Source organism: Kitasatospora sp. NPDC001527, assembly GCF_040298605.1.
Lineage (GTDB): Bacteria > Actinomycetota > Actinomycetes > Streptomycetales > Streptomycetaceae > Kitasatospora.
Genome location: NZ_JBEPAM010000003.1, coordinates 111,006 through 168,506 on the forward strand (window position 1 = coordinate 111,006; position 57,501 = coordinate 168,506).

Annotated in this window: 54 protein-coding genes and 1 tRNA gene (2 of these 55 running past the window's edge); 33 read left to right on the forward strand and 22 right to left on the reverse strand. The window is 72.9% G+C overall.

What is annotated here, in order from left to right; all coding sequences use genetic code 11:
• The 5 genes from ABT238_RS04100 to ABT238_RS04120 all read left to right on the forward strand — a co-directional run.
• Positions 1-492, forward strand: partial view of an SRPBCC family protein gene (locus ABT238_RS04100; protein WP_350560271.1) — the 3' portion only. It extends 63 nt beyond the left edge of the window; 492 of the gene's 555 nt are visible here — the last part of the coding sequence; the start codon falls outside the window, past its left edge; it ends in the stop codon at positions 490-492.
• 104 nt (positions 493-596) lie between these two features.
• A complete protein-coding gene (locus ABT238_RS04105; RefSeq protein ID WP_350755466.1) occupies positions 597-2,177 on the forward strand; it encodes a class I adenylate-forming enzyme family protein in 1,581 nt (526 codons plus the stop codon).
• Positions 2,174-3,409, forward strand: a complete 1,236-nt coding sequence (locus ABT238_RS04110; protein WP_350560275.1) for an FAD-dependent monooxygenase — start codon at positions 2,174-2,176, stop codon at positions 3,407-3,409. The genes ABT238_RS04105 and ABT238_RS04110 overlap by 4 nt, the downstream gene beginning before the upstream one ends.
• The gene (locus ABT238_RS04115) at positions 3,406-5,448 is read left to right on the forward strand and encodes an FAD/NAD(P)-binding protein (protein WP_350560277.1); all 2,043 of its coding nucleotides are present in this window, start codon (positions 3,406-3,408) and stop codon (positions 5,446-5,448) included. Before ABT238_RS04110 ends, ABT238_RS04115 begins: the two co-directional genes overlap by 4 nt.
• Positions 5,445-6,860: a nitrosuccinate lyase gene (locus tag ABT238_RS04120; RefSeq protein ID WP_350560279.1), complete on the forward strand. Its 1,416-nt coding sequence runs from the start codon at positions 5,445-5,447 to the stop codon at positions 6,858-6,860. Before ABT238_RS04115 ends, ABT238_RS04120 begins: the two co-directional genes overlap by 4 nt.
• Positions 6,861-6,911: 51 nt before the next feature.
• Here the strand turns inward: ABT238_RS04120 and ABT238_RS04125 are convergent, their stop codons facing one another.
• The 8 genes from ABT238_RS04125 to ABT238_RS04160 form a co-directional block, all read right to left on the reverse strand.
• Positions 6,912-8,294 (reverse strand): aldehyde dehydrogenase family protein, encoded by a 1,383-nt coding sequence (locus ABT238_RS04125; protein ID WP_350755467.1) that lies wholly within the window; start codon positions 8,292-8,294, stop codon positions 6,912-6,914.
• A complete protein-coding gene (locus tag ABT238_RS04130; protein WP_350755468.1) occupies positions 8,294-9,388 on the reverse strand; it encodes an AMP-binding protein in 1,095 nt (364 codons plus the stop codon). Before ABT238_RS04130 ends, ABT238_RS04125 begins: the two co-directional genes overlap by 1 nt.
• Complete coding sequence (locus tag ABT238_RS04135) at positions 9,385-9,825, reverse strand: YybH family protein (protein WP_502884119.1); 441 nt, start codon at positions 9,823-9,825, stop codon at positions 9,385-9,387. Before ABT238_RS04135 ends, ABT238_RS04130 begins: the two co-directional genes overlap by 4 nt.
• Entirely contained in the window at positions 9,822-10,625 is an 804-nt protein-coding gene (locus ABT238_RS04140) for an arylamine N-acetyltransferase family protein (protein WP_350560287.1), read from the reverse strand. The genes ABT238_RS04135 and ABT238_RS04140 overlap by 4 nt, the downstream gene beginning before the upstream one ends.
• A 116-nt stretch (positions 10,626-10,741) precedes the next feature.
• Positions 10,742-12,697 (reverse strand): anthranilate synthase family protein, encoded by a 1,956-nt coding sequence (locus tag ABT238_RS04145; protein ID WP_350755469.1) that lies wholly within the window; start codon positions 12,695-12,697, stop codon positions 10,742-10,744.
• Positions 12,690-13,463, reverse strand: coding sequence for a 2,3-dihydro-2,3-dihydroxybenzoate dehydrogenase (locus tag ABT238_RS04150; RefSeq protein ID WP_350560291.1), 774 nt, complete (start codon positions 13,461-13,463; stop codon positions 12,690-12,692). The genes ABT238_RS04145 and ABT238_RS04150 overlap by 8 nt, the downstream gene beginning before the upstream one ends.
• Before the next feature lie 154 nt (positions 13,464-13,617).
• On the reverse strand, positions 13,618-14,793 hold the full coding sequence (locus tag ABT238_RS04155) for a 3-deoxy-7-phosphoheptulonate synthase (RefSeq protein ID WP_350560293.1): 1,176 nt from the start codon (positions 14,791-14,793) through the stop codon (positions 13,618-13,620).
• A 97-nt stretch (positions 14,794-14,890) separates the two neighbouring features.
• The gene (locus ABT238_RS04160) at positions 14,891-15,505 is read right to left on the reverse strand and encodes a flavodoxin family protein (RefSeq protein WP_350560295.1); all 615 of its coding nucleotides are present in this window, start codon (positions 15,503-15,505) and stop codon (positions 14,891-14,893) included.
• A 246-nt stretch (positions 15,506-15,751) separates the two neighbouring features.
• On the opposite strand from ABT238_RS04160, the gene ABT238_RS04165 reads away from it, so the two are divergent.
• Complete coding sequence (locus ABT238_RS04165) at positions 15,752-16,909, forward strand: transaldolase family protein (protein WP_350560297.1); 1,158 nt, start codon at positions 15,752-15,754, stop codon at positions 16,907-16,909.
• 157 nt (positions 16,910-17,066) lie between these two features.
• Positions 17,067-19,040, forward strand: coding sequence for a helix-turn-helix domain-containing protein (locus ABT238_RS04170; RefSeq protein WP_350560299.1), 1,974 nt, complete (start codon positions 17,067-17,069; stop codon positions 19,038-19,040).
• 40 nt (positions 19,041-19,080) lie between these two features.
• Here the strand turns inward: ABT238_RS04170 and ABT238_RS04175 are convergent, their stop codons facing one another.
• From ABT238_RS04175 to ABT238_RS04185, 3 genes are all read right to left on the reverse strand, one after another.
• Entirely contained in the window at positions 19,081-20,280 is a 1,200-nt protein-coding gene (locus tag ABT238_RS04175; protein WP_350560301.1) for an IS701 family transposase, read from the reverse strand.
• Positions 20,281-20,487: 207 nt separating this feature from the next.
• On the reverse strand, positions 20,488-21,336 hold the full coding sequence (locus tag ABT238_RS04180) for an NAD(P)H-binding protein (protein ID WP_350755470.1): 849 nt from the start codon (positions 21,334-21,336) through the stop codon (positions 20,488-20,490).
• Between the two features lie 27 nt (positions 21,337-21,363).
• A complete protein-coding gene (locus tag ABT238_RS04185) occupies positions 21,364-22,560 on the reverse strand; it encodes an acyltransferase family protein (RefSeq protein WP_350755471.1) in 1,197 nt (398 codons plus the stop codon).
• Positions 22,561-22,791: 231 nt separating this feature from the next.
• On the opposite strand from ABT238_RS04185, the gene ABT238_RS04190 reads away from it, so the two are divergent.
• The 7 genes from ABT238_RS04190 to ABT238_RS04220 all read left to right on the forward strand — a co-directional run bounded on the left by ABT238_RS04190 (position 22,792) and on the right by ABT238_RS04220 (position 31,758).
• Positions 22,792-23,772, forward strand: coding sequence for an NADPH:quinone reductase (locus ABT238_RS04190; protein WP_350755472.1), 981 nt, complete (start codon positions 22,792-22,794; stop codon positions 23,770-23,772).
• A 65-nt stretch (positions 23,773-23,837) separates the two neighbouring features.
• Positions 23,838-25,301 carry an MFS transporter gene (locus tag ABT238_RS04195; RefSeq protein ID WP_350560307.1) on the forward strand — a complete coding sequence of 488 codons (1,464 nt, stop codon included), beginning with the start codon at positions 23,838-23,840 and terminating at the stop codon, positions 25,299-25,301.
• 46 nt (positions 25,302-25,347) lie between these two features.
• Positions 25,348-26,133 (forward strand): alpha/beta fold hydrolase, encoded by a 786-nt coding sequence (locus ABT238_RS04200; RefSeq protein WP_350560309.1) that lies wholly within the window; start codon positions 25,348-25,350, stop codon positions 26,131-26,133.
• 70 nt (positions 26,134-26,203) lie between these two features.
• On the forward strand, positions 26,204-26,767 hold the full coding sequence (locus ABT238_RS04205) for a hypothetical protein (protein ID WP_350560311.1): 564 nt from the start codon (positions 26,204-26,206) through the stop codon (positions 26,765-26,767).
• 72 nt (positions 26,768-26,839) lie between these two features.
• Positions 26,840-27,409 carry a hypothetical protein gene (locus tag ABT238_RS04210; protein ID WP_350755473.1) on the forward strand — a complete coding sequence of 190 codons (570 nt, stop codon included), beginning with the start codon at positions 26,840-26,842 and terminating at the stop codon, positions 27,407-27,409.
• 155 nt (positions 27,410-27,564) lie between these two features.
• Positions 27,565-31,566, forward strand: coding sequence for an ATP-dependent RNA helicase HrpA (gene hrpA / locus ABT238_RS04215; protein ID WP_502891391.1), 4,002 nt, complete (start codon positions 27,565-27,567; stop codon positions 31,564-31,566).
• Positions 31,567-31,684: 118 nt separating this feature from the next.
• Positions 31,685-31,758, forward strand: a tRNA-Asp gene (locus ABT238_RS04220).
• A 387-nt stretch (positions 31,759-32,145) separates the two neighbouring features.
• Here ABT238_RS04220 and bldC read toward each other — a convergent pair.
• Positions 32,146-32,352, reverse strand: a complete 207-nt coding sequence (bldC, locus tag ABT238_RS04225; RefSeq protein WP_014137253.1) for a developmental transcriptional regulator BldC — start codon at positions 32,350-32,352, stop codon at positions 32,146-32,148.
• A gap of 551 nt (positions 32,353-32,903) precedes the next feature.
• The gene (locus ABT238_RS04230; protein WP_350560315.1) at positions 32,904-33,806 is read right to left on the reverse strand and encodes a DUF8083 family protein; all 903 of its coding nucleotides are present in this window, start codon (positions 33,804-33,806) and stop codon (positions 32,904-32,906) included.
• Positions 33,807-34,063: 257 nt separating this feature from the next.
• On the opposite strand from ABT238_RS04230, the gene ABT238_RS04235 reads away from it, so the two are divergent.
• Together ABT238_RS04235 and ABT238_RS04240 are read left to right on the forward strand one after the other, a co-directional pair.
• On the forward strand, positions 34,064-35,224 hold the full coding sequence (locus ABT238_RS04235) for a Glu/Leu/Phe/Val dehydrogenase dimerization domain-containing protein (RefSeq protein WP_502884121.1): 1,161 nt from the start codon (positions 34,064-34,066) through the stop codon (positions 35,222-35,224).
• A gap of 393 nt (positions 35,225-35,617) precedes the next feature.
• Entirely contained in the window at positions 35,618-35,875 is a 258-nt protein-coding gene (locus ABT238_RS04240) for a DUF3073 domain-containing protein (RefSeq protein ID WP_344340094.1), read from the forward strand.
• Positions 35,876-36,023: 148 nt separating this feature from the next.
• Here the strand turns inward: ABT238_RS04240 and purM are convergent, their stop codons facing one another.
• The 3 genes from purM to ABT238_RS04255 form a co-directional block, all read right to left on the reverse strand.
• The gene (purM, locus tag ABT238_RS04245) at positions 36,024-37,106 is read right to left on the reverse strand and encodes a phosphoribosylformylglycinamidine cyclo-ligase (protein WP_350560318.1); all 1,083 of its coding nucleotides are present in this window, start codon (positions 37,104-37,106) and stop codon (positions 36,024-36,026) included.
• Positions 37,107-37,184: 78 nt separating this feature from the next.
• On the reverse strand, positions 37,185-38,768 hold the full coding sequence (purF, locus tag ABT238_RS04250) for an amidophosphoribosyltransferase (RefSeq protein ID WP_350560320.1): 1,584 nt from the start codon (positions 38,766-38,768) through the stop codon (positions 37,185-37,187).
• 231 nt (positions 38,769-38,999) lie between these two features.
• The gene (locus ABT238_RS04255; RefSeq protein ID WP_350755474.1) at positions 39,000-39,944 is read right to left on the reverse strand and encodes a diacylglycerol kinase; all 945 of its coding nucleotides are present in this window, start codon (positions 39,942-39,944) and stop codon (positions 39,000-39,002) included.
• Between the two features lie 126 nt (positions 39,945-40,070).
• Between ABT238_RS04255 and ABT238_RS04260 the strand changes: the two genes are divergently transcribed.
• The 3 genes from ABT238_RS04260 to ABT238_RS04270 all read left to right on the forward strand — a co-directional run bounded on the left by ABT238_RS04260 (position 40,071) and on the right by ABT238_RS04270 (position 43,610).
• Positions 40,071-41,354, forward strand: coding sequence for an adenylosuccinate synthase (locus ABT238_RS04260; protein WP_350560324.1), 1,284 nt, complete (start codon positions 40,071-40,073; stop codon positions 41,352-41,354).
• 121 nt (positions 41,355-41,475) lie between these two features.
• Positions 41,476-41,850, forward strand: coding sequence for a GNAT family N-acetyltransferase (locus ABT238_RS04265; RefSeq protein WP_350755475.1), 375 nt, complete (start codon positions 41,476-41,478; stop codon positions 41,848-41,850).
• A 38-nt stretch (positions 41,851-41,888) separates the two neighbouring features.
• Positions 41,889-43,610: a recombinase family protein gene (locus ABT238_RS04270; protein WP_350755476.1), complete on the forward strand. Its 1,722-nt coding sequence runs from the start codon at positions 41,889-41,891 to the stop codon at positions 43,608-43,610.
• Between the two features lie 65 nt (positions 43,611-43,675).
• On the opposite strand, the gene ABT238_RS04275 is transcribed toward ABT238_RS04270, so the two are convergent.
• Positions 43,676-43,858 carry a hypothetical protein gene (locus tag ABT238_RS04275; RefSeq protein ID WP_350755477.1) on the reverse strand — a complete coding sequence of 61 codons (183 nt, stop codon included), beginning with the start codon at positions 43,856-43,858 and terminating at the stop codon, positions 43,676-43,678.
• 115 nt (positions 43,859-43,973) lie between these two features.
• Complete coding sequence (locus ABT238_RS04280) at positions 43,974-44,372, reverse strand: hypothetical protein (protein ID WP_350755478.1); 399 nt, start codon at positions 44,370-44,372, stop codon at positions 43,974-43,976.
• Between the two features lie 87 nt (positions 44,373-44,459).
• On the opposite strand from ABT238_RS04280, the gene ABT238_RS04285 reads away from it, so the two are divergent.
• The 10 genes from ABT238_RS04285 to ABT238_RS04330 all read left to right on the forward strand — a co-directional run bounded on the left by ABT238_RS04285 (position 44,460) and on the right by ABT238_RS04330 (position 49,615).
• Complete coding sequence (locus ABT238_RS04285; protein WP_350755479.1) at positions 44,460-44,759, forward strand: hypothetical protein; 300 nt, start codon at positions 44,460-44,462, stop codon at positions 44,757-44,759.
• Complete coding sequence (locus ABT238_RS04290; RefSeq protein WP_350755480.1) at positions 44,756-45,067, forward strand: hypothetical protein; 312 nt, start codon at positions 44,756-44,758, stop codon at positions 45,065-45,067. The genes ABT238_RS04285 and ABT238_RS04290 overlap by 4 nt, the downstream gene beginning before the upstream one ends.
• A complete protein-coding gene (locus ABT238_RS04295; protein WP_350755481.1) occupies positions 45,064-45,534 on the forward strand; it encodes a hypothetical protein in 471 nt (156 codons plus the stop codon). The genes ABT238_RS04290 and ABT238_RS04295 overlap by 4 nt, the downstream gene beginning before the upstream one ends.
• On the forward strand, positions 45,531-45,701 hold the full coding sequence (locus ABT238_RS04300; protein WP_350755482.1) for a hypothetical protein: 171 nt from the start codon (positions 45,531-45,533) through the stop codon (positions 45,699-45,701). Before ABT238_RS04295 ends, ABT238_RS04300 begins: the two co-directional genes overlap by 4 nt.
• Complete coding sequence (locus ABT238_RS04305) at positions 45,698-45,883, forward strand: hypothetical protein (protein ID WP_350755483.1); 186 nt, start codon at positions 45,698-45,700, stop codon at positions 45,881-45,883. Before ABT238_RS04300 ends, ABT238_RS04305 begins: the two co-directional genes overlap by 4 nt.
• A 148-nt stretch (positions 45,884-46,031) precedes the next feature.
• Positions 46,032-46,856 carry a helix-turn-helix domain-containing protein gene (locus ABT238_RS04310; protein ID WP_350755484.1) on the forward strand — a complete coding sequence of 275 codons (825 nt, stop codon included), beginning with the start codon at positions 46,032-46,034 and terminating at the stop codon, positions 46,854-46,856.
• Positions 46,853-47,530: a zinc finger domain-containing protein gene (locus tag ABT238_RS04315; RefSeq protein ID WP_350755485.1), complete on the forward strand. Its 678-nt coding sequence runs from the start codon at positions 46,853-46,855 to the stop codon at positions 47,528-47,530. The genes ABT238_RS04310 and ABT238_RS04315 overlap by 4 nt, the downstream gene beginning before the upstream one ends.
• Entirely contained in the window at positions 47,527-47,952 is a 426-nt protein-coding gene (locus tag ABT238_RS04320) for a hypothetical protein (protein ID WP_350755486.1), read from the forward strand. The genes ABT238_RS04315 and ABT238_RS04320 overlap by 4 nt, the downstream gene beginning before the upstream one ends.
• A 104-nt stretch (positions 47,953-48,056) precedes the next feature.
• Positions 48,057-48,224 (forward strand): hypothetical protein, encoded by a 168-nt coding sequence (locus ABT238_RS04325; RefSeq protein WP_350755487.1) that lies wholly within the window; start codon positions 48,057-48,059, stop codon positions 48,222-48,224.
• A complete protein-coding gene (locus ABT238_RS04330) occupies positions 48,221-49,615 on the forward strand; it encodes a hypothetical protein (protein WP_350755488.1) in 1,395 nt (464 codons plus the stop codon). Before ABT238_RS04325 ends, ABT238_RS04330 begins: the two co-directional genes overlap by 4 nt.
• A gap of 393 nt (positions 49,616-50,008) precedes the next feature.
• Here ABT238_RS04330 and ABT238_RS04335 read toward each other — a convergent pair whose 3' ends face one another.
• Together ABT238_RS04335 and ABT238_RS04340 are read right to left on the reverse strand one after the other, a co-directional pair.
• A complete protein-coding gene (locus tag ABT238_RS04335) occupies positions 50,009-50,407 on the reverse strand; it encodes a hypothetical protein (RefSeq protein WP_350755489.1) in 399 nt (132 codons plus the stop codon).
• A 414-nt stretch (positions 50,408-50,821) separates the two neighbouring features.
• Entirely contained in the window at positions 50,822-50,971 is a 150-nt protein-coding gene (locus tag ABT238_RS04340; protein ID WP_350755490.1) for a hypothetical protein, read from the reverse strand.
• A 363-nt stretch (positions 50,972-51,334) separates the two neighbouring features.
• Here ABT238_RS04340 and ABT238_RS04345 point away from each other — a divergent pair, with 363 nt between their 5' ends.
• From ABT238_RS04345 to ABT238_RS04355, 3 genes are read left to right on the forward strand one after another with little or no spacing between them, the layout of a single operon-like run.
• A complete protein-coding gene (locus ABT238_RS04345) occupies positions 51,335-51,850 on the forward strand; it encodes a helix-turn-helix domain-containing protein (RefSeq protein ID WP_350755491.1) in 516 nt (171 codons plus the stop codon).
• Positions 51,851-51,853: 3 nt separating this feature from the next.
• A complete protein-coding gene (locus ABT238_RS04350; protein WP_350755492.1) occupies positions 51,854-53,128 on the forward strand; it encodes a PBSX family phage terminase large subunit in 1,275 nt (424 codons plus the stop codon).
• Complete coding sequence (locus ABT238_RS04355) at positions 53,115-54,581, forward strand: phage capsid protein (RefSeq protein WP_350755493.1); 1,467 nt, start codon at positions 53,115-53,117, stop codon at positions 54,579-54,581. Before ABT238_RS04350 ends, ABT238_RS04355 begins: the two co-directional genes overlap by 14 nt.
• On the opposite strand, the gene ABT238_RS04360 is transcribed toward ABT238_RS04355, so the two are convergent.
• Together ABT238_RS04360 and ABT238_RS04365 are read right to left on the reverse strand one after the other, a co-directional pair.
• Positions 54,574-55,578 (reverse strand): SRA domain-containing endonuclease, encoded by a 1,005-nt coding sequence (locus ABT238_RS04360; protein ID WP_350755494.1) that lies wholly within the window; start codon positions 55,576-55,578, stop codon positions 54,574-54,576. The two genes, ABT238_RS04355 and ABT238_RS04360, sit on opposite strands and share 8 nt — an antisense overlap.
• A gap of 133 nt (positions 55,579-55,711) precedes the next feature.
• Positions 55,712-56,533 carry a hypothetical protein gene (locus ABT238_RS04365; RefSeq protein WP_350755495.1) on the reverse strand — a complete coding sequence of 274 codons (822 nt, stop codon included), beginning with the start codon at positions 56,531-56,533 and terminating at the stop codon, positions 55,712-55,714.
• A gap of 88 nt (positions 56,534-56,621) precedes the next feature.
• Here ABT238_RS04365 and ABT238_RS04370 point away from each other — a divergent pair, with 88 nt between their 5' ends.
• Positions 56,622-57,501: the 5' end (the start) of a phage minor capsid protein gene (locus ABT238_RS04370; RefSeq protein WP_350755496.1), read on the forward strand. It continues 1,352 nt past the right edge of the window; 880 of the gene's 2,232 nt are visible here — the first part of the coding sequence; its start codon is at positions 56,622-56,624; its stop codon lies off the right edge, out of view.

Below are 57,501 nucleotides of genomic sequence, written 5' to 3' on the forward strand. Positions count from 1 at the left end.
CGGATTTCCGCCGCCCCGGCCGAGGTCTATTCCGTGGTCAGCGACCTCACCCGCAGCGGCGAGTGGAGCCCGGAGTGCCAGGGCGGCACCTGGGTGTCCGGCGAACCGTCCGCGGTCGGCTCGGTGTTCCGCGGCGAGAACCTGCGCAGCCCGGACGTGGTCGCCTGGGCGCCGGTGGTCCGCGGCACCTGGTTCACCCACGCCGAGGTGGTCGCGGCCGAGCCGGGACGCACCTTCCGCTGGGCCATGCGGGACAGCGGGGGGCGGGCCCAGGAGAGCGTCTGGGCCTTCGACGTCACGGCCGCGGACGACGGCGGCAGCGTGCTGGTGCACCACTTCCGGATGGACGCCGCCACCGAGGGCATCCGCGGCATCACCGCCGGGATGGACCCGGACGCGAAGCGCCGGTTCTTCGCCGAGTGGGGCGAGAAGGTCGCGGCCGACCTCGCCGTCACCCTGGAGCGGATCAAGCGGGTCGTCGAGAAGGGCTGAGGAACCACGAGCCCCCCCTGCGAAGAAATCCCGGAAAACCCCTGAGAACCCTTGCACCCCCCTGAAAGCACAGCGACCCCCAACCCCACCGAGAGGGCGGAACGGTGCTCCTTCAGCGCATAGCCAACCGGGGAATCCGACTGGGCACGCTCTTCGAGCGGGCCGCCGTCCGGAACGGCGCGAACGTGGTGATCCTCGACCACGACCTCGACATCGCCCCCGAGCTGGGCCGGCGGGCCACCGTCGCCGAGCTCGCCGACCTGGTCGACGACCACGCCTCCCGGCTCTGGGCGGCCGGGGTCCGCCCGGGCCGCCGGCTGGTGGTCCACAAGTCGAACAGCTTCGACATCACCCTGCTCGCCTGCGCCGCCGCCCGGATCGGCGCCGTCCCGGTGCTGCTCTCGCCCCAGCTGGACGGCGCGACCGTCGCCGAGCTGGTGCGCCGCACCGGCGAGCCGTTCCTGGTCACCGACGCCGCCAAGCTCGCCAAGGAGCTGCCGCCGGAGGTCTTCGACCTCGCGGGCGGCGTCCTGCTGGCCTCCGGCGAACACCCCGGCGCCGTCGCCCTGGCCTCGCTGGCCGGCACGCCGCGGGTCACCCCGGTCACCGCGGCCCCCGACCACCCGACCCTGATCACCCACACCTCCGGCACCACCGGCACGCCCAAGCTCGCGGTGCACACCGGCCGCACCCTGGAGGCCCGTTACCGCCCGCAGGCGACCGTGCTGCGCCCGCTCGTCCCCGGGCGGGAGACCATCGCGATCCACGTCTCCTTCGTGCACTCCCGGCTGGTGACCGCCCTGGCCATCTCGCTGTTCCGCGGCTTCCCGATCCTGGTGCTGGCGCACTCCGGGCCCGCGCACGTCGCCGCGCTGTTCGCCCGGCTGCGCCCCGGGATCCTGGAGGCGCACCCCAACTCCTTCATGGAGTGGGAGGAGTTGGCGAAGGACCCGCGCCGCCCGCTGGCCAACGTCAAGCTGTTCTCCTCCACCTTCGACGCGATCCACCCGCGCACCGTGCGGACCATGCTGGGCGCCTCCGCGCGGCGCGCCCCGGTCTTCGGCCAGCTGTACGGGCAGAGCGAGGTCGGCCCGGCGGTGGTGCGGTCGTTCTCCCGGCGGCGCGGAGAGGACGCCGACGGCCGCTGCGTCGGCATGCCGTTCCCCGGCTTCACCGACGTCCGGGTGGTGAGCCGCAACGGCGAGCCCCCGTCGGCGGCCAACCCGGGGTACATCGAGGTCCGCAGCGACGGCCGGATCGTCACCTACCTCGGCGAACAGCACCGCTACGACCGGCAGGTCCAGGACGGCTGGTGGCGGATGGGCGACGTCGGCTACCGCACCCGGTGGGGCTGTGTGCACCTGCTGGACCGGGAGGTCGACCTCATCGAGGGCTTCGGCTCCACGCTGGCCGCCGAGGACACCCTGTTCGCCCGCCTCGCCGAACTCGCCGAGGTGGTGATCGTGCCCGGCCCGGACGGGCGGCCGGTCCCGGTCGTCTGCACCAAGGACGACCGCCCGCTCGACCCGGCCGCCTGGCGGGCCGCCGCGGCGGGCCTGCCGCCGATGGCCGACCCGGTGCAGTGGCGGCTGGGCGAACTCCCGGCCACCGCCACCACCAAGATCAAACGGCTGGAGCTGGCCCGCCGGCTGGCGTCCGCCGGGGACGACGGGCCGCTGCGGTGAGCGGACGCCGCGACGCACCCGCGACCGTGCTGGTGGCCGGCGGCGGGATCGGCGGACTGGCCGCCGCGCTGGCCCTGGCCCGGGCCGGCCACCGGGCGGTGGTCCTGGAGCGGGCCCCGGAGTTCGCCGAGATCGGCGCGGGCATCCAGATCGCGCCGAACGGCATCCTCGCCCTGGAGCGGCTCGGCCTCGGCGACGCGGTCCGGGCCGCCGGGGTGCACATGGCCGAACTGCGCTTCATGGACGGCGTCACCGGCGAGCACGTCACCAGCCTGACGCTCACCGAGCGCTACCGGCAGCGGTTCGGCAACCCCTACGTGGTGGTGCACCGGGCCGAGCTGCACGGGCTGCTGCTGCGCGCCTGCCGGGCCGAGCGGCGGATCGAGCTGCGCGCCGCCACCGCCGTCACCGGCTACCGGCAGGACGCCGCGGGCGTCACCGCGCTGCTCGCGGACGGCGGGGCGGTGACCGGTGACGCGCTGGTCGGCGCGGACGGCATCCACTCGGCGGTCCGCGCGCAGTTGCTCGGCGACGGCGCGCCGCGGATCTCCGGCATCACCGTCTACCGGGCGGTGATCCCGATGGACCTCGTCCCCGAGGAGCTGCGGCCGACCACCTCGGTGACCTGGTGGACCGGCCCGCACTGCCACTTCGTCCACTACCCGATCGCCGGCGGGGCCCACCTCAACCTGGCCGCCTCCCGGGACAACGGTGCCACCGAGGCGCTCGCCAACGTCCCGGTCACCGGGGAGACCGTCGCGGAGCAGCTGGCGGGCCTGACCGCGCCGGCCGCCCGGCGGCTGCTGGCGCTCGGCGAGGGGTGGCGCTCCTGGGTGCTGGTGGACCGCGACCCGGTCCGGCGGTGGACCGACGACCGGGTGGTGCTGCTCGGCGACGCCGCGCACCCGATGCTGCACTACGCGGCGCAGGGAGCCTGCCAGGCGCTGGAGGACGCCGTGCTGCTCGGCGAGCTGACCGACGGCACCGGCGCGCTCGCCGGGGCGTTCGCCTCGTTCGCCGCCGAACGGCGCGCCCGCACCGCGGCCGTGCAGCGCGCGGCCCGGGAATCGATCAGGCTCTGGCACCCGGCGGGCGAGGCCGCCGAGGCCCGCAACCGGATGCTGCGCGGGCTCTCCGAGGGCGAGCTGCACGAGCGAGTGGCCTGGATGCACGGGGTCAAGACCTTTTCATCATCAGATCACCACAACTACGATAACGAGCCGTGGGCATGATCGATCGTCATCTCCAGATCTGCGTCATCGGCGCGGGTCCGCGCGGCCTCTCGGTACTGGAACGACTCTGCGCCAACGAACGAACCAGGCCCGCCGGGGCCACCGTCACCGTGCACGTGGTGGACCCGGCGGCCCCCGGCGCGGGCCGGGTCTGGCGCACCGACCAGTCCCGGCACCTCCTGATGAACACGGTGGCCTCCCAGATCACCGTGTACACCGACGACAGCGTACGGATCGAGGGCCCGGTGGAACCCGGCCCGAGCCTGTACGAATGGGCCACGTCCCTTGCCCGTGAGGGCAGTTCTCCGGACCGTCCGGACCGCCACGACGACCAGACCCTGGCCGAGGCCGCCGACCTGGGCCCGAACACCTATCCGACCCGCGCCTTCTACGGGCAGTACCTGCACGACGCCTTCCGGGCCGTGGTCGCCGCCGCCCCGCCCACCGTGACCGTCCGGGTGCACCGCTCCCGGGCGGTCGCGATGGCCGACGCGCACGGCTTCCCCGGCGGCCCGCAGGGCGTCCGGCTGGAGAACGGCACCCGGCTGAACCGGCTGGACGCCATCGTGCTCGCCCAGGGCCACGTCCCCGCCCGGCTCACCCCGCGCGAGGCGCGCACCGCCAGCCTGGCCCGGATCCACCACCTCGACTACGTCACCCCCGCCAACCCCGCCGACGTGCACGTCACCACCAGACCGGGCCAGGCCGTCCTGCTGCGCGGCCTGGGCCTCAACTTCTTCGACCACATGGCGCTGTTCACGCTCGGCCGGGGCGGCCACTTCGCGAGGGTGGACGGCGCCCTGGTCTACCACCCCTCCGGCACCGAGCCGAAGCTCTACGCCACCTCCCGGCGCGGCATCCCGTACCACGCGCGCGGCGAGAACGAGAAGGGCGCGTACGGGCGCCACCTGCCGCGGCTGCTCACCGCCGAGGTGGTCGCCGCGCTGCGCGAACGCGCCCGCCGGGGCGAGCCGGTGCGCTTCGCCACCGACCTCTGGCCGCTGGTCTCCCGCGAGGTGGAGGCCGTCTACTACGGCGCGCTGCTGGCCGCCAAGGCCCGCGGCGCCGAGCGGGCGGACTTCACCGACCGGTTCCTGACCGCCGAGGACCCGCAGGCGGTGCTCGACGCGTACGGCCTCCCGCAGGACGAGCGGTGGAGCTGGGAGCGGCTCTCCCGCCCGTACGCCGGGCGGGAGTTCACCGACCGCGCGGACTTCCGCGGCTGGCTGCTCGACCACCTGCGCCGGGACGTCGCCGAGGCCCGGGCCGGCAACCTCAGCGGCCCGCTGAAGGCCGCCCTGGACGTGCTGCGCGACCTGCGCAACGAGATCCGGCTGGCGGTCGACCACGGCGGCATCGACGGCGCCTCCTACCGGGACGACCTGGACGGCTGGTACACCCCGCTGAACGCCTTCCTGTCCATCGGCCCGCCGGTCGAGCGGATCGAGCAGCTGATCGCGCTGATCGAGGCCGGCGTGCTCGAACTCCTCGGTCCCGGCACCGAGATCCGGATCGACCCGGTCGACCCGGCGTTCACCGCGCACTCCACCGCCGTGCCCGGCCCGCCGGTCCGGGCCTCGGTCCTGGTCGAGGCCCGGTTGCCCGAGCCCGACCTGCGCCGCACCGAGGACCCGCTGCTGCGCCACCTGCTGGACACCGAGCAGTGCGCCCCCTACCGGATCCCCGGCGGGCACGGCGGCGGCTACCAGACCGGCGGCCTGGCCGTCACCGAGCGGCCCTACCGGCTGCTGGACGCGCGCGGCCGGGCCCACCCGCGCCGCTTCGCGTACGGCGTGCCGACCGAGTCCGTGCACTGGGTGACCGCCGCCGGCATCCGCCCCGGCGTCGACTCGGTCACCCTGGGCGACTCCGACGCCATCGCCCGCGCGGTGCTGGCGCTCTCCCCGGCCCCCGAGTGGCCGGCGGCCCCCCTGGCGCCGCGCGCCGGCACCGCCGGGACGGCCGGGACGTTCCCGGTGGGAGGGACGGACGGAACCGACCGGACCGACGAGACCGAACCGAGAGGCGTCGTCGTATGACCGACCAGCACCCCGCAGCGGCCGGGGCGGACACCGACTCCGGGCTGCTCTCGCCCGTACGGGCCGGCACCCCGGTCGAGGCGGCCGTGGCCGACCGCGCCTGGCTGCAGGCCATGCTGGACGCCGAGGCCGCGCTGGCCCGCGCCCAGGCCGGGCTCGGCACGGTGCCCCCCGCCGCGGCCGCCGCGATCACCCGGGCCGCCCGCGCCGAGCACTTCGACGCCCGCGCCCTCGCACTGGCCTCCCGGGAGACCGCCAACCCGGTGGTCGGTCTGGTCCAGGCGCTGGCCGCGGTGGTGGCCGCCGAGGACCCGGCCGCCGCCGAGTACGTGCACCGCGGCTCGACCAGCCAGGACATCCTCGACACCGGCGCGATGCTGGTCGCCGCCCGGGCGCTGCGGCTGGTCCGCGCCGACCTGGAACGCACCGCCCGCGCGCTCGCCGCCCTGGCCGCCGATCACCGGGACACCGTGCTGCCCGGCCGCACCCTGGCCCTCCAGGCGGTGCCCACCACCTTCGGCCTCAAGGCGGCCGGCTGGCGGCAGCTGGTGCTGGACGCCGACCGCCGGCTCGCCGCCGTGCTCGCGGACGGGCTGCCGGTCTCGCTCGGCGGCGCCGCCGGCACCCTGGCCGGCTACCTGGAGTACGCCCGGCTGGACGGGCCCGACCCGCGGGCCGACGCCGGCGCCTACCTGGACCGGCTGGTGGACGCCTTCGCGGCGGAGACCGGACTGGCCCGCCCGGCGCTGCCCTGGCACGCGCTGCGCACCCCGATGGCCGACCTGGCCGCCGCGCTGGCCTTCACCGCCGGCGCGCTCGGCAAGATCGCGGTGGACGTGCAGGCGCTGACCCGCACCGAGGTCGGCGAGGTGGTCGAGCCGGCCGCCGCCGGGCGCGGCGCCTCCTCCGCGATGCCGCACAAGCGCAACCCGGTGCTGTCCACCCTGCTGCGCAGCGCCGCGCTCCAGGTGCCGGTGCTCGCGGCCGGGCTGACCCAGTGCCTGGTCACCGAGGACGAGCGCTCCGGCGGCGCCTGGCACGCCGAGTGGCTGCTGCTGCGCGAGTGCCTGCGGCTGGCCGGCGGCGCCGCGCACACCTCGGTGGAGCTGGCCGAGGGCCTGCTGGTCCGCCCGGAGCGGATGCGGGCCAACCTGGAGCTGACCGGCGGGCAGCTGGTCTCCGAGCGGATCGCCGCCCGGCTGGCGCCCGAGCTCGGCAAGGCGGTGGCCAAGCAGCTGCTGACCGAGGTCTCGCTGACCGCCGACCGGGAGGGCCGGCCGCTGGCCGAGGTGCTCGGCGAACAGCCGGAGCTGGCCGGGCACTTCACCCCGCAGGAGGTCGCCGGCCTGTGCGACCCGGCCGGGTACACCGGCGCGGCCGGCGCCCTGGTGGACCGGGCGCTGCGGGCCTGATCCGGGGCTTCCGGGTCCCGGGGGCTCGCCGCCTCCGGGACCCGGATCCGCTCAGCGGATGACGGTCTTGGTCCGCATCAGGAACTCCCCGAGGTAGCCGTCGTGCGGCACCCCCGGCCGGATCCAGTACGTCGGGTGGTCGCCCCGGTAGACGTTGGCGATGCTCGGCTCCCGCAGCAGCCGGTCGAACAGCTCGTCGTCCCCGGTGAGCGCGGTCAGCACCAGCGAGCCGCGCAGCGGGGCGGTCCCGGCCTCCGGGCTCCACGGCGCCACCCAGACGCAGGGGAAGGCGAGTTCGATCCCGGCCTGCTCGGCGTCCGGCCGGTCCAGCTGGTGCACGGCCGGGCGCAGCACCGCGCTGCCGTCGCCGAGTTCGGCCACCACGCCGTCCCCGCCGAGCCAGGCCCGGGTGCCGGCCGCGCGGCGCAGCAGGTACGCCTCGATCGCCCGGGCCTCGGCGACCGGCTGGACGGCGAGCACCGCCTTCTCGTCCTCCGGCGGGAGGGTGGGCAGCGCGGCGAGCCGTTCGGCGATCGCCCGGGCGAGCGGCGCCGGGTCGCCCTCGACCAGGACGGCGGTGGCGTTGATGCAGGCCACGCCGCCCTGGTGGGCGATCGAGTCGACGATGGTGTCCAGGTGCGCGCGCCAGTCGGTGTCCCGGGTGATCAGGATCTTGGAGCGGCCGGGGCCCTGCGGCAGCACGGTGCTGCCGGCGTACTTGCGCACCACCTCGTCGCCGCCGTAGACCATGCCGAGGTCGGCGCCGGCCAGCAGTTCGTCGGCGGCGTCGTGGTCGGTGGGCAGCAGTACCACCTGGTCGTGGCCGAAGCCGGCCAGCCGCAGCGCGGTGACCAGCCGGTGCGGGGTGAGCGGCTCCCGGCGGGAGGGCCGGACGGCGACCCGGTAGCCGAGCGCCAGCGCCTCCAGCCAGAGCCCGTGCGGGCCGGGGTGGTTGCCGGCCGCGTGGACGGCGAACACCTCGCCGCGCCGGGTCCACACCGCGCTGCCGCCGCGCGTCGCGTCGTCCCGCCAGTCGGCCACCGCCCCGGCCGGGCGGGCCTGCCGGGCGGCCCAGCCGGCCTTCTCGGCGGAGTCGGCGATGGACCGCACGGCCTCCCGGACCACCCCGATCGGCACCCCGGAGACCCGGGCGACGGCCCGCTGGTAGCCGGGCAGGTCCAGGCCGTCGATGCGCTCGGTGAGGAAGATCCGCCCGGCCCGGGCCAGCGCGGCGGCCCGCCGATCGGCCGGCAGCGGCTCGGCGGCGTGCAGGGCGCGCATCGCCCGGCTGACGAACAGCCTTGGCACCAGGCTGAGTTCGGCGAACGGAGCGCCGGTGACGTCCCCCACCACGGTGCGCCGGCGGGCCCGGTAGGGCTCCCCGGGGCCGAGCGCGTCCAGCTGCAGCAGGGCGGACCGCGGCTGCTCCGTCATCAGTACACCCCCTCGATCACCGTCTCGTCCTCGAACTCCCGGACCGGCGCGATGTCCGCGACCGAGTCGCCGGGCTGCCCGGGCGGCGCGGCGATCCGGGTGGCGAGGTCGCGCTCCAGGTTGTTGGGCACCAGCAGGCCCTTGGAGACGTGGTGCATCACCACCTGGCCGCGCTCGCCGTACTCGACCGTCCGCCCGGTCTCCGGGTCGACCACGCCGAAGCTCATGTACGGCGCGTAGGGGTCGTAGACGCAGGGGTCGTCGTCGGTCAGCCCGGGGCGCTCGCTGGCGTTGCCGAGGATCATGGTCGAGCCGTAGCCGCTGTAGAGGACGGCCCGGGGGAAGACCTCGGTGCGGTAGAGGTGGCGGGTGTCCGGGTCCAGCTGGGTGCCGACCCAGTTGATCGCCCGGACCTTCTCGTCCACCAGCTTCGCCAGGGCGTCCCGGCGGGCGATCCGCTCCAGCACCGGCGGGGTGCAGAGCAGCACGCCCACGTCCTGGGTCTCCAGCACGAAGGCGACCTGGTCGACGATGTGCTCGGCGTAGGCGGCGGCCTCCTCGCCCCGGCCCGCGGAGATCAGCTTCTTGACCCAGCGGGGGTCGAGGTCGACGGTGAAGGCGAGGCCGCCGCGGTGGGCGGTCTGCGCCTTGATGACGTCGCCGACCATGTGCGGGCCGGTCGGGCCGACGACCAGCCAGTTGACGCCCTGCGGCACGCCGTGCAGGTCGAGCTGGGCGCTGGACCAGCCGAGCAGCCGGTCCAGCCAGTCGCGCAGCAGCAGGACGCGCTTGGGCGCGCCGGTGGTGCCGCCGCTCTCGTAGACGCCGACCACCTCGGCGCTCCCGCCGTAGCCGCGCGGCAGCAGGTCCTCGACCCGGGCGGTGCGCAGCTCGTTGGCGAGGTTGGGGAACTTCGCGAGGTCGGCGTGGGTGGCGACCTCGGTGAGCGGGTCGAAGCCGAGCGAGCCGGCCCGGGAGAGCCAGAACGGGGAGCCGGTCTCCGGGGAGAAGTGCCAGCGCATCGCGGCGCGCAGGTAGGCGTCCGGGTCGGGGTCGGCGTCGAACGGCAGGTCGAGCAGCGGATCGGGGGTCACTGCGGTCCCTCCTCGGGGAGGCGGTCGGTGCCGGGCGGGTTGTCGATGACGTAGCGCCAGCGGCCGTCGGCGCCGCGCCGGGCGACGTCGGTGGCGGTGCCCTCGTCGTGGACCGGCCCGTCCGGGCCCTCGCCCGCGATCAGGTAGTCGCCGATCAGCAGGGCGAGGTCGCCGGCCACGTAGCAGTGCCGGACCTCGATCCGGATGGGCAGGCCGAAGGCGAGGAACCGGGCGACGGCGGCGCGCCGCTCGTCGCCGGTCACCACGTCGCCGGGGGTGTTGACGAAGACCGCGCCGGGTTCGAAGAGCCGCTCCACGGCCCGGGCGTCGCCGGCGTTGAAGGCCTCCGCGAAGACCAGGGGCAGCCGGGCCGGGTCGGTGGGGGGCGCCGAGGGATCGGCGCCCGGGCGGGGGTCGGTGGCGGTCACGGCGGTCATCCGGTCTGGACGCCGGCGGTGACGCCGCCCTCGGGCCGGGCGGGCAGCCGGTCGAGGCTGAAGCCGAAGTGGGTCTTGTAGGCCTCCAGCACGGCCGCGTCGCCGGCGAACTCCTCGGTGCTGCGCTCGCCGCCGGCCAGCGTGGCGAGCTGGTTGCCCTTGAGGGTGATCCGGCCGTCCTCGGTGCGCAGCGTGCAGAACACGTCCTGGAGGAAGGGCGACTCGGGCGCGGTGCGGTACCACCACAGGGTCGGGCGGAAGTCCTCGATCCGCACCGGGCGGTCGTCCAGCCGGTACAGCGGCTTGCCGTCCAGGATCACGTCGAAGCCGCCGCCCTCGACGTCGGCCAGCCGGTACTCGCCGTCCGGATCGTGCTGGACCTCGCGGGAGGCCAGCCGCAGCGGGTGCCGGCTGTTGCGGCCGAAGCCGGTGTCGACCAGCCACTGCTCGCCGTCCGCGGTGACCCGCAGGGCGAGGTGGCACAGGGCGGCGCCGAGCGTGCCGCCGGGGCGGTGGACCCGGCCGGGGAGGATCTCCACCGGGTAGCCGAGGGCGGTGAGCAGGAACGAGAAGGCCGGGTTCACCTCGTAGCAGCCGCCGCCCCGGTGCTGCCGGACGATCTTGTCGAGGACCTGCTCGTCCATGTGGACGGGCTCGTCGAGGTGGTAGCCGAGGTTCTCGAACGGCACGGACAGCACGTGCCGCTCCTGGAGGCGGGTGAGCGCGGCGAGGTCGGCCCGCTCGGGCCGTTCGGCGCCGATCCGGGCGAGATAAGCGTCCACCATGGCGTCGTCCAGCACGGTGATCTCCTTGTCGGTCGTTCCGGTGGTTCCGGTGGTTCCAGGGGTTCCGCCGGGGTTTTCCGGCTCCGGTAATGCTTTTCCAAGTGGAACGGGCGGGGGACGTGTACGACCCGTCAGGGGAATTCCGGCCGCTCCGGCGCTTTCCGCCCGCCCCGCGGTAATGCCAGCGCATGGGCGATCAGATCACCGGTGATCCGCACCCCGTCGCGGGTGAGCACCGACTCGGCGTGGAACTGCACCGAGGCGAAGCCCGGGCCGCGCAGCGCGTGCACCTCGCCGGTCGCGGCGTCCCGGGCGATCCGCACCGGGCCGACCCCGGGCGCCTCGAACCGCGCCGGGCCGTCGGCGCCGGCCGGCCAGGCGGCGGCGAAGGTGTTGTAGAAGCCGACCCGCTCGGCGGTGCCGAACAGGTCGATCGCGCGCTGCACGCCCTGGTTGGGCACCGCCCGGCGGACCAGCGGCAGGCCCAGCTCGGCGCTCAGCACCTGGTGGCTCAGGCAGACCGCCAGGAACGGGCGCCGCTCGGCCAGCAACTCCCGTACGGCTGAACGGAGATGGGCGATCTTCGGGTGCGCGGTGTCGCGCGGGTCGCCGGGCCCCGGCCCGAGCACCACCAGGTCCGCCCCGCCGAGGGTGTACGGCTCGTCGAACCGGCGGACGGCGACCTCCAGACCGAGCGCCCGCAGCTGGTGGCCGATCATCGCGGTGAAGGTGTCCTCGGCGTCCACCACCAGCACCCGGCGCCCGGCCAGCCCGGCGCGCGGCCGGGCCCGTTCGGCCTCCCCGGCGAGCCAGAAGTCCGCCAGGCCCCGGTTGCGCCCGGCCAGCGCCGCCCGCACGTCCGGGTGCGCGGCGAACCGGCCCCGGCCGCCGTCGGCCAGGGCGGCGAGCAGCCCGGCCGCCTTGGCCCGGGTCTCGGCCACCTCGGACCACGGGTCGGAGTGCCGCACCAGGGTCGCCCCGACGCCGATCCGCAGCCGGCCGCCGGCCGCGATGTCGGCGGTGCGGATGAGGATGCCGGAGTCCAGGGTCCGCCCGCCGGCCGCGTCCCGGCCGATCAGCGCGGCCACCCCGCTGTAGTAACCCCGGCCGCCGGGCTCGTACTTGGCGATCACCCTGGCGGCGGACTCCAGCGGGCTGCCGGTCACCGTCGGGGCGAACAGCGTCTCCCGCAGCACCTCGCGCGGATCCCGGCCGGTGCGGCCCTCGATGAAGTACTCGGTGTGCGCGAGCCGGGCCATCTCCCTGAGGTAGGGGCCGACCACCCGGCCGCCGCCCGGGCAGATCCGGGCCATCATCTTGAGCTCCTCGTCGAGCACCATGGAGAGCTCCTCGGCCTCCTTGCGGTCGGCCAGGAACTCCATCAGCCCCGCCAGGTCCGGGCCGCGCTCCGGGTAGCGGTAGGTGCCGCTGATCGGGTTCATCACCGCCCGCCCGCCGTGCACGCTGATGTGCCGCTCGGGGGTGGCGCCGACCAGCGTCCGCTCCCCGGTGTGCACCAGGAAGGTCCAGTAGGCGCCGCTCTCGCGCTGGAGCAGCCGGCCGAACAGGGTGAGCGCGGCGGCGGCGGTGTCCCCCTCGACCGTGGCGACGTAGGAGCGCTTGAGCACGAAGTTGGCGCCGGTGCCCTCGCCGATCTCCTCGGCGACCACCCGGCGGACGGTCTGCGCGTACTCCTCGTCGCCGAGGTCGAAGCCGCCGCCGGTCAGCTCGATCGGACCGTCCGGGAGGCGGGCCAGCAGCTCGGCGAGCGGCAGCACCGCCTGCTCGGTGACGCTCAGCGCGAGCAGCGGGGCGCCGTCGTCCGGCGCCTCGAAGCCGCGCTCGGCGATCTGCCGGTACGGGACGAGGGCGAGCAGCTCGTGCCGCTCGCCGGCCGGCTCCCCGGACGGTGACTCCTCGGACAGCGGCAGCCCGGCCAGCGCCGCCGGGGCGGACACCTCGCCGAGCAGCAGCTCGACCAGGCCGGGGCCGGTGGCCTCCGGCCGGTGCAGCAGCGCGAACGCGGGCGGACGCTCGGCCAGCACCCGGTCCAGGAGGGACGCCGGGGTGGGGGGTCTGCTACGCACCGAGCCCCGCACCCCCGTCCACCGTGAGCGCGTGCAGGGTGATGTGGCCGGCCTCGTCGGACAGCAGGAAGGCCACCGCGTGCGCGACGTCCTCCGGGCGGGCCAGCTTGCCGAGCGGGATGCCGATCTTGTAGGCGTCCGGCAGCCCGGCGACGGTGGCGGCCCGCCCGGCCTCGGCGTCCGACCACATCGCGCTGAGCATCGGGGTGTCGGTGGAACCGGGGGCGACCACGTTGCAGCGGATGCCGTGCCGGGCGACCTCCAGGCCGAGGCTGCGGGTGAAGTGGGTGGCCGCCGCCTTGGAGGCCGCGTAGGCGGCCATCTCGGTGCGCGGGACGAGGCCGGCGTTGGAGGCGACGGTGACGATCGCACCGCGCCCGCGCGGGATCATCCGCCGGACCACCGCCCGGGAGACCCGGAAGACACCCTCGGCGTTGATCGCGAAGGTGGTCCGCCAGTCCTCGTCGCTGAGGTCGCGGATCTCGCCGAGCCGCAGCACCCCGGCGTTGTTGACCAGGTGGTCGAGCGGGCCGAGCCGCTGCTCGGCGGCGTCGACGGCGGCCTCGACGGAGGCGCTGTCGGTGACGTCGGCGGGAACCGCGGCGACCGTGAGGCCCTCGGCGGTCAGCTTGCCGGCGAGTTCGGCGAGGCGGTCGGCGTCCCGGTCCACGGCGGCGACCAGCGCGCCGCGCTCGGCCAGCAGCCGGACCACGGCGGCGCCGATGCCGCCGGCCGCGCCGGTGACGAATGCCACCTTGTTTCGCATGTGCGGACCTCCCTGTGGGGCGCGGCCCGGGGGCGTGGGCCGCGGGTGGGTTGGGGTGGTGCACGGGACGGGTCGGGGTCGTACGGGGCGGTACGAGGAGGTGCCGGGCGGGACGAGGAGGTGCGGGGACGTGCGGGGAGGCGCGCGGCCCGGCTCAGGCGCGCCAGGCGGAGACCACGGCGAGGGCCTGGCCCGGGTTGAGCCGTGGGTCGCACAGGCTGGTGTACTTGTCGCCGACCCTGGCCAGCCCGGCCCCGTCGTCGGCGCACTCGGTGACGTCGTCCGGGGTGGTCTCCAGGTGCAGGCCCCCGTCGACGCCGCCCTCGGCGCGGACGGCCCGCTGGAACGCCTCCACCTCCCGCACCAGCGCCGGCACCAGGCGGGTCTTCAGCCCGTCCGGCCCGGGCACGGTGTTGCCGTGCATCGGGTCGCTGAGCCAGACCACCGGGTGCCCGGCCGTGCGGACGGCGCGGACCAGCCCGGGGAGGACCCCGGCGACCCGGTCGGCGCCGAGCCGGGCGATCAGGGTGAGCCGGCCGGGCTCGCGGCCCGGGTCGAGCAGGGCGCACAGCCGGACCAGCTCCTCGGCGGTGGTGGCCGGGCCGACCTTGCAGCCGACCGGGTTCACCACCCGGGCGAGCAGGGCGACATGGGCGCCGTCCGGGTGCCGGGTGCGCTCGCCGATCCACGGGAAGTGCGTGGAGGCGAGCAGCGGCCGGCCCGACCGGTCCCGGCGCAGCAGCGGCAGCTCGTAGTCCAGCAGCAGCGCCTCGTGGCTGGTCCACAGCGGCGGCCCGACGCCGGCCGGTTCGCCGGGGGCGAGCCGGCCGAGGTGGTCCATGACCCGCCGGGCCGCCTCGTAGCCGGCCGTCAGCCGGCGCGGGTCCGGGGTGCGCCGGACCGGGTCCGGCTCCGGGCCGTTGACCAGGTGGCCCCGGTAGACCGGGAGTTCGACGCCGTCGCAGCGCTCGGTGGGGTTCGAACGGGGCTTGGCGAACTGGCCGGCGATCCGGCCGATCCGCACCACCGGGCGGTGCGTGGTGAGCTTCAGCCGGCCGGCCAGCAGGCCGAGCAGCCCGGCCTTGCGGGCGACGTCCCCGGCGGTGCACTCCTGCGGGTCCTCGGCGCAGTCGCCGGCCTGCAGGACGTGCGCACGGCCCTCGGCGACCCGGGCGAGCAGGGCCCGCAGCCGGTGCACCTCGGCGGCCGCCACCAGGGCCGGACGTTCGGCCAACTCCTCGCGGACGGCGGCGAGTTCCACCTGATCCGGCCAGTCGGGCTGCTGCCCGGCGGGGCGGCCGGCGAGGGCGGCCGTGAGCGGGTCGTGCACTGTCCTCTCCCTCCCTGGTCGGCGGACGACGCGGACCACGCGAACCACTCAGGCCACGCGGGCCGCCGGGCCCGCGGGCCGCCGGGCCCGCGGGCCGCTACTCGGCGAGGCCGCCGACCAGGGCGGCCACCCGGACCACCCGGCGGGCCTGGAACTCGACGGCGGCGATGTTCTCCTCGTGCACCTGGCCCGGCACGTTGCGGGACACCGCGCTGGCCCCGTACGGGTTGCCGTTGTTCGGACGGAACAGCACCGGGTCGGTGGAGCCGGTGGCCAGGATCAGCGAGCCCCAGTGGCAGAACGCGTTGTGCAGCGCCAGGATCGCCGTCTCGTGGCCGCCGTGCGGCGCCGAGCCCGAGGTGAACGCGGAGACCGCCTTGTCGGCCAGCCCGCCGGGGATCGACAGCGGCGCCGTCGAGTCGACGAACCGCAGCACCGGCGCGGCCGGCAGGCCGAACCGCACCGGGGTGCCGATCAGGATGCCGTCCGCCCAGGCCAGGTCGGACAGGGTGGCCTCGGGGACGTCCGCGGTGCGCGCCCGCAGCGCGCGGGCGGCCTCCTCGGTGCCCGGGACGTAGGTGTCGTCCGGCAGGTCGGCGATCCGGCGCAGCCGCACCTCGGCGCCCGCCTTCCCGGCGGCGTCGGCCGCCGCCTCGGCCAGCCTGGCGACATTTCCGGTCGACGAGTAATAGATGACGGCAATCGTGGTCACGGCGGCGAACTCCTCGGGGACGGCGGCGCGTTCCCCTGATCGTTGACCGTGGACGGCCGAGCGGCCAACGGAGTTCCCGGCACTTCGTCAGGTGGCGGCGGACTCCATCAAATACTCGCCGATCCCCGTGCCGGCCCGACCTGACATTGACCGGAGGGCTCGCTTTTCCGGGCACGAATTGCTCTCTATCCTCGGTGCACGGCCCGTTTGCGGACCGTCGCAGAGCCGAGGAGCAGTGATCCCGCAGTGAAGAAGCCGCCGGCCGCCGCGCCCCGCACCGGGGACCTGCGGCCGCTGATCGCCGAAGGCGTCTCCCCCTGGCTGGACGGGATCAACCGCGGTCTGGCCACCTCGGGCCTGCTCGGCCGGCTGATCGAGCGCACCGGCCTGCGCGGCGCCACCACCAACCCCGCCCTGCTGGCCGGACCGCTGCGGCACGACCCGGTCTACGACGACCAGTTGGCCCGGCTGGCCGGCCACCACGTCTCCCCCGAGGGCTCGGTCTGGGCCACCACCGTGCACGACCTGCGGCTGGTCTGCGAGGAGTTCCTCGGGGTCTTCCGCACCACCCACGGCCACGACGGCCTGGTCTCGGCCGACCTGGACCCGCGGCTGGCCCACGATCCGGCCGCGACCGTCACGGAGGCCGTCGAACTGGCCCGCGCGGTGGACCGGCCCAACCTGCTGGTGAAGATTCCGGCCACCCCCGCCGGACTGACCGCGATCCGCGACTGCGTGGGCCTCGGGCTCGGCGTGCACGCCACCGGCCTCTACTCGGTGCGGCGCTACGGACAGGTGGTGGACGCCTACTTCGACGGCCTGGAGCAGGCGCTGGCGGCCGGCCGGCCGCTGGCCGCGATCGCCTCGGTGGCCTCGCTCCCGGTCGGCCGGGTCGACCGGGAGATCGACCGGCTGCTCACCGCGATCCCCGGACCGGACGCCGCGGCGCTGCGCGGCCTCACCGCCCAGGCGGCGGCCCGGCTGATGTACCGGTCGTACGAGGACCGGCTCGGCGACGGCCGCTGGCGCACCCTGCGCGCCTCGGGGGCCCGCCCGCAGCGGCTGCTGTGGACCGACTCGGCGCTGGGCGGGGCCGCCGCGCAGGCCCGGTACGTGGCCGGGCTGGTGTCCTGGGGCACCGCGCACGCGATGACCCGCCCGGTGCTGGAGGAGGCGGTGCGCAAGCTCCGGCTGGAGGGCGACACCCTGCTGGGCCGGTACGAGGCGGCCCGGGCGGTGCTCGACCGGCTGGGCCGCCTCGGCATCGACTACGACGCGGTGGCGCGGCGGCTGGAGGAGGAGAGCGTTCCCGGACTGGTCGAGCACTGGCGGCGCCTGCACGCCGCCGTCGGGAGCCGCCCGGCCGGCCGCTCCGGGGACCAGCAACCCGTCCGGTTGAGCTGACCGCATCGCCCCGCTGACACCCCGTCACCGCCTTGGCATGAGCGGCTGGTAAGGGCCCGGACCCGTTCTTGACGGGACCAACCGCCCCCGCATACCTTCCGATCAGCAGGCCGTCACGCACTCCTTCGTCCAGGAGGGCCTGGGGGGAGGGAAGGTCATGACGCGACGGTCGGCCGACTCAATCGCGTTCAACGTCCTGGAACTGCTGGCCAGCGAGGCGCCGGCCGCCGAGGTGGCGGAGCTGGTCGAGCAGGCCCGGCGGGGCTGCGAGTCCGCCCGGGAGCGGGAGGCGCTCTGCCGGATCGAGCAGCTCGGCCTGTCCATCCGCTCCCAGTCCCAGCGCCGCCGCCGGCGCGAGGCGGGGCTCACCGCGCTCGCCGACACCGCCCGCGATCTGGCCCTGCCGTACGAACTGGACAGCCTGCTGCGGGTGATCACCCGGCGGGCCCGGCTGCTGCTCGGCGCCGACGTGTCCTGCCTGACCACCGCCGAGCAGACCGGCGCCGGGCCGGAGCGGGTGCGGATCCGCACCACCGACGGCCCGAGCGGCTCGCTGCGGGCCGGCCTGGCCGTGCCCGAGGGCTTCGGCCTGGGCGGCGGCGTCCCCGCCGACCCGGGGCCGTTCTGGACCCCGGACTACCTCGCCGACGAGCGGATCCGGCGCAGCCCGGTGGTCGACGCGACGATCCGCGCCGAGGGGCTGCGCGCCGTGATGGCCGTCCCGCTCGGCCACCGCGCCCGCCCGTTCGGCACCCTGTACGTCGCCGAGCGCGCGGTGCGCTACTTCACCACCGAAGAGATCTCGCTGATGACCGCGCTCGGCGACCTCGCCGGAGTGGCGATCGAGAAGGCCCGGCTGCTGGAGCGGGCCGCCCGGCCGCCCGCCGGTCCACCGGCCCGCGCCGGTGACGGGGCGGGTGCCCCGGCGGACCCGGCCGGCGACCTCGCCGAGGTGCAGCGCGCCCTGGTCGACCTCGCGCTCTCCGGCAGCGACCCGCACGCCCTGGTCCGGGACGCCGGCCGCCGGCTCGGCCTGGGCCTGCGGGTGTACGCCAGCGACGGCACCGTGGTCGCCTCCGCCGGTGAGCTGCCCGAGCTGGACGAGCCGACCGTGGTGGCCACCGCCGTCGACACCCACGCGGCCGGCCGCCCGGTCCGGCTGGCCGGACCGCTCTGGGCCGCGCCGGTGCGCGCCGGCTCCACCGACCTGGGCACCCTGCTCGCCCGCCCGTCCGGCCGGCGCGCCGACCTGGCCGCGGAGTTCTGCCAGAGCGTCGCGCAGGCGCTCGCGGTCGCCCTGCTGCTGGAGGGCGGGCGGTCCGCCGCCCCGGCGCGCCCGGTCCGCGACGAACTGCTCGACGAACTGCTCAGCAACCCCCAGCGCCCGCCCCAGCAACTGGCCGACCGGGCCCGCCGGGTGGGCATCGACCTGTCCGCCGAGCACGTCCTGGTGGTCGCCCGGCCCGAGGGCGAGGCGCAGGGGCGCACCGCGACCTGGGCCGGTCTGTACGCGCACCGGATGGGCGGCCTCAAGCGGGTGCACAACGGCCGGGCGGTGCTGCTGCTGCCCGGCACCGACCCGGGCCGGGCCGCCCGGGCGGTCGCCGAGGAGCTGACCCCGCTGCTCGGCCTGCCGGTGACGGTCGGCGCCGCCGGGCCGGTCTGCGACCCGACCTCGGTGCTGCACGGCTACCGGGAGGCGCTGCGCTGCCTGGACGCGATGACCTCGCTGGGCGCCGTCGGGCGCGCCGCCTCGGCCCGCGAACTCGGCTTCGTGGGCGTTCTGCTGGCCGACAACCACGACATCGACGGCTTCATCGAGTCGGCCGTCGGGCCGGTCCTGGACTACGACCGGCAGCGGCTCACCGAGCTGACCCGCACCCTGCAGGCCTGGTTCGAGACCGGCAACAGCCCGACCCACGCGGCGCAGCGCCTGCACGTCCACCCCAACACGGTGGCGCGGCGGCTGGAGCGGATCGGCGAACTGCTCGGCGCGGACTGGCTGAAGCCCGAGCGCTCCTTCGAGATCCAGCTGGCGCTGCGGCTCTGCCGGGTGCGCCGCGTCCTGCTCGACCGGGACGCCCGGGACCAGGGCGACACCGGCCACGGCCGCACCGGCCCGGCGCTCTGACGTCACGTCACCTTCCGGGTCGGGGCGCCGCGGCCAGCCGTCACAGCCGGTCGTCGCCGCGGGCCAGCACCGCCACCGCGTGCGCCGCCGAGGCCAGCGTGATGTGCCGGTGCCAGCCGCCGAACGAGCGCCCGGCGAAGTCCCGCACCCCGACCCGGTCGGCGGTCCGGGTGAAGTCCCGGTCCACCCGGTCGGCCAGCCGGGCCAGCCGGACCAGCCCGGCCGTCGGCAGGTCGACCAGGTCGGTGAGCCACAGCTCGGCCGGCCAGCGCCCGCCGGCCGCGCCCACCCCGAGCAGCAGCAGGTCCCCGCCGCCGCGCCGCCCCCGGTTCTCCCGGGCCGGCCCCGGCCAGGCCGGACGCACCCGCACCGCGGCGACCAGCCCGGCCCGCAGCGCGCCCGCCGCATCCGACCAGACCACCGGCCGGCGCAGCTCCCGGGCGGCGGTGAGCAGGTGGCAGGCCGGCCCCGGCCCGGCCGGGTGGCCGGGCAGCGGCGCCACCGGCCGCAGCGGGAACGAACCGCTCACCCGGACCAGCATCGGCAGCCGCTCGGCCCGCATCCGGCGCACCAGCCGCAGCCCGTCGGCGTCCCGGGCGTCCGCGACCACCGGGCGGGCCGGCAGCCCCCAGCGGGCGGGCAGGCCGAGCACCGCCTCCAGCGCGCAGTCCCCCAGGGTCTCGGCGTCCACCTCGTCGGGGATCAGCGCCTGGCTGCGCCGCGGCGCGTCCTCCAGCCAGGTCCGCGGCAGGTGCAGCCGCCAGTTGACCGGCGCGCTGAAGCTCTCCGAGGCGGCCCAGACGCCCACCGCCTGCTGGGCGTTGAGCACCTGGCCGAGGGCCGGGATGAAGCGGCGGTCCACGCCGACCGAGTGGTCGCCGGCCTTCGGGACGACCATCGGCCGCAGCACGTACGCCTGCGGCGGGGCGATCCGGGCCAGGTGCTGGGCCAGTGCCTGGCGCACCGGCCGCCAGTCCCAGGTGGAGCTGGTGATGAAGTGGTGCAGGCTCTGCTCGGCGGCCGGTCCGCCGACCACGGTGGCGATGTTGCGGATCGACTTGCGCCCGCGCGCGCCGAGCAGCCCGTGCAGGTACTGGCCGCCCTTGCGCCGCTGGTCACTGCGCGGGAGCGAGGCGAACAGCACCGCGCACAGCTCCTTGAGCAGCACCTCGTGCGAGGCGTCGAGCACCCGGCCGTCCTCCGGCGGGGCCTGCGGCTCCACCGGCAGGAATCGGGTCATGACGGGACCGCTCATCGTTCCCCCTCGAATGGCGGTTGGCTGCGCCGTGCTCACGCTAGGGTCCGCGCCGCGCCCCGCTAAGGTGCGCGGCCCACCGCTCCGGCACGGTCGGTGGTGGCCCGGCCACCGGGCTCCCGCCGACCGGTGCGGCGCATCCGCATTCCGGTACGGCGGGAGCGGCGGCGCCGACGGCGCCCGGGCGGGTGCTCAGGCGGTGAAGTCCGCGGCGTGGTCGCGGGCCCACTCGGCGAAGGTGCGGGCCGGACGGCCGGTGAGCCGCTCGACCGTGTCGGACACCTCGGCCGGGACGCCGTCGGAGCCGGCCCAGTAGCCGACCACCGCGTCCATCACCCAGACCGGCACGATCGGGGCGAGCGCCTCGCGCGCCTCGGCCTCGGTCAGCTCCTCGAACTCCAGCGGCCGCCCGAGCGCCCCGGACAGCGCCGCCAGCTGCTCGCGCTGGGTGATCGAGACCGGGCCGCTGATGAAGTACGCCTGCCCCTCGTGGCCGCCGCCGGTGAGCGCGACCACCGCGACGGCGGCGATGTCCTTCTCGTGGATCGCGTCGCTGTGCGACTCCGGGTACGGGAAGCGGATCCGCCCCTCGGCCCGGATCGACTCCGGCCAGCCCCACATCAGGATGTTGGTGGCGAAGTTGTGCGGCCGCAGGAGGGTGTACGGGATCCCGGAGGCGAGCACCGCCTCCTCGACCGCGCGGTGCATCTCGACGATCGGCTTCTGCACCGGGAGGGCGTCCACCACGGTCTGCGAGGAGAGCACCACCACGTGCCGCACGCCCGCCTCCTTCGCCGCGGCGAGGAAGCCGGCCGTGCCCTGCGGGACGGCGTAGAGGAACACCTTCTCGACGCCGGCCAGCGCCGGACCCCAGGTGCCGGGGTCGGTGAGGTCGAGCACGGCGGTCTCGACGGGGGCCGGCGGCGCCAGCCTCTCCGGGGTCCGGGCGCCGGCCCGGACGTCGGCGCCGGCCGCCAGCAGTTGTGCCAGCACCTCGGCGCCGACCTGGCCGGTCGCCCCGGTGACGAGGATCTTGCCCATGGGTACGGCTCGCTTTCTCGACGTCGGTCAGGAAGGCCGGGACGCGGTCGTCCCGGCCGGTTTGCGGCGCGGGGAGGAGAACCGCCGGGTGATCGGCGCCTCGACCAGCCGGTACAGCACCCAGGAGAGCAGCACGGTCACCGCGACGGCGAGCAGCAGCAGGCCGACACCCTCGACCGTGGAGTACATCCGGGTGCCGAGCAGGTCGCGCAGCTCGGTCAGCACGATGAAGTGCAGCAGGTAGAAGGCGAAGGAGATCTCGCCGAGCCAGGTCATCACCCGGTTGCGGAACGGGGTGAACCGGCCGTCCCGGTCGGCGATCGCGGCGGAGGCGACGAGCAGCGCGATCGGCACCACGGTGGCGGCCCGCTGGGCGTAGAGGTAGGGCACCCAGCGGGTGACGGCGTAGCCGGCCACCAGCAGCACGCCGGACCAGACCATGCCGATGTCGCGCCAGCGGCCGGAGCGCACCGCGAGGGCGACCAGGATGCCGAGCGCGAAGTCGACCATCCGCACCGGCGGGAGCACGTAGGCGAACCAGTACTGGGAGACCGAGGCCTGGTAGCCGCCGGGGACGCCCGGGGTGTCGGGCAGCACCAGGTAGGCGAGGGCGGGGGTCGCGACGACGGCGGCCACCGCCCCGGCTATCCAGTACTTCAGCCGCTCCGGGCGGATGGTGCGCAGCGCCCGGTGCAGCAGCGGGAAGGAGAGGTAGAAGACCAGCTCGGCGCCGAGCGACCAGCTCGGCGGGTCGACGCTGAAGTAGGTGTTGAAGTCGGGGATCCAGACCTGCAGCATCAGCAGGTTGAGGACCGCGGTGCGGGCCGGGGTGTAGGTGCTCGCGAACAGCACCATGGCCAGTGCCCAGGCGACCACGTAGTTGGGGACGATCTTCACCAGGCGCCGCCGCCAGAACCCGGTGGCGGTGTCGCCGGGGCGGGCCGACCAGGTCAGCACGAAGCCGCTGAGCACGAAGAAGAACGCCACGCCGAGACCGCCGGCCTGGTCGGCGAGGTCGGTGAAGCGGTACTCGGTGCTGTCGTCGGCGAAGAACCGCAGGGTGGGGATCGGCAGCGCCGCGTGGTAGGCGAAGACCGCGAGGGCGGCCGGGAAGCGCAGGCCGGTGAGGGACGGCAGGCGGACGGCGGCCGGGCGCGCCGTGCCGGGTCCGCTCCCGCCGGCGGGTCTCGGTCCCGGCTGGGCGAGGAGTCGGTCGGTGGCCATGGTTCCCGTCCTTGGTGTCGAGCCGGTGGGCGGGGACGAAGGCAGGCCGGCCCCACCCGCAGGCCAAGTAAACTACTCCGTGCAGATGAGAGATTGCACCGATCGGTGTAGCATCTATGTCAGGTCGGGGGACACCCCGTCCCCATCCGGCTTCCCGTTCGAGGCAAGGGAGTTGACGTACGATGCCGCGATCCGCCGCTACCCGTCCGCCGCTCCCGCAGGATCGGCCCCATGCGTGCAGCGTTCATCCCGCGGCTCGGACCGGCCACGACCATCCGTCACGGCGAGGTGCCCGAGCCGGTCCCCGGCCCCACCGATGTCCTGGTCCGGGTGGCCGCGGTGTCGGTCAACCCGGTCGACACCTTCGTCCGCTCGGGGCTCTACCGGACCCCACTGCCCTTCCCGTTCGTGATCGGGCGGGACCTCGTGGGCACGGTGGTCCGGGCCGGCCCCGGCGCCCCCGGCTTCGGCCCCGGTGACCGGGTCTGGTGCAACAGCCTCGGCCACGGCGGCCGGCAGGGCGCGGCGGCCGAACGGGCGGCCGTCCCCGCCGACCGGCTCTACCACCTGCCGCCGGGCGTCGACCCGGCCGAGGCCGTCGCCGTGGTCCACCCCGCGGCCACCGCGCACCTCGCCCTGTTCACCCACGGCGGGCTGCGCACCGGCGAGACCGTGCTGGTCGGCGGCGGAGGCGGCAACGTCGGCGGCGCCCTGATCGTCCTGGCCGCCGAGGCCGGCGCCCGGGTGGTCGCCACCGCGAGCCCCGCCGACGCCGAACACTGCCGGGCCCTCGGCGCCACCGAGGTGCTCGACTACCGCGCCCCCGACCTGCCCGAACGGCTCCGCGCCGCCTGCCCCGGCGGCATCGACGTCCACCTCGACACCTCGGGCGCCAACGACCTCGCCACCGCCGTCGACCTGCTCGCCCCGCGCGGCCGGATCGTGCTGCTCGCCGGCGCCCGCTCCCGCCCCGAACTGCCCGCCGGCGCCCTGTACATGAAGGACGGCTCGATCCGCGGGTTCGTCATCTCGCACGCCACCACCGCCGAACTGGCCGGCGCCGCGGTCGCCGTCAACCGGCTGCTCGCGGCCGGGCGGCTGCGCCCGCGGGCCCTGGAGATACGCCCGCTGAGCGACGCCGCCGAGACCCACCAGCGCCTGGAGAAAGGCGAGTTGAACGGCCGCCGGGTGGTCCTGACCCCCGGGCCGTGACGGCTCGCGACCCGTCCCCCGCACGCCCCGTCCCGCGCTCCCCGACCGCCTCCGAAAGGCTCCCCATGTCCCCGTCCGCCGGCGCCGAGCAGGCCGCCGGGCCGCGCCGCTCGGGCCTCCTGCTGGCCCTGCTGGCGTTCGCCCAGTTGATCGTCTCGATCGACTACAACATCGTCTACGTGGCGCTCCCGGAGATCGGCAGCGGCCTCGGCTTCTCCGCGCAGACCCTGCAGTGGGTGGTCAGCGCCTACGCGGTGGCCTTCGGCGGCTTCCTGCTCTTCGGCGGCCGGGCCTCCGACCTGTTCGGCCGCCGCCGGATGTTCGTCCTCGGCCTGCTGCTGTACGCCGGTTCCTCGCTGCTCGGCGGCCTGGCCACCGCCCCCGGCCTGCTGGTCGCGGCCCGCGCCCTGCAGGGCCTCGGCGGCGCCTTCCTGTTCCCCGCCACCCTCGCCCTGGTGGTCACCGGCTTCGCCGAGGGCCGCGAGCGCAACCGGGCCCTGTCGGTCTGGGCGGCGGCCGGTGCCAGCGGCATGATCATCGGCTCGCTGGCCGGCGGGGTGCTCACCGAGGCCTTCGGCTGGCAGGCGGTCTTCTACGTCAACGTGCCGCTGGCCGGCGGCGCCGCCCTGCTCGCGCCCCGGCTGATCCGCGCCGACGGGCCGCGCGAGGGCGGGCGCTCCTTCGACCTGCCCGGCGCGCTGACCTCCACCGCCGGCGCCACCCTGGTGGTCTTCACCCTGGTCCAGGCACCCGCCTCCGGCTGGACCTCGCCGCTGGTGCTGATCACCGCCGTGCTCGGCCTCGGCCTGCTCGCCGCCTTCGTGGCGATCGAGTCCCGGGCCGGCGACCCGCTGATGCCGCTGCGGCTCTTCCGCAACCGCAACCTCTCCACCGGCGCGGTCACCACCTTCCTGTTCATGGCGAGCTTCGGCACCCTGCTGTACTTCCTGACCGTCTACTTCCAGACCGTGCACGGGTACAGCGCGCTGCGCACCGGCATGGCCTTCCTGATCCCGATGGCCTGCGGCTTCCTCGGCTCGATGCTGGGCGGCCGGCTCGCCACCCGCTTCGGCGCCCGCAACACCCTGATCGCCTCCTACCTGATCGGCGCGCTCGGCACCGCCGCGACGGCGCTGACCATGGAGCCGGACGGCGGCTACGTCGCCCTGCTGCCCGGCCTGGTGGTGCTCAGCGTCTGCCAGGGCGTCATCTTCACCACGATGTTCGCCGCCTCCGCGACCGGGGTGCACCCCTACGAGCAGGGCATCGCCTCCGGCATCGTCTCCACCGGCCAGCAGGTCGGCAGCGCGGTCGGCCTCGGCGCCCTGGTCGCGATCGCCAACGCCGGCACCGAGGGCCTGACCGGCGAGGCGCTGCGCTCGGCCACCACCGACGGCCTGCGCACCGCCGTGCTGGTCGCCACCGGCGGCATCGTCGCGCTGGTCCTGGTCGCGCTCGGCTTCGAACGCGCCCCGCGCCCGGACGCGGCCGCCGTCGACGACGACAGCGCCGCCAAGAGCCTCGCCTGACCCGTCCGTCCCGTTTCCGTCCGCATCTTCGAGGAGAACCTCCGCCATGCCCTTCGTCACCAGCCCCAGCGCCCGCGTCTCCTACGCCGTCGAGGGCTCCGGCCACCCGCCCCTGGTCTTCGTGCACGGCACCGGCTTCGGCGCCGCGGGCACCTTCGGCCACCTCACCGGCAACTTCACCGACGTCCGCACCGTCCTGCTGCCGGACTTCGCCGGCTGCGGCGACACCGAGGACGACGGCCGCGAGCTGACCCCGGAGCTGCTCGCCGAGCAGATCGCCGCCGTGATCGAGGCGGCCGGCGGCGGCCCGGCCGACCTGGTCGGCTTCTCGCTCGGCTCGCTGGTCGCCGCCACCCTCGCCGCCCTGCGCCCCGAGCTGGTGCGCAGCCTGGTGCTCACCTCCGGCTGGACCCGCCCGGACGACACCTACCTGCGCAACCACATGACCACCTGGCGCGCCATCAGCGGCGACGCCGATGCCTTCGGCCGGTTCGGCACCCTGACCGCGTTCAGCCGCGACCACCTGAACTCCCTCCCGGCCGAGGTGGTCGACGCCATCGTCAAGGGCAACCAGCCCACCGAGGGCGCGCTGCGCCACATCGAGCTCAACCTGACCGCCGACATCCGCCCGCTGCTGCCCCGGATCACCGCGCGCACCCTGGTGATCGGCTGCACCCAGGACGGCACCGCCCCGGTCGGGCTCTCCCGCGAGCTCGCCGAGGCCATCACCGGCAGCACCTACGCGGAGTTCGACAGCGGCCACGTGGTCGTCTACGAGCAGGGCGACGCGTGGTCCCGCCTGGTGCGTGACTTCGTCCTCCAGGAGGACTGATCCCGCGGGTCGAACGGCTGTCGCTCCCCGGGTGATGACGTCACATCACCCGGGGAGTAGCGTGTCCACCGTGGACGAACTGACCTTCCGCGCGAAGGACCGCCACCGCCGGTCCTGGCTCCACCTCGCCCAGGTCGGGGCCCTGCTGGCGCTCGCGGGCACCCGGATCGCGATCGACCTCGGCATCCAGGTCCTGCTCTGGACGACCGGCGGCCTCGCCGCGCTCATCGGCCTGCACCACCTGGCCGCGAGCGAGCCATGGAGCACGGTCGGGCCCGCCGGGGTGACCATCCGCGGGACCTACCGCCGCCGCGCCCGCGCCCACCCCTGGCGCGACATCCGGTGGATCGACGTGTACGAGGCGAAGAGCCCGTTCGGAACGTACCGCGCACCGCGGATCCACCTCGCCGACGGACGGCGCCAGGTCCTGGCGGGACTCTCCCAGGACCCCACCCACCCCTCTCCCGACTTCGACGAGCAGGTGCGGCGCGTCCGCGGCCTGTGGGAGCTGAACACCGACCCCGCCGCCCGGGTACGGCCGGCGGAGCGGCGCCGCGACCGGCTGACCCCCGGGCGGGTCGGCTTCCTCACCGCCGTCCCCGTCCTCATCGTGGCCTTCCTCCTGTGGAGATGACGGCGGACGGGCCAACGTTCGGTCCTGCCACAGGTGATGACATCGCGTCACCCCGCGCGTAGGGTTTCGAACGTGAACGAACTGGTGTTCCGGGGGCGGGACCGCTACCGCCCGTCCTGGTCGCTGCTCGCCGTGTCGCTCGTCGTGCTGGCCGTCGAGGGCGCCGCCGCCGCCCGCGGTCTCGGCCTCACCGGATTCCTGTGGCTCGCCGGCGGAAGCCTCGCCCTCCTCGGCCTCTGCCTGGCGCTCGCCCTCCGGGGCTTCAGCGCGGTCGGACCCGAGGGCATCACCATCTGCTGGGGCTTCGGGCGCGGCCGTACCCACCCCTGGCACGAGATCCGCTGGATCGATGTGCGGACCGGCAGGACCGAGGGCGGGACCGGCTCCCAGGTCCGGATATTCCTCGCCGACGGCCGGCGCCGCGCGCTCCCCGGGCTGGTGGACAGCCCCCTGTACCCCTCGCCGGACTTCGAGGAGCAGTACCGCCGCATCGTCGCCCGGTGGGAGCTGAACACCGAGGAGTCCGTCCGCGTCCGGCCCCGGAAGCGGCTCCGGGACCGGATCACCCCCACGGTGGCCGGCCTCCTCGCCGGGCTCGCCCTCATCCCCGCCGGCCTGCTGGTCCTCGTTCTGATGAGGTGATCCCGGCCGCCCCTCACGCACGGCGACCGCGCCGCCGCGGACGGTGCCGGAGACGCCCCGGGCCGCCATTGGCAGCGCACCGCCGTCCCCTGTGACACTGGAGTCGCTCGAAAACCGAGGTGCGCTCCGCCGCATCTCCTTGCGAACCTAGAGGGATGCCCGCCGTGAGTTCTCCCGCAGTCCAGTCCGCCGCCGAGTCCGCCCGGAGCGAGGAACCCGGCATCGGCGAGCTGGCCGCGCGCCTGCCCGAGCTGACCCTGCGCGACCAGGTGCGGATCGGCCGCCGGCTGGACGGCGCGCGCCGGGTCCGCAAACCCGAGGCGCGCGCGAAGATCGCCGCCGAGATCGCCGCCGACATCGGGAAGGCCGAGCTGCTGGTCGAGCGGCGCCGCGCCGCCGTGCCGGCCATCGAGTACCCCGCCGAGCTGCCGGTCAGCCAGAAGAAGGACGCGATCCTCGAAGCCGTCCGCGACCACCAGGTGGTGATCGTGGCGGGCGAGACCGGCTCCGGCAAGACCACCCAGATCCCCAAGATCTGCCTGGAGCTGGGCCGCGGCGTGCGCGGCCTGGTCGGCCACACCCAGCCCCGCCGGATCGCCGCCCGCACGGTGGCCGAGCGGGTCGCCGAGGAACTGCACAGCCCGCTCGGCGAGGCGGTCGGCTGGAAGGTCCGGTTCACCGACCAGGTCGGCCCCGACACCCTGGTCAAGCTGATGACCGACGGCATCCTGCTCGCCGAGATCCAGACCGACCGCGAGCTGCGCCAGTACGACACCCTGATCATCGACGAGGCGCACGAGCGCAGCCTCAACATCGACTTCCTGCTCGGCTACCTCAAGCAGCTGCTGCCCCGCCGCCCCGACCTCAAGGTGATCATCACCTCGGCGACCATCGACCCGGAGCGGTTCGCCCGGCACTTCGAGGACGCCCCGATCGTCGAGGTCTCCGGCCGCACCTACCCGGTCGAGGTCCGCTACCGCCCGATCGCGCAGGACGCCGACGAGGACGGCGACACCGACGAGGCGGACCGCGACCGCGACCAGATCCAGGCGATCTGCGACGCCGCCGAGGAGCTCCAGGCCGAGGGCCCGGGCGACATCCTGGTCTTCCTCTCCGGCGAGCGCGAGATCCGCGACACCGCCGACGCGCTCGGCAAGCTGAAGCTCAAGAGCACCGAGATCCTCCCGCTCTACGCCCGGCTCAGCTCCGCCGAGCAGCACAAGGTCTTCCAGCGCTCCTCCTCCCGCCGGATCGTGCTGGCCACCAACGTCGCCGAGACCAGCCTGACCGTCCCCGGCATCAAGTACGTGATCGACCCGGGCACCGCCCGGATCTCCCGCTACAGCCACCGCACCAAGGTCCAGCGGCTGCCGATCGAGGCGATCAGCCAGGCCAGCGCCAACCAGCGCAAGGGCCGCTGCGGCCGTACCTCGGACGGCATCTGCATCCGGCTCTACTCGGAGGAGGACTTCCTCTCCCGCCCCGAGTTCACCGACGCCGAGATCCTGCGCACCAACCTCGCCTCGGTCATCCTCCAGATGACCGCCGCCGGCCTCGGCGACATCGCCGCCTTCCCGTTCCTGGACCCGCCGGACTCCCGCAACATCAAGGACGGCATCAGCCTCCTGCACGAGCTGGGCGCGCTCGACCCGGAGGAGAAGGACGTCCGCAAGCGGCTCACCCCGCTCGGCCGCAAGCTGGCCCAGCTCCCGGTGGACCCCCGGATGGCCCGGATGGTCCTGGAGGCGGACCGCAACGGCTGCGTGCGCGACGTCATGGTGATCGCCGCCGCGCTCTCCATCCAGGACCCGCGCGAGCGCCCCGCCGAGAAGCGCCAGGCCGCCGACGACCGGCACCGCCGGTTCACCTCGGAGACCTCCGACTTCCTCTCCTTCCTGTCGATGTGGCGCTACGTGCGCGAGCAGCAGCGCGAGCTGTCCTCCTCCGCGTTCCGCCGGATGTGCAAGGCCGAGTTCCTCAACTACCTGCGGATACGGGAGTGGCAGGACATCTACTCCCAGCTGCGCACGGTCGCCAAGCAGCTCGGCGTCACCATCGAGGAGGCGCACGACGACGCCGAACCGGACGCCGACCGGATCCACCAGTCGCTGCTGGCCGGCCTGCTCTCCCACATCGGCCTGTACGACGTGGAGAAGCGCGAGTACGGCGGCGCGCGCGGCGCCCGGTTCGCGGTCTTCCCCGGCTCCGGCCTGTTCAAGAAGCCGCCGCGCTGGGTGATGTCCGCCGAGCTGGTGGAGACCTCCCGGCTCTGGGCCCGGATCAACGCGAAGATCGAGCCGGAGTGGGTCGAGCCGCTGGCCGGCCACCTGGTGAAGCGCACCTACAGCGAGCCGCACTGGGAGAAGAAGGCCGGGGCCGTCCTGGCGTACGAGAAGGTCACCCTCTACGGGGTGCCGGTGGTCGCCCAGCGGAAGGTCAACTACGGCCGGATCGACCCGGAGCTCTGCCGCGAGCTGTTCATCCGCAACGCCCTGGTCGAGGGCGACTGGGAGACCCACCACCGCTTCTTCGCCGAGAACCGCAAGCTGCTCAGCGAGGTCGAGGAGCTGGAGAACCGGGCCCGCCGCCGGGACATCCTGGTCGACGACCAGACGCTGTTCGAGTTCTACGACGGCCGGCTGCCCGACGACGTCGTCTCCACCCGGCACTTCGACTCCTGGTGGAAGCAGGCCCACCGGGACCAGCCCGACCTGCTCAACTTCGAGAAGTCGATGCTGATCAACGACGCCGCCGACGGCGTCACCGAGGCCGACTACCCGGACCACTGGCAGCAGGGCCGGCTCCGCTTCAGGCTCACCTACCAGTTCGAGCCGGGCAGTGACGCGGACGGCGTGACCGCGCACATCCCGCTGCCGGTGCTCAACCAGGTCACCGCGGAGGGCTTCGACTGGCAGATCCCGGGCCTGCGCGAGGAACTGGTCACCGCCTGGATCAAGTCGCTGCCGAAGGCGGTGCGGCGCAACTTCGTGCCCGCTCCGGACTTCGCCCGCGCCGCGCTGCGCGAGCTGAGGAACCACCAGGAGCGCCAGGAGCCGCTGCTGCCGGCCCTGGAGCACGCCCTGAAGCGCCTGACGGCCGTCACCGTGCCCCCGGAGGCCTGGGACGAGGAACGGGTCCCGGAGCACCTCAAGGTGACCTTCCGGGTGGTGGACGGCCGCAAGAAGCTCGCCGAGTCCAAGGACTTGGAGGAGCTGCGGCTGCGCCTCAACCCGAAGCTGAAGGAGACGCTCTCCTCGGCCGCCTCCGGCCGGGGCATCGAGCGCTCCGGGCTGACCGCCTGGCCCGAGGACCTGCCGGTGCTGCAGCGCACCTTCGAGCAGCGCTCCCGCGGCCACTCGCTGCGCGCCTACCCGGCGCTGGTCGACGAGGGGGAGACGGTCGGCATCCGGCTGTTCGACACCCCGCAGGCCCAGGAGAAGGCGATGTGGGCGGGCACCCGGCGGCTGCTGATGCTCTCCACCACCTCGCCCGCCAAGTCGATCCAGGGCCGGCTGGGCAACCAGGCCAAGCTCGCCCTGTCGTACAACCCGCACGGCTCGATCCCGGCGCTGTTCGAGGACGTGGTGGCCTGCGCGGCGGACCGGCTGATGACCCTGGCCGGCGGTCCGGCCTGGGACGAGGCGGCGTTCGGCGTGCTGCGCGACAAGGTCCGGGCCGATCTGTACGACCTCTCGGCGGACACCACGCTGAAGACGGCCACCGCGCTGATCGCCTTCCACAAGGCGTCGACCCGGCTGAAGTCGGTGAGCAGCCCGGTGCTGCTGACCGCGGTGAACGACATCCGGCTGCACCTGGCCTCGCTGGTGCACCCGGGCTTCGTCACCGAGACCGGCTGGCAGCGGCTGCCGGACCTCAAGCGCTACCTGCTGGCGGTGGACCGCCGGCTGGAGGCGCTGCCCAACCACCCCCAGCGGGACGCCCAGCAGCTGACGAAGGTCCAGCAGGTCCAGCAGGCCTACGGGGAGCTCCTGGCGGCCGTACCGGCCGGCCGGGAGCCCTCCCCCGAGGTGCGCGCGGTCCGCTGGATGATCGAGGAGCTGCGGGTCAGCTTCTTCGCCCAGTCCCTGGGCACGCCGACGCCGGTCTCGGAGAAGCGGATCGCCAAGGCGATGGAGGCGGCCAGGGCCACGCTCTGAGCTGCGCCGGGGGCCCTCGGGAGCCGGTTCGACCTGGGGGCCCCACATGGGCTACGATCTGTCTTGTTCGCAGCGAGGGCCGGAAGGCAAGCGAGGCGGACGGATCAGGTAACACTCTGGTCCCGTGGAGCAGTTGGTTAGCTCGCCACCCTGTCAAGGTGGAGGTCGCGGGTTCAAGTCCCGTCGGGATCGCCGTAGTCGAGAGGCCCGGAACCGTTTGGTTCCGGGCCTCTCGCGTTTGTCCGGCCGACTCTTTTACCCGGACTAGGTCTAGACCACAAGTGACTTTGCGTGTGATAGTCGTCACCCGCATTTTCGGGGAACCGACCGTTCGGACACCCTTCCCACACGCCACTAATTTAATATGTAAAATTGTACTGCTATTCACAGTAAATCCCCCCCACCTCTTCCCCCTCAAATCGTTATCCGGAGTTCAACATTCCGGATGGATCGCACGAGTACGACAGCTCTGTAGAAGAACTCCGCGAGAGCCGGCCGGAACAAACAAAGGGGCTGCTTACCGGACCCGGCGGAGTCCGGTAAGCAGCCCCTTCGAAAGAGCCTTGAGCGATCGGCCCGTCAGGCCTCGGTGCGCTGGGCCGGAATACCGGCCAGCAGGGCGCGCACCTCCGCCTCACGGTAACGGCGGTGGCCACCCAGTGTGCGGATCGACGTGAGCTTGCCGGCCTTGGCCCAGCGCGTCACGGTCTTCGGGTCCACACGGAACATGGTGGCGACCTCTGCCGGAGTCAGCAGGGGCTCGGCATCGGGGGTACGAGCGGTCATGAGCGGCCTCCTCGGGAGAACCGAACCAGGGCGGTTCTATCCTTCAAATTCTGCACCTTGGCCCGCGATGCCCGAAATGGCATAGACGGGCCGAGTCGGTTATAGGACGAACGGCTTGTCCTGGTGTCTACAACTACACCATCCGTCCAGCCCTATCGACCAAACCGCCAAAATTGACCCCTCACGGGTTCAAGGCCGACGGATGGCGATGGACCACCCCATAACGGGCGGTCACCTTATAGTGACATTAGGTTACGAGGGGACCAGACCGCCCGTTTCCCCGCAAAGCACGCATCGACTGCAGAACCACCCAAAAGTGGGCACGCTCACGTGAAGTTGGGCCGGTTGTCCCATTTTTGCACATAGGGGTGAGTTCGCGTCAACAGTGAGTAGTGTCACGTTCGACAGGTATTGACCCGAACCAGGACCTTGGTCATATGGATCGGGCCGTAGGACTCTTACCCCCTCGACACGCACCATCGACACCCGCCCCGGGCGGCGGTGACGCCTCCTCAGCCCGGCCCGGAGGCGCCCGCGGGCGCCGGCCCGGCTCAGTTCGCGTGGCGCAGCGCCAGCACCTGCCGCCAGCGCCCGGTCAGCGCCTCGTACGCGCGCAGCGCCTCCGCCGCGTCCCCCGCCCGCAGCGCCCGCAGCCCGTCCTCCAGCTCCCCCGCCGAACGGTCCGCCAACAGCCGCTCCGCCCCCAGCAGATGCACCAGCCCCCCGTAGTCCAGTTCCACCAGCGACCGCGGATGGAACTCCTCCAGCCACCGCCCGACCTGCTCCGCCCCCCGCACCAGCTCCCCTTCCGGCACCGCCTCGCGCAGCGCCCGGTACGCCCGGGCCACCCGGCGGCGCGCCTGCGCCATCGGCGTCAGATAGAACAGCGACGCCTGGTCCCCCCGGACCCCTTCCCCTCCTTTCTCCCCCGCCCCTGCGGGAACGAAGCATCGATCCTCGTCCCCGAACGGAAGGAACCACCGCACCGGCACCTCCCAGCGGCTGGTGAGGATCCACGGCCGGGCGTCCGGGTGCTCCGCCCGCCAGCGCTCCCGGTCCGCCTCCGCCTCGGCCCGGGTGGCCGGCGGCAGCGCGGTGTCCAGCAGCGCCACCGGCGCCCCGGCCCGCAGCTCCTCCAGCGCCTGCCAGTTGCGCAGCCTGGTCGCCCACGGACAGATGTACAGCACCCCGTCCACCAGCCGGACGAAGGCCCGCTCGCTCTCCCGCTCGGGCAGCGCCCGCGGGGTGCGGCCGACCAGTTCGGCCAGCGCCGTGCGCTGCTCCGCGAGCGCCGACGCGGCCACCGAGCGGCCCGCCTCCGGCGCGTCCGGGCCGTGCTGCGCCGCGTAGGCCTGCCAGTGCGCCCGGTCGGGTTCCGGGTAGGCGGCCAGCGGCTCGTAGACCCGCAGGTGCGCGGCGTAGGGCGGCAGCACGGAGGTACGGACGACGGTCACGTCCTGCATCGTCGCACGCACCCCCCGTCGCCCGGGAGGGTCCGGGCGCCCGCCACCGGGCGGGCGGCCGGGCGGCGGCCCGTTCGCGGACGCACCCGCGGGACACGAACGGGCTGCTGGCACCCGTTCCCGTCTCACCCCTCGGACAACCGGCCCGAGCTTCGCCAAGGGGGCGGACCCGCGGCGCCCTCGGGGCTACGCTTCGCCCTAGGCGCCCGCATCACAGCAGCGGGCCTCGAGTTACTGGAGTCACCACAGTGACCGACGTACAGACCGCCGCCCCCACGCACTCCGCACCCGGCGTGCTCGGCAGGATTTTCGGCAACTCCCAGGACGGCGCCACCGGCGACGGCCACGAGCAGGTCGTGCTCTGCCACGACCGCTCCTCCGGGCTGAAGGCGATCATCGCCATCCACTCCACCGCGCTGGGCCCCGCCCTCGGCGGCACCCGGTTCTTCCCGTACGCCTCCGAGGAGGCGGCGCTGGAGGACGCGCTCAACCTCTCCCGCGGCATGTCCTACAAGAACGCGCTGGCCGGTCTCGACCTCGGCGGCGGCAAGGCCGTCATCATCGGCGACCCGACCAAGGACAAGAACGAGGCGATGCTCCGTGCCTACGGCCGCTTCGTCGAGTCGCTGCGCGGCCGCTACATCACCGCCTGCGACGTGGGCACCTACGTCCAGGACATGGACGTGATCGCGCGCGAGACCGAGTTCGTCACCGGCCGCTCGCCCGAGCACGGCGGCGCCGGCGACTCGTCCATCCTGACCGCCTTCGGCGTCTTCCAGGGCATGCGCGCCTCCGCCCAGGCCCGCTGGGGCCAGCCCACCCTGCGCGGCAAGCGGGTCGGTGTGGCCGGCGTCGGCAAGGTCGGCCACTACCTGGTCGGCCACCTGGTCGCGGACGGCGCCACCGTCGTGATCACCGACGTCTCCGAGGCCGCCGTCAACCGCGTGCGGGCCGCCCACCCGGAGGTGGAGGTCGTCGCCGACACCGCCGCGCTGCTCCAGGCCAAGCTGGACGTCTACGCCCCCTGCGCGCTCGGCGGCGCCCTCACCGACGACTCGGTGGCCGCGCTGGGCGAGTTCGGCACCGTGATCGTCTGCGGCGCCGCCAACAACCAGCTGGCCCACCCGGGCGTCGAGAAGGACCTGGCCGACCGCGGCATCCTCTACGCCCCGGACTACCTGGTGAACTCCGGCGGCGTCATCCAGGTCGCCGACGAGATCGACGGCTTCAACTTCGAGCGCGCCAAGAACAAGGCGACGAAGATCTTCGACACCACGCTGGAGATCTTCACCCGGGCCGCCTCCGACGGCGTGCCGCCGGCCGTCGCCGCCGACCGCCTCGCCGAGAAGCGGATGCGCGAGATCAGCGCGCTGCGCTCGGTGCTGCTGCCGGGCGCCCGCCGGGGCTGATCCCGGTCCGGCCGGGCCGGGCCCGACCGGTGACGCGCGGGGGGCATCCACATCCGCCCCCCGCGCATCACAATGTGGAACCGGATTCTCGATTCTGCGCCCGATCGGGTGATCCGACGTCCCCCTTCGGGGGATAATCGGTGAGGAAACAACGGACCTGAGACACCTCCGGACAGCGCGCAGAAAGCCGCAAAACCTCCCCTGACCTGGGACGACCTGGTCGCGGGTGCGGCTGGTGCGCGCCACGTCACACTGACGACGTACCGTCCAGCGGCAGAAACAGGTACCGTTGATGCTCCAAGGGACGGTTCTCCCCATTCGGGCAGGCCGCTCCTGATCATGAACACGTGTCAGACTCGGGGCCGTGAGCCCCATCGTTGAGGGGGTCGACCCATGGGGCGCGGCCGGGCCAAGGCCAAGCAGACGAAGGTCGCCCGCGAGCTGAAGTACAACAGCGGCGGGTTCGACGCCAATCGTCTCTCCAGCGAGCTGGGCGTATCGCCCTCCACCTCCCCGATCGAGCCGGAGCCGATCGAAGAGGACGAGGACGACGACCCTTACGCGGAGTACGCGGCTCGTTACGCCGATGACGGCGAGGACGACGACACCGAGTCGGGTACCGGGTCTTCCCAGACCCGCCGTCGCGCGTAGTCTCACAGTCTGACCAGACCGGCCTCGGCGCCCAGTGCGCCGGGCCGGTTTTCGGCGTTCCCGCACGCCCGGCGGCGCGCACCCGGGCAGGACGGCCAAGGCCCCTCCGGCGGCGCCGGAGGGGCCTTGGCGACCCAGCGGGCCGGGCTCAGGCCGTGAAGCCCTCGTAGGCGTTGTAGAGGGCCGCGCCGCCCTCGTGCTCACCCGTGCGCTCGACGATGTCGCCCAGCACCCAGGACTCCACGCCGCGGTCCTCCAGGACCGCCAGCACGGCGTCCACCGAGTGCGGCGGGACGACCGCGACCATGCCGACGCCCATGTTGAGCGTCTTCTCGATCTCCAGGGTGGCCACCTTGCCGACCTCGGCGACGGTCCGGAAGACCGGCAGCGGGGTCCAGGTGCCGCGGTCCAGGCGGGCGTGCAGGCCGTCCGGGATCACCCGGGCCAGGTTGGCCGCCAGGCCGCCGCCGGTGACGTGCGAGAAGGCGTGCACCTCGGTGGCACGGATCAGCGCCAGGCAGTCCAGCGAGTAGATCCGGGTCGGCTCCAGCAGCTCCTCGCCGAGGGTGCGGCCGAACTCCTCGACCTTGCGGTCCAGCTTCCAGCCGGCCTGGTTCAGCAGCACGTGGCGGACCAGCGAGTAGCCGTTGGAGTGCAGGCCGGAGGCGGCCATCGCGATCACCACGTCGCCGGCCCGGACGCGCTCGGCGCCCAGCAGCGCGTCCGCCTCGACCACGCCGGTGCCGGCGCCCGCGACGTCGTACTCGTCCGGACCGAGCAGGCCCGGGTGCTCGGCGGTCTCGCCGCCGACCAGGGCGCAGCCGGCCAGCGCGCAGCCCTCGGCGATGCCCTTGACGATCGCGGCGACCCGCTCCGGGACGACCTTGCCGACGCAGATGTAGTCGGTCATGAACAGCGGCTCGGCGCCGCAGACCACGATGTCGTCGACGACCATGCCGACCAGGTCGTGGCCGATGGTGTCGTGCTTGTCCATGGCGGCCGCGATGGCCACCTTGGTCCCCACGCCGTCGGTGGCCGAGGCCAGCAGCGGCCGCTCGTAGTCCTTGAAGGCGGAGACGTCGAAGAGGCCGGCGAAACCGCCGAGACCGCCGACCACCTCGGGGCGGTTGGCCTTCTTCACCCACTGCTTCATGAGCTCGACGGCGCGGTCGCCCGCCTCGATGTCGACGCCGGCGGCGGCGTAGGTGGCGCCGTTCTGGTTCGTGGTCACTGCGGTGCGGCCCTTTCGGGTCAGGTGGGGGTTGGAACAGCGGTGGGGCCCCGGTTCGCGGGACCCCACCGTGGGTTCTTACGGGCGGCGCAGCGCGTCGGCCGCGCCCGCCCCGCCGAGCAGCGACTGGACGCCGTCCAGGTCGCTGCCGCTGGTCGGCTTGCCTCGGACGGCGGGGGCCTGCTGACCGCCCTTGATCTCGGCCTCCAGCAGGAGCTTGCCGAGCAGCGCCGGGTCCGGCAGCTCCATCGGGTACTCGCCGTCGAAGCAGGCCCGGCAGAGGCGGTCCTTGGGCTGCTTGGTGGCCTCGATCATGCCGTCGATCGAGATGTAGGAGAGCGAGTCCGCGCCGAGCGTGCGGCCGATCTCCTCGATGGTCATGCCGTTGGCGATCAGCTCCGCGCGGGTGGCGAAGTCGATGCCGAAGAAGCACGGCCACTTCACCGGCGGCGAGGAGATCCGGATGTGGACCTCGGCGGCGCCGGCCTCGCGCAGCATCTTCACCAGCGCCCGCTGGGTGTTGCCGCGCACGATCGAGTCGTCGACCACGACCAGGCGCTTGCCCGCGATGACCTCGCGCAGCGGGTTGAGCTTGAGCCGGATGCCGAGCTGGCGGATGGTCTGGCTGGGCTGGATGAAGGTGCGGCCCACGTAGGCGTTCTTCACCAGGCCGGAGCCGTACGGGATGCCGCTGGCCTCGGCGTAGCCGATGGCGGCCGGGGTGCCGGACTCGGGCGTCGCTATGACCAGGTCGGCCTCGACCGGGGCCTCCTTCGCCAGCCGGCGGCCCATCTCCACGCGGGAGAGGTGCACGTTGCGGCCGGCGATGCTGGTGTCCGGACGGGCCAGGTAGACGTACTCGAAGACGCAGCCCTTGGGCTTCGCCTCGGCGAACCGGGAGGTGCGGAGGCCGTTCTCGTCGATGGCGATGAGTTCGCCCGGCTCGACCTCGCGGATGAAGGAGGCGCCGCAGATGTCCAGCGCCGCCGTCTCGGAGGCGACCACCCAGCCGCGCTCCAGCCGGCCCAGCACCAGCGGGCGGATGCCCTGCGGGTCACGGGCGGCGTAGAGCGTGTTCTCGTCCATGAAGACGAGCGAGAAGGCGCCCTTGACCTTGGGCAGGACGACCTTGGCCGTCTCCTCGATGGAGAGGTCCGGGTGGCCGGCGAGCAGCGCCGTCACCAGGTCGGTGTCGTTGGTCGCGGCCGTCCGCCCGGAGCGGGAGACGTGCTCCTCACCGGGCAGTTCGGCGACCATGGCCGCCAGTTCGGCGGTGTTCACCAGGTTTCCGTTGTGACCGAGGGCCAGCGAGCCGTGCACGGTCGCCCGGAAGGTCGGCTGGGCGTTCTCCCAGACCGAGGAACCGGTGGTCGAGTAGCGGGCGTGTCCGACGGCGATATGCCCGTGCAACGACCCCAGCGAGGCCTCGTCGAAGACCTGGGAGACGAGTCCCATGTCCTTGAAGACGAGAATCTGGGAGCCGTTGCTCACTGCGATGCCCGCGGATTCCTGACCGCGGTGCTGCAGGGCGTAAAGGCCGAAGAACGTGAGCTTGGCGACCTCCTCGCCGGGAGCCCAGACACCGAAGACGCCGCAAGCGTCCTGGGGGCCTTTCTCACCGGGAAGAAGATCGTGGTTGAGTCTTCCGTCACCACGTGGCACGCCTTCGAGTCTAGGACAGCCGACCCGCCTCCCCGGCACCCGGGCGGCCGGAGCCGACCGGGTGCGGATCGGTAACGCGCGTAGACAAAACCCCTTACCAGAGGCGGTTTTCGGCTTCCGGGAGCGGCCGGCGAACGCGCCCGGCCTTGCGGTTCGCGCCCGTTGGCGCGTTCCGGGCGCCCACGGCGCTTCGCCGCGGGTTCGCCCGCCGTTCGCCCAACGTGAGCCTGCTCACCCGGCGGCGCCGCCGGCGCGGGGCGGGCGGCCGGCGGGCAGCAGCAGGCCCCAGCAGCCCGGGTGGACCGTCCAGGTGCGGGCCCGGACCGGGCCGACCGGGTGGCCGTCCGCCTCGTAGCCGAAGCCGCGGCCGGCCACCGAGACACTGGCCGCCCGGGCCCTGAGCAGGGCGCCGGGGGCGCGGACCACGATCTCCATCACGCCCTCGCCGGCCGCGTCGCCGGCCGGGAGGGTCACCTGGACCACCCGGACCGGGCGGTGCACGTCGGCGAGCAGCCGGCCGTCCGCCTCGACCCGCAGCCGCGAGTTCCCTCCGGCCGGGCCGGGCTCGCCGCGGCCGGCGCGGCCGTGCGCTCCGGCGGGTGCGGTCCGGTCGGCCGGAGCGGCCCGCGCCGGGGTGAGTACGGTCCCCTGCTCGGCCGCAGCCAGTTTCGCCCATAGCGAACGCCAGCCGCTGGGGCGGCCGGCCGCCCGCCGCGCCCCGCTCGCCGAGATCCGCACCCCGCCGAGCGCCACCCCTCCGCCGTCGTCCACCAGCAGGTCGAGCTTGCGCGCCGTCCCGGTCAGCACCGCCCGCGCGGCCGCCACCGGGGCCACCGGCACGCCCAGGGCGCGGGCCGCCGCCACCTCCTCCGGCCGGCCGACCGGCACCAGGCCCACCGGGTCCGTCCCCAGCTCACGTTGGCGGTAGAGCGCCTGGAGCACCCGCTGGAGCGCGAGGTCGGAACCGATCACCACCGGTCGCCTCCGGCCACGATGCGAAAGCACCCGGTCGAGCTCGGAGGGTGTCTCCGGATAGGCCACCTTGACGTCCGTCCCACCGGAGAGAACGTCCTTCGCGATCCGCACCGACTCGCCGTCCGACTGCCGGGCCGCCGGGTCGAGGAGCAGGAGAAGCGGCTCCGGGCCGCCGGTTGCAGGCGTGGACAGGGACGACACAACCGGTCCTTCCTCAGGTAATCTCTCGGTGCAAGAGCCCCTTGCGCTATTGCGCCAGGGGCTTCGTCTATCTCGGGGCAGACTGCGGCCTACGCAGGATGCCCCAACCGGAAGGGGTGTACGCCTGTGCCGGCACTCGTGCTCGTTGGCGCTCAGTGGGGAGACGAGGGCAAGGGGAAGGCGACCGACCTCCTCGGCGGCTCCGTCGACTACGTCGTCCGCTACCAGGGCGGCAACAACGCCGGTCACACGGTGGTCATCGGCGACCAGAAGTACGCGCTGCACCTGCTTCCTTCCGGCATCCTCAGCCCGAACGTGACGCCGGTGATCGGCAACGGCGTCGTCATCGACCCGGGCGTGCTGCTCTCCGAGCTCAACGGCCTGAACGAGCGCGGCATCGACACCTCCAAGCTGCTGATCTCGGGCAACGCCCACCTGATCACGCCGTACCACCGCACCCTGGACAAGGTCACCGAGCGCTTCCTCGGCAAGCGCCGGATCGGCACCACCGGCCGCGGCATCGGCCCGACCTACGCGGACAAGATCAACCGCGTCGGCATCCGGGTCCAGGACCTCTTCGACGAGTCGATCCTGCGCCAGAAGATCGAGGCGGCGCTGCACGACAAGAACCAGCTGCTGGTCAAGCTGTACAACCGCCGCGCCATCCCCGCCGACCTGGTGCTGGAGGAGTACCTGGGCTACGCGGACAAGATCAAGCCGTTCCTGGCCGACACCACCCTGGTGCTCGACGAGGCGCTGAAGGCCGGCAAGGTCGTCCTGCTGGAGGGCGGCCAGGGCACCCTGCTCGACGTCGACCACGGCACGTACCCGTTCGTCACCTCCAGCAACCCGACCTCGGGCGGCGCCTGCACCGGCTCCGGCATCGGTCCCACCAAGATCGACCGCGTGATCGGCATCCTGAAGGCCTACACCACCCGCGTCGGCTCCGGCCCGTTCCCGACCGAGCTGCTCGACGAGGACGGCGAGGCGCTGCGCCGCATCGGCGGCGAGCGCGGCGTGACCACCGGCCGCGACCGCCGCTGCGGCTGGTTCGACGCGGTGATCGCGCGCTACGCGACCCGGGTCAACGGCCTGACCGACTTCTTCCTCACCAAGCTCGACGTGCTCACCGGCTGGGAGCAGATCCCGGTCTGCGTGGCGTACGAGATCGACGGGCAGCGGGTCGAGGAGCTGCCGTACAACCAGTCCGACTTCCACCACGCCAAGCCGATCTACGAGACGCTGCCGGGCTGGAGCGAGGACATCAGCGGGGCGAAGACCTTCGGCGACCTGCCGAAGAACGCCCAGGCGTACGTGAAGGCGCTGGAGGAGATGTCGGGCGCCCCGATCTCCGCCATCGGCGTCGGCCCGGGCCGAACCGAGACGATCCAGATCAACTCGTTCCTGTAGGCCGCTGTCGTGGGGCCCCGCGGACCGTCCGGTCCGCGGGGCCTCCCTTTCGCCCTCCTTCTTTTGAACTAGCACAAAACTCCATTGCCTCTAGTGCATTCACGGGCTACCGTTCCTGATCATGACCGCGAACCTGCCCGTCCCCGTCACCCTCACCGGCCGCCACGTCCGCCTGGAACCGCTGGACCGCCGCCACCTGTCCGAACTGTGGGCCGCCGTCGGGGCGGACCCCGAGGTGTGGCGGTGGATCCCGTTCGGCGCGCCGGCCTCGGAGGAGGAGCTGGGGGCGATCCTCGACCGCCGGCTCGCCGAGGTGGCGGCCGGGAGCGCCGTGAAGTTCGCCGTGATCGACCTCGCCTCAGGCCGGGCCGTCGGCATCACCGGCTACTACGCGTTCGACGCGGAGGACGAGCTCGTCGAGATCGGCGGCACCTGGTACGCCCGGTCGGTGTGGCGCACCGCGGTCAACACCGAGTCCAAGGTAGTCCTCTCTTAGGGACGCACGTATATGGTGCGATCATCAGAGGGGGTCGCATGGGACTGGACACGTTCATAGGTACGCCTGGGCAGCGGGTGACCTACGAAGGGATGCGGGCAGGCATCTACGCCCGCAAGTCCAACTACGCGGGCAAGAAGAAATCGCTTCACCGGTCGGTTGCCGAACAGCTCGAAGCATCGCATGCAGACGCCGTCCGATTTGGCGTCACGGTCGGCCCGGGCTGCGAGTACGTCGACGACGGCATCTCAGCGTCGCGTTATGGCCGCGGTGAGCGGGACGAGTTCGAGCGCTTGCTCGACGACATCCAGAACCGCCGGCTCGACATGGTGATCTGTTGGGCCTCCACCCGGTTGCAGCGGGACTTGGCGGTCTATGTCCGCCTGCGGGACGCCTGCGCTGCTGCCGGCGTGCTCCTTGTCTACGGCGGTCGTGTCTACGACATGGCGTCCAAGGACGACCGATTTCGGACCGGCCTTGACGCCCTGGTTGGCGAGCGCGAGGTCGACGAGCTTCGAGACAACGTCAAGCGATCACTTCGCGCGAACGCCGCGAACGGCCGGCCGCACGGCCCGACCGCCTACGGGTATCGGCGCGTCTACGACGAGCGCACCGGCGCGTTCATCGAGGTCGTGCCGCACGAGGACGAGGCCCCGGTCGTTCGCTTCATCTGCACCCGGTACGGCGACGGCGACGGCCCTGCCAAGATCAAGCGAGCGCTGGAAGCCAAGAAGATTCCGCCGCCGTCTGACCGGTGGACGGCAAAGCAGGTCGAGCGAGTCGCCTTGGGCCCGACCGGGCATCATCCGATGCACGGCGAGATCCAAGCGGAGGCTACCGCCCGCCTGCTCCGGGACGAGGAAGCGGCAGCGGATATCGCCGCCGACTTCAACAACCGCGGCTTGCCGGCCGTAGTTGCGGAGTGGGCTACGTGGACGATCAAGAAGATTGCAACCGACCCCCGCTATCTGGGTACGCGAGTCAGTCATGGTGTCGCGACCAAAGAGAACGCGTGGCCGGCGCTTATCGACATGGCAACGCACGCACGCTGCTTGGCGATCACTACGAAGCGAGCATCCGAGCGCGAAGGTTCGCGGCCGACGGCGGCGGTGCACTGGCTCTCGGGCATTGGGCGGTGCCACAAGTGCAGCTTCATCTTCTACACCGGCAGGCGTCGGCACCGGACGATCGACCCGAAGACCGGCGAGGGCAAGCAGGTCATCCAGTACAAGTGCAAGACGCCGGCGGCCGGCGAGATCAAGGGCTTTCACTTCTCGCTCGACGTCGAACTCGTCGACAGGCATGTCGAGGGGCAACTGTTTGACTGGCTGTCAGAACCGCGGTGGTTCGCGGCATACCTCGCGGCCGACGAGAAGCGGTCCAAGAAGCACGCCGAGAAGCAGGGAGAACTTGCGATCCTGCGGGCGCGCCTTGATGCGTTCTACAAGTCCGCCGCTGCCGGCGAGACCTCGCCTGCAGCGCTGGCGGCCGTCGAACGCGAGCTCAACCCCAAGATCAAGGAGCTTGAGGGCGAGTTGACGAGGCTTCGGGTTCCTTCGGTCGTTCGGGACATCGCCGTTGGACGGCGTGAGGACGTCGCAAAGGCTTGGAAGCAACTGGACTTGGAGCAGCGGCGCCTCATTGCCAGCACTCTGCTTGATGTGCGCCTCAAGAGCCCCGGGCAGGGCGTTCGGCCCACTGCGGAGACCATAGGACGGTATGTGATCGTCACCCCCAAGGGGATGAAGCTCGCGGCGTAAGGACAAGGCAAGCGGGCCGCACAGCTCACGCTGTGCGGCCCGTTCGGCGTTCGGGGGGGGCGTGATCAACAGCCTTCGTCCTCGATCGTCCTCTCGTCCCCGACAAGGCCGTTCAGGGCGGCCTCAATGGCTGCGGCGCCCGTAGGGGTGATGTGCCGGTCGTCGACTGCGAGTTCGAGCGTCTTAGAGGTTGCGCGGGCGACGGCCGGGGCGCCGGGGTCGAGTCGGGTACGAGTGACCTTGATCATGGAGAGTTCCCCCTTGTGGGCATGCGGCACGCCCAATTCGGACTGACGTACGAATCGGGCGTGCACACATTACCGGCACGGTCGCGGCCCAGTCGAGCACGTTCCGTGACGATCCCTACGGGGTAGTACGTTCCGGAGTGGCCGCCCAGCTCCGCAGTAGCGCCTCAACTTGCGGCATGTCCGCCCGTCGCAGACCGGGGACGTGTGCGACTACCACCGCCGCATCTGGGCTGCTCACGTCAAATGGATCGTCCGCGACCAGCCCGACGTACTGCTCGGCGGCGGCCGCCTGCACCTCCCGCACGGGCCGGCCGAGCGCGGCCGCGGCTGCTCTGATCACCCATGGGGCGATCTTGACCATGTCACCCTGAGCAATCTTCCACAGGGTGTTGTGGGTGAGGCTCTGGCCCGTCTGCGGGTCGGTTGCCCGCTCTGCGAGCTTCCGCCATGTCATCCCGGGTGCCTCGTTGGCCTCGCGCACCATGTCGGCGAACGGCGTGGATTCCCAGGTCATGTCTCATCTCCGTTCGTGTCTCGTTACGCGAACACACCCATTGAAGCGCACATGAGGACGGTTTACCCAACCAGGAACTTCGTTGACGTGCAGAATCAGCCGACCTACGGTCGTAACTGTCTCAAAACGAAGACAGCTCGGTTGGCGCATCTGGCGCGGCTTCACTCCCTGCTGTCTTCGTTCTACAACAGCGTAGAGGGGGAGCTGATGTCTGACTTCGACCACACCACCCCGCCGGCTCAGGTGCAGGGGTGGCCCGATCCCACGACCGAGCAGCTCTCGATCGTCGCGCGCATCCTCGGCCCACACGTCCTGAGGGCACGCGCTGAGCGGCTAGCAACCGAACAGGCATCGTCGCAGCGCTCCGTCGGCCGGGTGGCGGCATGAACGCCTCGACGGCCGCAGCAGGCGTGGTGGAGTTTCTCGGGCCCCCGCCGGCGGCGGAGTCCAAGCACAGCCGGATTGCGGCGGCGCTTCGGGCCCGGCCGGGTGAGTGGGCGGTCGTCCAGCGCGCCACCACCATTGCGCGTGCGGCGAGTGCGGCGCAGGCCATCCGTTCGGCGAAGCTCGCCGCCTACGGACCAGCCGGTTTGTTTCAGGCGGTCTCGCGGACCGTGGACGGGGAGCACCGGGTGTACGCCCGGTTCGTTGGGGACCAGCGCCGGCCGCCGGTGGTCGGTGGTGGTGCCCAGTGATCCGGGCCGACCTGCACCCGGACGGGTACACCGTCCGCCTCGACGTCACGGACGGGGCCGAGCGCCTGCTCGACCGGGTCGCGCTCGCCTACGCGGCCGACGAGCAGCTCGTCGGCGAGCTGCTGCGCGAGCTCGCCGCGGCCGCCGACCACCACCGCGCCAGGAAGGCCGACCCGTGCGCCGACGACGTCGCCCTCGACTGGTCGGGCGCCGCACTGGATGCCGCCCGCGCGCGGGCCCGGGCCGGGGTGCGCGGCGCGCTGCTGCGCTGGGCCCACCGGCGCCGCCGCGGCGGGGCGCTGCTGCGTCGCCGGGCCGCGCTGGTCGACGAGCTGCCGGGGCCCGACGGCCTGCTCGCCGCCGACCTGTCCTACCGGGCAGCGGCCGAGCTCGGCCGCCGGCTGCAGCAGCTCGCCGAGCGCACGGTCGCCGGTCGACACCTAATCGAACTGGAGTACGGATCATGACTGGCCGGCGGTGGTGGTTGGCCGCTGCCACCAGCGCGCCGGACGTCGACCAGGTGCGCGGCCTGTGGCGCGCGGCGCGGGCGGCGGGTGAGCCGCGGTGGTACCTCGATCTGATCGCACGGATCGGCCGGCAGACCGCCGCCGGGCCGTCGAGGGCCGGCTCGTGAACGCGCGGCCGGCCGTCGAGGGCCGGGTCGAGCGGCCGGTGCAGCTCGCCCTCGACGGCAGCGCGCAGCCGTACCCGACCACCCCGCCGCCGGTGCGCCCGCGACCGCGGCGCCGGCCGGTGGTCGAGGCCGTCGTCGACCCGGTGCCCGGGCAGCTCGACGCGCTCGCCGACGGCTCGTGAGTCCGTTCTGCGGTGCCGGCCGGGGCCCATGCGGCAGGCCGGCCCGCCCGTACCCGTGTGGGCCGCGCTGCGCCGCCCACTCCCCCGCCGCTGCCTCCGGCCGCGCCGATCCCCCATCTACGCCCAACACCCAAGGGAGGGAACCCCGTTGAGTCATCTTGCCCGTGAGTGGGTGTGGGAGTGCTCGGACACCCGAGGCACGGCCCGCCTGGTCCTGCTCGCCCTGGCCGAGCGCGCCGGTGAGTCCTGCGTCGCCTTCGGGTCGACCCGCACGCTCGCCGCGCGCACCAACGCGTCGGAACGGGCCGTGAGCGACGCGATCAAGGCCACCATCCGGCTTGGCGAGCTGCAGCTCGTCGAGGGCCGCCGCGGCCCCTACGGCGCCCGCGTCTACCGCCTTCCCAAGGCCGTCGGCTGGACGCCCGGCGCCGCCGTCGAGGGAGAGGAAGATTCTTCCGCCCCCGCCGATGGGGGGTGCGAGAACTGCACCCCCGGGGGTGCAGATTCTTCGGGGCGGGGGTGCAGTTCCTGCGGGGCGGGGGGTGCAGATTCTGCCCCCCAGAACCAGAAGAACGAGAGTGGAACGGGAGGGAAGCAGTGGAGCGCGCGCCCGCGCGGGGGCTCTGCGGCCGCGGGTGGTCCTGCTGCGATCTCTCTGCCCGCCGACTGGCAGCCCGACGACGAGCTGCTCGGGTGGGCCGCGGTCTCCGGCCACCTGCAGCGCCTCGGGCCCGACGGCCTCGACCACGCCACGCTGAAGTGGGCGCGGCACCGGGCGACTGCGCCGGCCCGCACCCCAGCCCAGTGGCGCGCCGACTGGCAGCAGTGGATCGGCCGGGAGCGCCCGACGGGCCGCCCGCCGCTGCGGGCCGTACCCGGGGGCGCCTCCCGCCCCTCACCACCGGCCAACCGGAACGCCGCGCTATTGCAGGCCGCGCTCGACGACCTGCAGGCCCGCGGGGGTGCCCGATGAACCCCGCCGAGGTGGCCGCGCTGCTCGCCTACGCCGGAGAGCTCGACCCCCGCAACGCCAACGCCGACGCCGAGGAAGCCGCGGCGCAGCTTCGCCGGTGGTGCGAGCTGCTGCAGGACGTGCCGGCCGTCGCGGTCGAGGGGTGGGACGCCGCGGCGGTGGTCCGTCGACACATCGCGTCGTCGCCGTGGCCGATCATTGCGGCCGACGTCGCCCGGCCGTGGGCCACGCACCGCCGGACCCTGCTCGCCCGGCACACCGACCCCCGCCCGGCCGTCGACCCCGACGACGACCGCGCCTACCGGGACGCGATCCGGGAGCAGCGCACGGCGGTTGCCACCGGGCAGGCCGCGCCGACCAGCACGCGGCAGCTGACCGGCGGGCCGGCCGCCTCGGTGGCCGCCCGGATCGGCCGGGCGTTGCCCGCGGCCGCCGCCGAGCAGCTCGCCGAGTACCGGCCGGTGCGGGCGGCGCGGGAGGCCGCGGCCGCCGCCGGGCGCCCGGATGCGCTGGCCGTCCCGTGCGACTGGTGCCACGCGCCGGCCGGTGAGCCGTGCCGGCGGCGCACCCTCGCGCCCGGCGCACAGGCGGGCACCTGGTCGAGGCGCCGAACCGTCCACCCGACCCGCACCGACAAGGCCGCCGCCGGCCGCCGACAGGAGAGTGCCGCGTGAAATCCCGCCACCGCCCGGGTGCCCGTCACCCGATCCCCGTGTCCGCCTACCGGCTCACCGCCACGTGGCCGGGCCACGCGCGGCGCCCGGCCCTGTTCGAGTCGTCCGACCGCCGCCAGTTCCGGCGGGTGGCGCGCGAGTACGCCGCGGCCGGCGCCGTGGTGCTCTGCGAGGAGTCCCTCGGGTACGGCCGGTGGCGCGCGATCGAGCGTCTCGACGGGCCGGCGCTGCTGCGGGCCCGTCGTGAGGCCGAGCTCGGCGCCCGCCGGGTCGAGGCCGAGCTGCTCGCCGAGCGACGCCGCGAGGAGCAGCGGGCCGTCGAGCTCGCCGCCGTCGAGGCCCTCATGGTGCAGCCTCCGATCCCGCGCGACGGCGGCCGTCCGCGGGCCCGAACTGTCGCTCGCTGTAGGGGAATTCGATGATCCTTGCGCCGCGACCGGTCGATGCACCCCCCATGCGCGCGGGTGTCCGCGCCGCCCCTTCCGAAAGGTCACACACAGTGCCTGCCCTGCCCTCCCGATACCTCGTGCACGAGACCCGCGCCGAGCGTGCCCTGCCCTTCCCCGCGTCCCTGCCCGTGGTCGCCGAGCTGCGCGCCGCCGGCCGTCCCGCGGCGGACGCCGACCTGTTCCTCGACCCCGTCGAGGGCCGGCTCGTCGTCGCCTACGTCCTCGACCCGCGGGACATCCCGTGAGCGCGGCTCCCGGTGACCGGGCGGACGTCGAGCGGATGCTGCACCTGGACGACCGGGCCGCACGCGGCGCCCTGCTGCCCGGTGAGGCCGAGTTGCTGCGTGAGGGGATCGGCGAGCTCGCCCGATACCGGGAGTGGTGCGCCGAGTGGAGCAGCCGCTACCTGCGACTGCGCCGCACCGCCCGGCAGCGACTGCTCGCCCTGCGCCGGGCCCTGGCCCGGGCGCAGCGCGGCCGGGCGGTCGAGGCCGAGCTCGCCCTGCTGCGGGAGCGCCTCGACGCCGTGGCGCTGCCGACCGTCGACGACCGGGCCGCCTATGAGGAGCTGCTCGCCGCCGAGCTGCTCGACGGGTGGGCGCTGGCCCGCGGCCGCGCCGCCGTCGAGCTCGCCGCGGCCGGCCTGCAGGTGGACGTCGTGGTGAACACCGCCGACTCCCCCCCTGCTCCCGGCCGACCGGTCGGCCACCTAGACCGGGCCCCGGCGCCCCCGTTCCACGACAGAGGGGCGCCCGGGCTCACCAACTCACCACCTGAACAACCTACTTGGGAGCGCACCGTGTACCCGTCCACCCGCATCCGTCAGGCGGTCGAGCAGCTGCGCACCGTGCGCGCACACTGGGGCGCGCTGCTCGTCGTGATCGAGACCGCGCCGGCCCCGGTCTGGCCGCCCGCCCAGCTCTCCACCCACCTCGCCCAGCAGGCCGCCGACGACGTCGAGCTGCTCGTCGACGACCGCGTGCCGCTCACCCTGCGCCAGCACCCCGCACCCGCCAACCTCGCCGCCCTCGACGCCGCGGTGCGCGTCGAGCGGCTCGTGTTCGACACTGCCGACACGCTCGCCGCCGCGGTGCAGCGGCCGATCGAGCACCGGCCCGTCTCCACCCCGGGCCGGCCGGTCGTGTGGGCCGTCGACGAGGCGGACGCGTCCGACCCCCGCCGATGGCACTACGCGAGCCCGACCGACCCCGGGAGCCGTCGGCACGGCCTGCACTGGGCCGCGCTCTACATCGAGGGCAGGCTGCTCGGCGAAGACACCACTCCGGAGCAGCGCGCCGGTTCCCGCACCCTGGGGCCGGCGCTGTTCGGCCTGCTGCCCGAGCATCTCGCGCACGAGGCGGTGCGCGTCGCCGGGCAGGCCGAGCACCTCGCGCTCGGCGCGCTCGCGCTCAACCGCAGCGAGACCGTGATCGAGGGCCGGCCCTGCCCGTGGTGCTCTGGCGAACTCACCCTGCACACCGACCCGCGCACCGCCCCGAGCGTCACCTGCGCCACCGGCCGCCCCTGCCCGGCCCCCGTCGACCTCGACCGGCGCGGCCGCCGGTCGTGGGTCGGGGCCGAGCTCGTCGAGCTGCTCGCTGCTCTAGACCAGCCCGTATCACGCCACACCAGGTGATTATGAGAAGGAGGCACTGGGGCGATTTTGCTTGCACCTAATTCGCCAGCCCGCAAATCCCACCCGGCTAATATTTGCGATTCAAATAATCTTGCTGGGCCCGCTCAATTTCCTCCCGCTCCCTCAAATAGTCAACGAACCTCGACCGGCGACGCACCCGGATCATCACGATGAGAACTACGCTCAGCCCTACGGAAACTATCGCGACAGCCGTCCCGCCACCGAAGGCAATGGCAGTAGAAATCAAACTCAGGCAGAAGACGAAAAGAACGCCGATCCATGCGGCAACCCGCTTCGCGCGCCCCGGAGCACCCACAACGATCCGCGGCGCCGACCGCCGGCCACTTCTAACTCGCCGCATGGCTACTGCCACCACAGTCCCGGTAGAGCAGGTCACCACCCATTGACACTCGCCCCCGCCGCCGCCGAGCCCAGGAGCAATGTCATACCAGTCATATTCATAACGGCCGCATACGGCCAACCTTTGATCTGGCCATTTTCATAACAAATAACTCGGAAGCTAAGCGGCAATATACTGTAGCCTGCAAGGAGCGTCACGGAAGCCCAGATCACTTGCGAGACCGATACCGCCTTATGCTCATGCGCGGCGATAACGAGTAGCGCCACAAGCGCCACAGATGCCGCTACCACCCAATCAATCCACCAGATCGCATCCTCTAAATTCAAGGCATGCCACTTCTGATGATGCGGCTTCCGAGAGGCAAACTTGAGCCAGAGCTGAGCGAGCGAGACACCTGCAGCCAGGACCATCGCCGCAAGGACGGGATCCATAAAACACCTCCGCGCTGCTGGCCACTGACAACGCCACCCACCGAGCCGCAGGTGACCCCATCTCTCTTCCATGGTCGCGCTGGCGATCGACAGGCGCGAGCCGATACGGGCCACGCCCCGGGCAGGCTGCGCGACCATGGGCACACCCTCGACGACGGGCCCGGGCAGCAGCCCGGGCCCGTCGTCGAGGAGGTGTTCGCCGATCACGACGAGGAGGCGAAAGCCGCGCGCGTGCTCGCCTGGGCCGGCCGCCCCAGCCCCGACATGGACGCCGCCGCGGTCGTCGAGTGGGCCCGCAGCTAACCCCTTGCGCCGTTATCGATCTGTGACCTAGAGTTGGAGGCGCTTCCGGCGTGCCCGGAACACCTGGCCGACGGCCCGCCACACCCCCCGAGTGGCGGGCCGCAGCTGTTCCTACCGGCGCCCGCCGCGCCGCACCGGAACGGCGATCGCCGCGAAACCGGTACCCAACAGCGTCATCGCGGCCGCATCAAGCTGCGGGTGCCGCACGAGGATCACAACCATGACACCGGCCGCCAACGCCGAGCGAGTCAGCTCGATCACCTCTGCCGGCGTCCAGCCTCCCCCTGTCGGCGCAGCACGCCGCCGCTGTTCCACACTTCCCACAGAGCACCCTTTCCTCGCTGACCGAGTGATGGGCGGCGCCGCTCCTCCACCAGTGTCCCAGCACGCCAGGAGCACCGACCCACGCAAAGTGCGGGGGTGGAAAGGTTCGAAGACCGATCCAGCCGCCCACCCCGCGAGGCAACCTGGACAAAGCCTCATACAATTGGCCAATCGAAGGCATGCAGCCTTAAAAATCATCAAAAGCAAGATATACAGAACTTCTGTAAACTGACTTGGCCAAGTGACTTTGCATTCTGCCTTTGATTAACGGCTACTGCCGACGGTTGGAGGTGATGCCCGGTGCGCGAACCCATCACCGACCAGGACCGCGAGCAGGTGCGCCGCCTTCACGCCGACGGCCTGTCCCGCAACGCGATTGCCGAGCAGATCGGGCGCAGCAGTTCGACCGTGTCGAAGATCGCTGCGGAGTTGGGGTTGGCGTTCACGGGCGGCGCCCGGACGGCTGCGGCGACCGCGGCCCGGCAGGAGGATCTCGCCGCCCTGCGCCGGGACTTGACGGCCCGGTTGTACCGGCGGGCGGCGTCCAACCTCGACCGCGTCGAGGCGGACACCTACACCCGCGTTGAGCTGCTGCCGACCGGTGACACGGTCGAGGTCGTCAGCGACGACCCGCCGGCGCAGGACGAGCGCCACCACTCGCAGGCGATCGGCGGCTATCTGACCAGCGCGGCGCGACTGGCGGAGATCGACGCCGGAACGTCCGGGCACGAGGTGCGCAGCATGCTCACCGATCTTGCCCGGGGCCTGCGGTCCGCCTTCGCCGACGAGGACGAGGCGGCCACCGACGGGGGGTGAGCCGTGCTCGCCCCCGCTCCCGATCTCCCCCTCTCCCGCAAGCAACTTCGGTCGGTCGCCCGGGCTACCGCCCGCATCAACATCTGGCACGGCGCCGTCCGGAGTGGCAAGACCGTGGCCTCGTTGCTGGCGTTCCTGCTGGCCGTCGCGGAGGCGCCGCCGTTCGGGCTGATCATCGTCTGCGGCAAGTCGTTGCAGACGATCGAGCGCAACGTGCTGGAGCCGCTCGGCGACACGACGCTGTTCGGACCGGTCGCCGCCGGGCAGGTGCGGCACACCCGCGGCGCCACCACCGCCGTCATCCTGGGCCGCACGGTCCACCTGATTGGCGCGAGCGACGCCAGGGCCGAGGGTCGACTGCGCGGCCTGACGGCCTACTTGGCGTACGTCGACGAGGCGACGCTGCTGCCCGAGGCTTTTTGGGTGCAGTTGCTCGCCCGCTTGTCCATCGACGGCGCGCGCGTGCTGGCCACCACCAACCCGGACTCGCCGCGGCACTGGCTGCGGACCGGGTACCTCGACCGCGCTGGCCAACTGGACTTGCGTGCTTGGCATTTCGGGTTGCACGACAATCCGAGCTTGTCGCCGGCCTACGTCCGGTCGCTGAACGCCGAGTACGTCGGCCTGTGGCGCCGGCGCATGATCGACGGCGCGTGGGTGGTCGCCGAGGGCTCGATCTATGACTGCTGGGACGAGCAGCAGCACGTCGTCGACGAGCTGCCGCCCATGCTCCGGCACTGGCTCGGTGTGGACTACGGCACGTCGAATCCTTTCTCGGCGATCCTGCTTGGCTTGGGCGAAGACGGCCGGCTGTACGCATGCGCGGAGTGGCGATACGACAGTCGACAGAAGCGCCGGCAGATGACCGATGCCCAGTACAGCGCAGCCCTGCGCGGCTGGCTGGCCGGGCTCGGCGTCGACCCGGAGTGGACGTTCCTCGACCCGTCGGCCGCTTCCTTCCTCGCCCAGCTCTGGGAGGACGGGCACCCCGGAGTCGCCCGGGCGCGAAACGAGGTGCTCGACGGCATCCGCTCGACGTCGACCGCACTCGCGGCCGACCTGCTGCTCGTGCACCGCTCGTGCGAGGGCCTGCTCTCCGAACTGCCCGGCTACGTGTGGGACCCCGCCGGGACCGCCGCCGGCGAAGACCGCCCGCTCAAGGTCAACGACCACTCGTGCGACGCGCTGCGGTACGTGGTGCACTCCACGGCCGCCGAGTGGCGCCACCTGGTCCCCGATCTACTGGTGGAGGAGGTGAGCGCCGATGCCGCTGCCTGAAGTCAACGCGCCTTGGCCGCCGCGCCGTTGGGCGCCCGAGCTCGCCGAGATCGCGGTCGATGACGCGTGGTACTCCGGCGACCCGCGCCGGCTCGCCGCCGTCTACCAGGGCCAGACCCGGCGGCGCGACGGCCGGAGCCGGCTGTGGGGGCGCGACCGCACGTCCACCCCCGACCGCCGCGAGTCCCGCCTGCACATCCCCATGCCCGCCGACGTCGCCCGCCGCTCCGCCTCCCTGCTGATGGGCTCGCCCCCGCGGCTGACCGTCGCCGACACCGCCCTGCAGACCCGCCTCGACGAGCTGCTCGGCACGCGCGCCGAGCGGACCCTGCTGGAAGCCGCCGAGGTGTCCGCCGCGCTCGGCGGCGTGTACCTCGTCGCCGCGTGGGACGCCGAGATCGGCCCCCGCCCGCTGCTCACCACCGTGCACCACGACGCCGCCCTGCCCGAAGTGCGCTACGGGCACCTGATCGCCCTGACCTGCTGGGAAGAGCTGGAGCGGCGCGGCTCGACCGTGCTGCGCCGGCTAGAGAGGCACGAGCGCGGCCGAATCGAGCACGCCCTCTACGAGGGCACCACCGACAACATCGGCCGCCGAGTGCCCCTCACGGAGCACCCGACCACGGCCGCGGTCGTCGACAGTCTCGGCCCGTCCGGCGCGATCGAGACCGGCATCCCCGGTCTCACCGCGGCCTACTGGCCCAACATCGGCCCCAACCGCACCCACCGCGGAAGCCCGCTCGGCCGATCCGACCTGCAGGGACCGGCACGCGACATGTGCGACGCGCTCGACGAGGTGTGGACATCGTGGATGCGCGACATCCGGCTCGCCCGCGCCCGCCTCATCGTTCCCGCCGGCTACCTGCGCAACCGCGGCCCCGGCAACGGTGCCAGCTTCGACGACGACCAGGAAGTCTGGCAGGCGTTGGACATCCCGCCGACCGACACGGGCGCCGGCATCACCATGTCGCAGTTCGCCATCCGCGTTGCAGAGCACAAGTCGACGTCCGACGCGCTCGTGCGACAGATCGTCGAGGCTGCCGGATACTCGCCGTCCACCTTCGGGCTCGACGGCGGCCCGCCGGTCACCGCGACGGAGACCCTGGCCCGCGGGCACGACAGCATGGTGACCCGCGCAGCGAAGATCAGCTATGCGTCCCCGGCCGTCGCCGACATCGTCGAGGCCATACTGCAACTCGACCGCGCGCTCGGCTTCTCCCGGCTCACCCCCGAGCGGCCGGTCGTCGCCTTCGGGCCAGCGGTCGCCCCGGACCCGCAGGCGCAGGCACAGACGCTCTCCCTGCTCGACCAAGCTCAGGCCGTCAGCACGGAGACCAAGGTCCGCATGGTGAATCCGGAGTGGGATGCCGACGCAGTCGCCGCCGAGGTAGCCCGCATCCACGCCGAGACCGGGCAGGCCGTGCCCGACCCGGTACCCGACTTCGTCAGTTGAGCGAGGACGGCACTCCGAGGAAGGTCTCGCCCGAGGGACGAACGACGACGATCTCGTGCTCGGCGAGCAGTTCCCGCAGGTCCTCGTCGGGAAGCCCCGGAAGGACGACGGCACGCCGCGGCGGCTCCGGGTGGTCGTCGGTGCGGGTGTAGCGGCTGTAGTCGAGCAACTGTCCCAGCGCCATGCGGACCGCCTCCCGGCGGTGGGTGCCCTTTACCTCGTACAGCACGTGGCCCGTGACGTCGTACAGGTCGGACAGCAGCGTTCCCGTCTTGCCCTTGATCCGGATCTGAAAGCGGCGGACCTCGTGTCCAAGCGCGGTGAGGTGGGCCTCGAATGCGTCGCTGAGCTCGCCCTCGCGGCGCTTGGCGATCGTCTCCGGGACGGCTGCCCGCTTGGTCTCCTTCGTGGTGTTCTTCTCGGGTTCGACGAGCTTGCTCTCGGTCGTGTTTGCCGGCACCAGGCGGGCAACGGTGGTCTCCGCCGGGGGGATCTCGTCCTCTGGCTCGTGCTGGACCGTGCCGACCGGACGGAGACGGAAGACGATCACTCGACGGCGCAGGCCGTCTTCGTCGAGGCCCTCGCGGACAACGTAGGGCGTGCGCTTGTCGAGCTCGAACGCGCCGACGTACCGGTGCAGCTTGGTGTCGGTGCCCTCCACGGTTCCGACTGCGACGAACAGGCGAAGCGTGCGCCCGTCCCGGCCGTGGTGGAGTACGGCCGAGTTGCCCTTGCCGTAGTCACCACCGAACGTCTGGTCGCCCTTCTTTCCAGCTCCGGTGTACTCGAAGACGGGGCCGATCTCGTCCTCTTCGGCGAGCCAACCGTCGTGGTAGCCGAACTGGTGGCCGACCTCGTGATCGGAGAACAGCGTCACGTTCTTGGGCTTCCGGGACGGCACAATCCCGCCGCTGTGGCGGCTTCCACCGTAGACAGCACAGATCTCGGGACGGGTGCCGATCTGTCCAAGCTTGAAGTCAGTGGGCGCATGCGTCATGCACTGACGGTAGCGGCTTGCACTGACAGCATCCCTGGTGCGGGATGAGGCTTGTGAGCCCATGCCTAGCTGGCGGGTACCCGAGGCGAGGTCGACCAGGTCGATACACGCCGATGACAACTGTGGCGCCTCATTATCGCCGAGTGAATGCCTTTCTGGATTTCAAGTACTCGTCGTCATTATAGAATGCAGGGAAGAATTCATCAAAGTGAGGAAGCTCAACCCCCTTGGCGCGAGCATCTTCATTGAGGAGATAGAGAGTCTCGACAACATAGCGAACTATGGCAGCACACAGGAAAGTGGCTCGCTTCGCGACATATTCCGAGTCTCGATCACCCCTAAAGACATCGCCCAGCGTTGACAGCCTATCGCCCATCTCTGAAAATGCGACGACGTATGCCGCGTCGCGTCGAAGCATTTCGTTGATAAAGTCGACATCTCGCTCATTCTTTGAGTTATGTCGCACCGGCCGCTCAGCCAGCAATGGCATCCCCACCTCAGAAAACCACCGCGCAATCGGGTCAATCGGCTTGGCCTTGGGCGAGCCAGTGAGAACATCCAGGCCGTGATACCGGTCATACTGTGCAAAATCGGCAAGAATCTCCATAATGACACCCACTAGAGGCGAAGCCGGAAACTCCCACCTGAAACGACCTTGCTCCATTACAAATCGAGCACCCTGCACCGCATTCAGCAACTTCCGAAGATCATGTCCATACTCCTTTTTAAAGCCTGCAGACTCCGGAAACGCCCCAAAGTTCACCCGGTGACTTATAAGAAGCGTGAGCTTCATTAGGCGCTCTAGGCCGATCGTATAGTTGAAGAACGCGCCATAATAGAGCCCCGGCTCGCCACGGTTCGATTTCCGCATATACGTCAACCCGATACCGATCGACTGCGCCGACAGGTCAGCCTCCTGGCTAAGCAGTCGCCACTCCGTACCTAGATCCTCCACGTGCTTCTCCTATCCAATCGGGCCGCTTCGGCCCGATTGTCCTTGATACGGCGCCTCCCCCGCTCGACTTTTCAGGAGGTGGTCGCCGATGGCTGTGTCACCGTGGATGGCCGAGGATCTCACCGACCGCGTGCGCGCCCTGTATGAGGACGCCGAGCAGCGCCTGCTCGGCATCGTCGCCCGGCAGATCGCCGACGGCCTCGAAGCGCCTGGGTGGGCCGTCGCCAAGCTCGCCGACGTGCAGCCGCTGCGGCGCGCGGCGCAGGGCGTCGTTGACGCGCTCAGCACGGCCATGACCACCGAAGTGCACGACGTTGTCGCCGAGGCATGGAACCGCGGTGCCCGGACCGGGCTCGCCGAGCTCGGCGCTCTGGCCGACGTCGACGCCGCGCGCATCGCGGAGTCGACCCCGGCCGGCCGCGCCGTCGACCGGCTCGCCATGGAAGCCGTCGAGCTCGTCACTGCCACCCATCGCGGCATCCTGCGCGGCGTCGAGGACGGATACCGGCAGGTGATCAGCGAGGTAGCTGGTACGCCTCTGCTCGGCATCGACACCCGCAGGCAGGCCACCGCCCGGGCAATGGAGCGGTTCGCCGACCGCGGCCTGCGAAGCTTCGTTGACAAGTCCGGCCGGTCCTGGCAGATGACCAGCTACGCCGAGATGGCCGTGCGAACGGCCGTCGGCCGGGCCGCCGTCGAGGGGCAGGCCGACCGGCTGCGCGCCGCCGGCGTCGAGCTGGTCAAGGTGTCGACCGCGCCGCGCGAGTGCCCGCTCTGCCGCAAGTGGGAAGGGCGGATCTTGTCGCTCGACGGCCCGGACGGGTCGCGCGAGATCGAGGTCGAGCACGCCGTCGACGACGGCCGCACTGTCCGCGTGCGGGTGGCCGGCAGCGTCGAGCAGGCCCGCCGTGCCGGACTCCAACACCCCAACTGCCGGCACTCGTTGAGCGCCTACACCCCGGGCGTCA

Coding starts and splice junctions, on each gene's coding strand:
- ABT238_RS04115 (WP_350560277.1), top strand. CDS start 3,406: ATGATCGATCGTCATCTCCAGATCTGCGTCATCGGCGCGGGTCCGCGC.
- ABT238_RS04120 (WP_350560279.1), top strand. CDS start 5,445: ATGACCGACCAGCACCCCGCAGCGGCCGGGGCGGACACCGACTCCGGG.
- ABT238_RS04125 (WP_350755467.1), bottom strand. CDS start 8,294: ATGACGGAGCAGCCGCGGTCCGCCCTGCTGCAGCTGGACGCGCTCGGC.
- ABT238_RS04135 (WP_502884119.1), bottom strand. CDS start 9,825: ATGACCGCCGTGACCGCCACCGACCCCCGCCCGGGCGCCGATCCCTCG.
- ABT238_RS04150 (WP_350560291.1), bottom strand. CDS start 13,463: ATGCGAAACAAGGTGGCATTCGTCACCGGCGCGGCCGGCGGCATCGGC.
- ABT238_RS04170 (WP_350560299.1), top strand. CDS start 17,067: ATGACGCGACGGTCGGCCGACTCAATCGCGTTCAACGTCCTGGAACTG.
- ABT238_RS04175 (WP_350560301.1), bottom strand. CDS start 20,280: ATGACCCGATTCCTGCCGGTGGAGCCGCAGGCCCCGCCGGAGGACGGC.
- ABT238_RS04180 (WP_350755470.1), bottom strand. CDS start 21,336: ATGGGCAAGATCCTCGTCACCGGGGCGACCGGCCAGGTCGGCGCCGAG.
- ABT238_RS04185 (WP_350755471.1), bottom strand. CDS start 22,560: ATGGCCACCGACCGACTCCTCGCCCAGCCGGGACCGAGACCCGCCGGC.
- ABT238_RS04190 (WP_350755472.1), top strand. CDS start 22,792: ATGCGTGCAGCGTTCATCCCGCGGCTCGGACCGGCCACGACCATCCGT.
- ABT238_RS04195 (WP_350560307.1), top strand. CDS start 23,838: ATGTCCCCGTCCGCCGGCGCCGAGCAGGCCGCCGGGCCGCGCCGCTCG.
- ABT238_RS04200 (WP_350560309.1), top strand. CDS start 25,348: ATGCCCTTCGTCACCAGCCCCAGCGCCCGCGTCTCCTACGCCGTCGAG.
- hrpA (WP_502891391.1), top strand. CDS start 27,565: ATGCCCGCCGTGAGTTCTCCCGCAGTCCAGTCCGCCGCCGAGTCCGCC.
- bldC (WP_014137253.1), bottom strand. CDS start 32,352: ATGACCGCTCGTACCCCCGATGCCGAGCCCCTGCTGACTCCGGCAGAG.
- ABT238_RS04240 (WP_344340094.1), top strand. CDS start 35,618: ATGGGGCGCGGCCGGGCCAAGGCCAAGCAGACGAAGGTCGCCCGCGAG.
- ABT238_RS04265 (WP_350755475.1), top strand. CDS start 41,476: ATGACCGCGAACCTGCCCGTCCCCGTCACCCTCACCGGCCGCCACGTC.
- ABT238_RS04270 (WP_350755476.1), top strand. CDS start 41,889: ATGGGACTGGACACGTTCATAGGTACGCCTGGGCAGCGGGTGACCTAC.
- ABT238_RS04275 (WP_350755477.1), bottom strand. CDS start 43,858: ATGATCAAGGTCACTCGTACCCGACTCGACCCCGGCGCCCCGGCCGTC.
- ABT238_RS04280 (WP_350755478.1), bottom strand. CDS start 44,372: ATGACCTGGGAATCCACGCCGTTCGCCGACATGGTGCGCGAGGCCAAC.
- ABT238_RS04290 (WP_350755480.1), top strand. CDS start 44,756: ATGAACGCCTCGACGGCCGCAGCAGGCGTGGTGGAGTTTCTCGGGCCC.
- ABT238_RS04300 (WP_350755482.1), top strand. CDS start 45,531: ATGACTGGCCGGCGGTGGTGGTTGGCCGCTGCCACCAGCGCGCCGGAC.
- ABT238_RS04315 (WP_350755485.1), top strand. CDS start 46,853: ATGAACCCCGCCGAGGTGGCCGCGCTGCTCGCCTACGCCGGAGAGCTC.
- ABT238_RS04335 (WP_350755489.1), bottom strand. CDS start 50,407: ATGGATCCCGTCCTTGCGGCGATGGTCCTGGCTGCAGGTGTCTCGCTC.
- ABT238_RS04355 (WP_350755493.1), top strand. CDS start 53,115: ATGCCGCTGCCTGAAGTCAACGCGCCTTGGCCGCCGCGCCGTTGGGCG.
- ABT238_RS04360 (WP_350755494.1), bottom strand. CDS start 55,578: ATGACGCATGCGCCCACTGACTTCAAGCTTGGACAGATCGGCACCCGT.